Annotated in this window: 55 protein-coding genes; 36 read left to right on the top strand and 19 right to left on the bottom strand. The window is 58.5% G+C overall.

Annotation, left to right across the window (positions count from 1 at the left end; all coding sequences use genetic code 11):
* Positions 1-408 precede the first annotated feature (408 nt).
* Both ACM6IR_RS05280 and ACM6IR_RS05275 read left to right on the top strand, forming a co-directional pair.
* On the top strand, positions 409-645 hold the full coding sequence (locus tag ACM6IR_RS05280) for a hypothetical protein (RefSeq protein WP_414906712.1): 237 nt from the start codon (positions 409-411) through the stop codon (positions 643-645).
* Positions 646-838: 193 nt separating this feature from the next.
* Positions 839-1579 (top strand): hypothetical protein, encoded by a 741-nt coding sequence (locus tag ACM6IR_RS05275; RefSeq protein WP_414906711.1) that lies wholly within the window; start codon positions 839-841, stop codon positions 1577-1579.
* A gap of 34 nt (positions 1580-1613) precedes the next feature.
* Here ACM6IR_RS05275 and ACM6IR_RS05270 read toward each other — a convergent pair whose 3' ends face one another.
* A complete protein-coding gene (locus ACM6IR_RS05270; protein ID WP_414906710.1) occupies positions 1614-2417 on the bottom strand; it encodes a hypothetical protein in 804 nt (267 codons plus the stop codon).
* Positions 2418-3044: 627 nt separating this feature from the next.
* Here ACM6IR_RS05270 and ACM6IR_RS05265 point away from each other — a divergent pair.
* The 4 genes from ACM6IR_RS05265 (at position 3045) to ACM6IR_RS05250 (ending at position 5608) form a co-directional block, all read left to right on the top strand.
* Positions 3045-3335 (top strand): fructose-bisphosphate aldolase, encoded by a 291-nt coding sequence (locus ACM6IR_RS05265; RefSeq protein WP_414906709.1) that lies wholly within the window; start codon positions 3045-3047, stop codon positions 3333-3335.
* Between the two features lie 203 nt (positions 3336-3538).
* Positions 3539-3901: a hypothetical protein gene (locus tag ACM6IR_RS05260; RefSeq protein WP_414906708.1), complete on the top strand. Its 363-nt coding sequence runs from the start codon at positions 3539-3541 to the stop codon at positions 3899-3901.
* Positions 3888-4622, top strand: coding sequence for a zeta toxin family protein (locus ACM6IR_RS05255; RefSeq protein WP_414906707.1), 735 nt, complete (start codon positions 3888-3890; stop codon positions 4620-4622). Before ACM6IR_RS05260 ends, ACM6IR_RS05255 begins: the two co-directional genes overlap by 14 nt.
* A 515-nt stretch (positions 4623-5137) precedes the next feature.
* The gene (locus ACM6IR_RS05250) at positions 5138-5608 is read left to right on the top strand and encodes a hypothetical protein (RefSeq protein ID WP_414906706.1); all 471 of its coding nucleotides are present in this window, start codon (positions 5138-5140) and stop codon (positions 5606-5608) included.
* A gap of 98 nt (positions 5609-5706) precedes the next feature.
* On the opposite strand, the gene ACM6IR_RS05245 is transcribed toward ACM6IR_RS05250, so the two are convergent.
* The 4 genes from ACM6IR_RS05245 to ACM6IR_RS05230 all read right to left on the bottom strand — a co-directional run bounded on the left by ACM6IR_RS05245 (position 5707) and on the right by ACM6IR_RS05230 (position 10946).
* Positions 5707-6255 carry a cupin domain-containing protein gene (locus ACM6IR_RS05245; protein ID WP_414906705.1) on the bottom strand — a complete coding sequence of 183 codons (549 nt, stop codon included), beginning with the start codon at positions 6253-6255 and terminating at the stop codon, positions 5707-5709.
* Positions 6256-6514: 259 nt separating this feature from the next.
* On the bottom strand, positions 6515-7798 hold the full coding sequence (locus ACM6IR_RS05240; protein WP_414906704.1) for an NAD(P)/FAD-dependent oxidoreductase: 1284 nt from the start codon (positions 7796-7798) through the stop codon (positions 6515-6517).
* 52 nt (positions 7799-7850) lie between these two features.
* Positions 7851-9341 (bottom strand): aldehyde dehydrogenase, encoded by a 1491-nt coding sequence (locus ACM6IR_RS05235; protein ID WP_414906703.1) that lies wholly within the window; start codon positions 9339-9341, stop codon positions 7851-7853.
* Between the two features lie 228 nt (positions 9342-9569).
* Positions 9570-10946: a glutamine synthetase family protein gene (locus ACM6IR_RS05230; protein WP_414906702.1), complete on the bottom strand. Its 1377-nt coding sequence runs from the start codon at positions 10944-10946 to the stop codon at positions 9570-9572.
* Between the two features lie 280 nt (positions 10947-11226).
* Between ACM6IR_RS05230 and ACM6IR_RS05225 the strand changes: the two genes are divergently transcribed.
* The 5 genes from ACM6IR_RS05225 to ACM6IR_RS05205 all read left to right on the top strand — a co-directional run bounded on the left by ACM6IR_RS05225 (position 11227) and on the right by ACM6IR_RS05205 (position 16488).
* Positions 11227-11988: a gamma-glutamyl-gamma-aminobutyrate hydrolase family protein gene (locus ACM6IR_RS05225; RefSeq protein WP_414906701.1), complete on the top strand. Its 762-nt coding sequence runs from the start codon at positions 11227-11229 to the stop codon at positions 11986-11988.
* Positions 11989-12341: 353 nt separating this feature from the next.
* A complete protein-coding gene (potA, locus tag ACM6IR_RS05220; protein ID WP_414906700.1) occupies positions 12342-13484 on the top strand; it encodes a polyamine ABC transporter ATP-binding protein in 1143 nt (380 codons plus the stop codon).
* 29 nt (positions 13485-13513) lie between these two features.
* Positions 13514-14395: an ABC transporter permease subunit gene (locus ACM6IR_RS05215; RefSeq protein ID WP_201112653.1), complete on the top strand. Its 882-nt coding sequence runs from the start codon at positions 13514-13516 to the stop codon at positions 14393-14395.
* On the top strand, positions 14392-15276 hold the full coding sequence (locus ACM6IR_RS05210) for an ABC transporter permease subunit (protein ID WP_414906699.1): 885 nt from the start codon (positions 14392-14394) through the stop codon (positions 15274-15276). The genes ACM6IR_RS05215 and ACM6IR_RS05210 overlap by 4 nt, the downstream gene beginning before the upstream one ends.
* A 114-nt stretch (positions 15277-15390) precedes the next feature.
* Complete coding sequence (locus ACM6IR_RS05205) at positions 15391-16488, top strand: polyamine ABC transporter substrate-binding protein (RefSeq protein ID WP_414906698.1); 1098 nt, start codon at positions 15391-15393, stop codon at positions 16486-16488.
* Between the two features lie 249 nt (positions 16489-16737).
* Here ACM6IR_RS05205 and thpR read toward each other — a convergent pair whose 3' ends face one another.
* Positions 16738-17277 (bottom strand): RNA 2',3'-cyclic phosphodiesterase, encoded by a 540-nt coding sequence (thpR, locus tag ACM6IR_RS05200; protein ID WP_414906697.1) that lies wholly within the window; start codon positions 17275-17277, stop codon positions 16738-16740.
* 60 nt (positions 17278-17337) lie between these two features.
* Between thpR and ACM6IR_RS05195 the strand changes: the two genes are divergently transcribed.
* Complete coding sequence (locus ACM6IR_RS05195; protein ID WP_414906696.1) at positions 17338-17532, top strand: hypothetical protein; 195 nt, start codon at positions 17338-17340, stop codon at positions 17530-17532.
* A 15-nt stretch (positions 17533-17547) separates the two neighbouring features.
* Here ACM6IR_RS05195 and ACM6IR_RS05190 read toward each other — a convergent pair whose 3' ends face one another.
* A complete protein-coding gene (locus ACM6IR_RS05190) occupies positions 17548-17901 on the bottom strand; it encodes a DUF1428 domain-containing protein (RefSeq protein WP_414906695.1) in 354 nt (117 codons plus the stop codon).
* Positions 17902-17903: 2 nt separating this feature from the next.
* Positions 17904-18983 (bottom strand): hypothetical protein, encoded by a 1080-nt coding sequence (locus ACM6IR_RS05185; protein ID WP_414906694.1) that lies wholly within the window; start codon positions 18981-18983, stop codon positions 17904-17906.
* A 374-nt stretch (positions 18984-19357) separates the two neighbouring features.
* Between ACM6IR_RS05185 and ACM6IR_RS05180 the strand changes: the two genes are divergently transcribed.
* Complete coding sequence (locus ACM6IR_RS05180; RefSeq protein WP_414906693.1) at positions 19358-19639, top strand: hypothetical protein; 282 nt, start codon at positions 19358-19360, stop codon at positions 19637-19639.
* Between the two features lie 18 nt (positions 19640-19657).
* Here ACM6IR_RS05180 and ACM6IR_RS05175 read toward each other — a convergent pair whose 3' ends face one another.
* From ACM6IR_RS05175 to ACM6IR_RS05155, 5 genes are all read right to left on the bottom strand, one after another.
* Positions 19658-20773, bottom strand: a complete 1116-nt coding sequence (locus tag ACM6IR_RS05175; RefSeq protein ID WP_414906692.1) for an HlyD family secretion protein — start codon at positions 20771-20773, stop codon at positions 19658-19660.
* A gap of 6 nt (positions 20774-20779) precedes the next feature.
* On the bottom strand, positions 20780-21616 hold the full coding sequence (locus tag ACM6IR_RS05170) for a hypothetical protein (protein ID WP_414906691.1): 837 nt from the start codon (positions 21614-21616) through the stop codon (positions 20780-20782).
* Between the two features lies 1 nt (position 21617).
* The gene (locus tag ACM6IR_RS05165) at positions 21618-22946 is read right to left on the bottom strand and encodes a glycosyltransferase family 2 protein (protein WP_414906690.1); all 1329 of its coding nucleotides are present in this window, start codon (positions 22944-22946) and stop codon (positions 21618-21620) included.
* A gap of 6 nt (positions 22947-22952) precedes the next feature.
* Positions 22953-24341 (bottom strand): diguanylate cyclase domain-containing protein, encoded by a 1389-nt coding sequence (locus tag ACM6IR_RS05160; RefSeq protein WP_414906689.1) that lies wholly within the window; start codon positions 24339-24341, stop codon positions 22953-22955.
* 437 nt (positions 24342-24778) lie between these two features.
* Positions 24779-25684 (bottom strand): LysR family transcriptional regulator, encoded by a 906-nt coding sequence (locus tag ACM6IR_RS05155; protein ID WP_414906688.1) that lies wholly within the window; start codon positions 25682-25684, stop codon positions 24779-24781.
* Between the two features lie 133 nt (positions 25685-25817).
* Here ACM6IR_RS05155 and ACM6IR_RS05150 point away from each other — a divergent pair, with 133 nt between their 5' ends.
* From ACM6IR_RS05150 to ACM6IR_RS05120, 7 genes are all read left to right on the top strand, one after another.
* Entirely contained in the window at positions 25818-27239 is a 1422-nt protein-coding gene (locus tag ACM6IR_RS05150) for an MFS transporter (protein ID WP_414906687.1), read from the top strand.
* 260 nt (positions 27240-27499) lie between these two features.
* On the top strand, positions 27500-28276 hold the full coding sequence (locus tag ACM6IR_RS05145; protein ID WP_414906686.1) for an ABC transporter substrate-binding protein: 777 nt from the start codon (positions 27500-27502) through the stop codon (positions 28274-28276).
* Positions 28277-28336: 60 nt separating this feature from the next.
* Entirely contained in the window at positions 28337-29026 is a 690-nt protein-coding gene (locus tag ACM6IR_RS05140; RefSeq protein ID WP_414906685.1) for an ABC transporter permease, read from the top strand.
* A gap of 14 nt (positions 29027-29040) precedes the next feature.
* Positions 29041-29739 carry an ABC transporter permease gene (locus ACM6IR_RS05135; protein ID WP_414906684.1) on the top strand — a complete coding sequence of 233 codons (699 nt, stop codon included), beginning with the start codon at positions 29041-29043 and terminating at the stop codon, positions 29737-29739.
* Positions 29740-29747: 8 nt separating this feature from the next.
* Positions 29748-30860, top strand: a complete 1113-nt coding sequence (locus ACM6IR_RS05130) for a succinylglutamate desuccinylase/aspartoacylase family protein (protein WP_414906683.1) — start codon at positions 29748-29750, stop codon at positions 30858-30860.
* An 18-nt stretch (positions 30861-30878) separates the two neighbouring features.
* The gene (locus tag ACM6IR_RS05125; RefSeq protein ID WP_414906682.1) at positions 30879-31643 is read left to right on the top strand and encodes an ABC transporter ATP-binding protein; all 765 of its coding nucleotides are present in this window, start codon (positions 30879-30881) and stop codon (positions 31641-31643) included.
* 230 nt (positions 31644-31873) lie between these two features.
* Entirely contained in the window at positions 31874-32782 is a 909-nt protein-coding gene (locus tag ACM6IR_RS05120) for a MurR/RpiR family transcriptional regulator (protein ID WP_414906681.1), read from the top strand.
* A gap of 57 nt (positions 32783-32839) precedes the next feature.
* On the opposite strand, the gene ACM6IR_RS05115 is transcribed toward ACM6IR_RS05120, so the two are convergent.
* A complete protein-coding gene (locus tag ACM6IR_RS05115; protein ID WP_414906680.1) occupies positions 32840-33730 on the bottom strand; it encodes a LysR substrate-binding domain-containing protein in 891 nt (296 codons plus the stop codon).
* Between the two features lie 224 nt (positions 33731-33954).
* On the opposite strand from ACM6IR_RS05115, the gene ACM6IR_RS05110 reads away from it, so the two are divergent.
* From ACM6IR_RS05110 to ACM6IR_RS05085, 6 genes are all read left to right on the top strand, one after another.
* The gene (locus ACM6IR_RS05110) at positions 33955-35073 is read left to right on the top strand and encodes an ABC transporter ATP-binding protein (RefSeq protein WP_414906679.1); all 1119 of its coding nucleotides are present in this window, start codon (positions 33955-33957) and stop codon (positions 35071-35073) included.
* A 15-nt stretch (positions 35074-35088) separates the two neighbouring features.
* Complete coding sequence (locus tag ACM6IR_RS05105) at positions 35089-36009, top strand: ABC transporter permease (protein ID WP_414906678.1); 921 nt, start codon at positions 35089-35091, stop codon at positions 36007-36009.
* Complete coding sequence (locus ACM6IR_RS05100; RefSeq protein WP_414906715.1) at positions 36009-36815, top strand: ABC transporter permease; 807 nt, start codon at positions 36009-36011, stop codon at positions 36813-36815. The genes ACM6IR_RS05105 and ACM6IR_RS05100 overlap by 1 nt, the downstream gene beginning before the upstream one ends.
* A 27-nt stretch (positions 36816-36842) precedes the next feature.
* Positions 36843-37889 carry an extracellular solute-binding protein gene (locus ACM6IR_RS05095; RefSeq protein WP_414906677.1) on the top strand — a complete coding sequence of 349 codons (1047 nt, stop codon included), beginning with the start codon at positions 36843-36845 and terminating at the stop codon, positions 37887-37889.
* 61 nt (positions 37890-37950) lie between these two features.
* A complete protein-coding gene (locus ACM6IR_RS05090; protein ID WP_414906676.1) occupies positions 37951-39411 on the top strand; it encodes an amidase in 1461 nt (486 codons plus the stop codon).
* Positions 39412-39510: 99 nt separating this feature from the next.
* The gene (locus ACM6IR_RS05085) at positions 39511-40458 is read left to right on the top strand and encodes a Dyp-type peroxidase (RefSeq protein WP_414906675.1); all 948 of its coding nucleotides are present in this window, start codon (positions 39511-39513) and stop codon (positions 40456-40458) included.
* A gap of 9 nt (positions 40459-40467) precedes the next feature.
* On the opposite strand, the gene ACM6IR_RS05080 is transcribed toward ACM6IR_RS05085, so the two are convergent.
* Entirely contained in the window at positions 40468-41466 is a 999-nt protein-coding gene (locus tag ACM6IR_RS05080; RefSeq protein WP_414906674.1) for a bile acid:sodium symporter family protein, read from the bottom strand.
* A gap of 265 nt (positions 41467-41731) precedes the next feature.
* Positions 41732-41968 (bottom strand): hypothetical protein, encoded by a 237-nt coding sequence (locus tag ACM6IR_RS05075; protein WP_414906673.1) that lies wholly within the window; start codon positions 41966-41968, stop codon positions 41732-41734.
* Between the two features lie 177 nt (positions 41969-42145).
* Here ACM6IR_RS05075 and ACM6IR_RS05070 point away from each other — a divergent pair, with 177 nt between their 5' ends.
* The 6 genes from ACM6IR_RS05070 to yghX all read left to right on the top strand — a co-directional run bounded on the left by ACM6IR_RS05070 (position 42146) and on the right by yghX (position 49325).
* Positions 42146-43909, top strand: coding sequence for an L-lactate permease (locus tag ACM6IR_RS05070; RefSeq protein ID WP_414906672.1), 1764 nt, complete (start codon positions 42146-42148; stop codon positions 43907-43909).
* A 206-nt stretch (positions 43910-44115) separates the two neighbouring features.
* Positions 44116-45615, top strand: coding sequence for a glycolate oxidase subunit GlcD (gene glcD / locus ACM6IR_RS05065; RefSeq protein WP_414906671.1), 1500 nt, complete (start codon positions 44116-44118; stop codon positions 45613-45615).
* Positions 45615-46679 (top strand): glycolate oxidase subunit GlcE, encoded by a 1065-nt coding sequence (gene glcE, locus ACM6IR_RS05060; RefSeq protein WP_414906670.1) that lies wholly within the window; start codon positions 45615-45617, stop codon positions 46677-46679. The genes glcD and glcE overlap by 1 nt, the downstream gene beginning before the upstream one ends.
* Before the next feature lie 3 nt (positions 46680-46682).
* Entirely contained in the window at positions 46683-47924 is a 1242-nt protein-coding gene (gene glcF, locus ACM6IR_RS05055; protein WP_414906669.1) for a glycolate oxidase subunit GlcF, read from the top strand.
* Positions 47921-48325 (top strand): heme-binding protein, encoded by a 405-nt coding sequence (locus ACM6IR_RS05050; RefSeq protein WP_414906668.1) that lies wholly within the window; start codon positions 47921-47923, stop codon positions 48323-48325. Before glcF ends, ACM6IR_RS05050 begins: the two co-directional genes overlap by 4 nt.
* A gap of 112 nt (positions 48326-48437) precedes the next feature.
* Positions 48438-49325, top strand: coding sequence for a YghX family hydrolase (yghX, locus tag ACM6IR_RS05045; RefSeq protein ID WP_414906667.1), 888 nt, complete (start codon positions 48438-48440; stop codon positions 49323-49325).
* Positions 49326-49383: 58 nt separating this feature from the next.
* Here yghX and ACM6IR_RS05040 read toward each other — a convergent pair whose 3' ends face one another.
* The 3 genes from ACM6IR_RS05040 to ACM6IR_RS05030 all read right to left on the bottom strand — a co-directional run bounded on the left by ACM6IR_RS05040 (position 49384) and on the right by ACM6IR_RS05030 (position 51282).
* On the bottom strand, positions 49384-50037 hold the full coding sequence (locus ACM6IR_RS05040; protein ID WP_414906666.1) for a peroxiredoxin: 654 nt from the start codon (positions 50035-50037) through the stop codon (positions 49384-49386).
* Positions 50038-50099: 62 nt separating this feature from the next.
* Positions 50100-50648 carry a G/U mismatch-specific DNA glycosylase gene (mug, locus tag ACM6IR_RS05035; protein ID WP_414906665.1) on the bottom strand — a complete coding sequence of 183 codons (549 nt, stop codon included), beginning with the start codon at positions 50646-50648 and terminating at the stop codon, positions 50100-50102.
* 10 nt (positions 50649-50658) lie between these two features.
* Positions 50659-51282 carry a TetR/AcrR family transcriptional regulator gene (locus tag ACM6IR_RS05030; protein WP_414906664.1) on the bottom strand — a complete coding sequence of 208 codons (624 nt, stop codon included), beginning with the start codon at positions 51280-51282 and terminating at the stop codon, positions 50659-50661.
* A 253-nt stretch (positions 51283-51535) separates the two neighbouring features.
* Between ACM6IR_RS05030 and ACM6IR_RS05025 the strand changes: the two genes are divergently transcribed.
* The 4 genes from ACM6IR_RS05025 to ACM6IR_RS05010 are packed head-to-tail and all read left to right on the top strand — an operon-like array spanning position 51536 to position 56648.
* Positions 51536-52675 carry an HlyD family secretion protein gene (locus ACM6IR_RS05025; protein WP_414906663.1) on the top strand — a complete coding sequence of 380 codons (1140 nt, stop codon included), beginning with the start codon at positions 51536-51538 and terminating at the stop codon, positions 52673-52675.
* On the top strand, positions 52672-54156 hold the full coding sequence (locus ACM6IR_RS05020; protein WP_414906662.1) for a DHA2 family efflux MFS transporter permease subunit: 1485 nt from the start codon (positions 52672-52674) through the stop codon (positions 54154-54156). The genes ACM6IR_RS05025 and ACM6IR_RS05020 overlap by 4 nt, the downstream gene beginning before the upstream one ends.
* 19 nt (positions 54157-54175) lie before the next feature.
* Entirely contained in the window at positions 54176-55666 is a 1491-nt protein-coding gene (locus ACM6IR_RS05015; RefSeq protein WP_414906661.1) for an efflux transporter outer membrane subunit, read from the top strand.
* Positions 55667-55697: 31 nt separating this feature from the next.
* On the top strand, positions 55698-56648 hold the full coding sequence (locus ACM6IR_RS05010) for an aldo/keto reductase (RefSeq protein WP_414906660.1): 951 nt from the start codon (positions 55698-55700) through the stop codon (positions 56646-56648).
* Positions 56649-56918 lie beyond the last annotated feature (270 nt).

The following is a 56918-nucleotide window of genomic DNA, read 5'->3' as shown; positions in this document are numbered from 1 at the left end:
CTGTTTAGACTGCCACCGTGGCGCATTGACGCCTCGGCGTGGGCGAGTCCATTCAATTACACGTTGCGTGGTGTTTTAACTACCCGGCAAACACCCAAATCCCCTGTGGGAGCGAGCCTGCTCGCGATGAGGCCCTGACAGTCAATATTGCTTTGCCTGACAGACCACCATCGCGAGCAAATCCAGCCTGAACCGAATTGAACCGCGCGTTTGCGCGTTTGCGCGCTTGATACGTCCCTGATACTTCCCCCCGATTGTGCTGTTTCCCGCGTGTTACCTCACCGCCCCAGTTGTCACTTCTGCACCGAACGCCAGGCCAATAGAGTAGGGCCTTCGGTGTGTTGCAGGAACGTGAATGCTGGCGCCCCTGCCCTGCACCGATCCCCCCATCACGGAAGAGGTGAAACCATGAGTTTCGTTAAAGTGGAAAAAAACCAGAGCAGCGCCCCGTCGGAAGTCGAGATGAAAAAGGCGATGGTCGAATCCGGCGGTGAACCGGGCGAGTGCACGGGGACCAACGCCGCCCGAACCCTGACCTACACCGGCGCGGTCAATCACACAGTCTATGAGAACAAGCTGATCGAGATTGCCAAGGGCAAGCGAACCAGCTGGAACTTCGTCTGGGCCGACGCGAAGGCAGCCTGAGGCCATGGTGGGGCGACCCTTGGGGCGCCCCGCTGTTTCATCTGTTTGATACAACCGGTTACCCGCCTGTAACGCCACGACACTTAGCCCCCCCCCGCGCCATGAACCTAGAGTGAAGCCCTCAATGGACTGACCGGGTTGACTGCCCGCCGCCCATTGATTGCCAAACACACCAACAAGGAAGAGGGAAACCATGAGCAAATCAATCGCTGTCAGCCAAAATAGCCAGCAGCTTCACAATGACGTGCAAGAAGCGGTCAAGTTGATCCTGAATGCCCCAAAGGCGCTGAAAACATCCGACTACAGTAAGGTATTGAGGTCCGCCCTGGCGGCTTCGCAAAAAACAGTCACGATCGAAATCGCCGCCGGCGACCTGACCCTGCTCAAGAAGTCTGGTTACAAGCTGTGCTTTGCCAAGAAAGTCGGCACCGAAGACTACAACGTGGTGTGGCAGTCCTATGACGCGTACCTGAGCAATAACGAATTCAGCTGGACGCCGCAATATCAGCTGTTCGCCTCCAACGTATTCAAGGCAAACGTACAAGTCAAAGTCTCGACCAACATCGTCAATATCGGTCTTGGGCAAACCTCGACACTCGATGAACACGGACTGTTGAGCTCGGCGGTAACGGGCGGTCCGGACGTTTCCATGACTTTTGTGAACGACTACGCGCCCATCCATCCGGGGATCAACCAGCTATCCACCGGCATCGATGGCAATCAGGTCAGCACCCCCATTTACGTTGCGGTGAACCAGGTGGTCACCGGTAAAACCGTGCTGACCCCCGTCGAAACCATCCTCGTGTGGTTCGAACAGAACGTACAGACCAGCACCATGTTCAGTACCTCACGCTCCAAGGCGATCGAAATCGACCTGACCTTCGATAACACCGCAGGTCGCCTTTACGAAGGCGGTCAGTGGAAAACCGTGTAACGGGTACATTGGGGCAACCTCGCGGTTGCCCCTCTTATTCGTCGATTGCGTCCCTGGCAAAATACCCCGTCAGCGACAGACAGATGGACGCCGCCAAATCCTCTTGGGTAGCGATGCCATAAGGCTGATTTCGATCAAACTGCGCCGACCAGCGAATCCGCCCCTGCGCCACATCCACCAGTCGTAACGAGGCCCGCACCCGTGCTGGCTCGACCCGCACGCTGCCTTCCAGGCAATAGCTGTAACGCCCGCCGCGTCCGATCTCTGCTGTTTTTACGCTGCTGCGCGGCACCTTCATCAACACATGATTGGCGCCGGTCTGCGTTTGCTCGAACGACTCGAACAACCGACAACTCAACTCCTCGCACAAGCCCCTGGCAAAGTCCTCGCCATCACCGGTGATGCAGGTAAACGGCTGGACCTGCAAAACCGGATGATGCGTGCCAACCTCCTTGAGTCGCAGCCGCTGATACGCCAGGCGATAACAACCGGCCGGAATGCTCAGTCGCACCGGGTCCTGCTGACCGTTGGTGGCGTAATGTGTCGCAAGCTTACGACGCAATCGCCCCACCTGCACCCGCACTACCGGGTCATCACCCGTGCAATACACCGCAGGATCACGACGAAACACGGCGATACCTATGGCATGCTCGGTTAGCGATGTATTGGAAAATTGCAGGTCGTGCTCGACCAGAAAGCGCAACAAACTGCCCATCCGCCTGGACTTGGCAAACACGGGACTGGCTAGCAACGACGCCAGCACCCGCTCTATCTCTTCACGATCGAGTGGGTCTGGAACCTCGTCCGCACTCAATTCGACCATGCGCTTGATCTCCATCGCCTGCCTCCGTGCAGGTTAACGACAGGAATAGAAGGTGTTCTCCGTGCTGACGCTCGCAACGTAAGCCAAAAAAAGCTCGGCCGCTGCAACGACGAAGCTTAGCAGCCGTGATGGAATGGGCAGGCAAATGCGCTGATAGCAACCTGACATCCGACGAACGTTAGATTTTTGATCTGTAAAAGCTATAGGACATTTCCCAGTGTGGCGAAGGAGCTTGCTCCCGCCGGGCTGCGAAGCGCCCCCAATTCCTGCCGAACTTTTAAACAATACCCAAACCCTGTAGCAGCTGGCGAAGCCTGCGTTCGGCTGCGTAGCGGCCGTAAATCCGGCATATGGCGTACAACTGACACACCGCGACGTCCAATACCGAGACTGCTACGTCCAAACGCGACCCGAGCCGAACGCAGGCTTCGCCAGCTGCTACAAAAAACGTGCTGTCGTCCTACACCCTCATTTGCGGACACCAAAATCGCCGCTTATAGTTCCCCCGTCGCTGACATTGTCGGTGGCAGGGATTCGCAGCCCAAAGAGAAAACCACCCAGCAACGTCAGGCACGACACAGGCAATTTTCGTCTGTTGAGCGTCTCAATGACGTTGATGTTTATCTTTTAGGACTAGAAACCATGACAACCCAAAACCCGCCCCGCCGCTTCACCCCCATGTCCCAATTCGCCACCGACTACCCCGTCCTCCTCATCGACAGCGACGCCCCCATCCGCGAACTCCACAACGTCGTCAGCGAGCGCCTCAACGCCGTCCCCCCCTACCTTCAGCTCATGGGCTGCACCAGCCTCCCCGACTATGCCGAAAACGACATCAACACCGTCGCCAACATTGCACGGATCCTGCTCCAGGATGTAAGCGATGTGTTTCGGGTGATTGAGCAGCGAGGGTTTAAGGCACCCAAGGGATAGTCACCAGCTCTTGAACCGCAGCAACCCTCGTCGTTGCGGTTTTTTCACTTCAACACACGTTGTAACGGTCGTTTTCTTTTCAGTGAACAGGTTTCAGGAGATCGTTACATATAGCTATCGGGCAGAAGGAGCCTGCATCTCAAGGTGGAAAATCTGTCCCTTCACACAGTAGTCAAGGCGCGTACACTACCGAGGAAATTCATATGGACCTGATGACGTTCGAAAGCCCGCCTAATGCAGTACTATCCGGGCTAGAAGCACTAGAGCGCTCGCTCACGCGGAGAATCCCGATGACTTCAAAACCCAAAAAGCTTTCGGATAAGGAGATGGATGCTCTGGAGCTCCAGATACCCGAGCTCGCTCAAAGAGCCACCGAGGCTGCTTACGCTCGCGCATTGTTAGTGAGCGATAGCGTACTTTGCGTCGACTCTGACGATCTGGTAAGGATCTCACTTGATGGCAGCAAGACCGTTGTAGCCAAAGCCAAGCCGCGCCGCAAAGTCAAAGTAGGTGAGGTGATCACAGTGCGCCGTATCGACGATCAAACGGCTGGTGATCGTGCCTAGGTTTCGGGTATTTGCGGGGCCGAACGGGTCAGGAAAAAGCACCATTAAGGGAGAAATTGACCCCACCCTTATCAAAATGTACGTGAATGCCGATGACCTTGAGAAGGAAGCAAAAGCTAGCGGGTTCGTCGACTTGGCTACCTTTGAAGTGACCACTACGCTGTCCAAGTTACTCACGTTCCATGCCGAACACTATCTGATAAAAAACAAAGAGCTCAGCGATACAGTCAAACAAATTGGTTTGCTGGGTACTAAAGTTGATTACAGAAACGTCGAGGTCAATTCCTATCTGGCTTCCGTGATATCGGACTTCATTCGCCAGCGCCTGCTTGAAAAAGGTGTGAGTTTTACCTTCGAAACGGTGATGTCACATCGCAGCAAGGTCGACTTCATGGGAGAGGCGCAGGCTCGCGGTTATCGGACATACCTTTACTTCGTTTCGACTGAAAACCCGGCCATCAACATAGACCGCGTAGGAATCAGAGTACGCGAAGGTGGACATCCCGTGGCACCTGAAAAAGTGAGCGAACGGTATCACAAATCTCTGGGCCTTCTGCCAGACGCCATTGCAGTCAGCAACCGGGCGTACATCTTCGATAACTCCGGCGGCAGTACGGTTCTTCTGGCGGAGATTACAGATGGAATAAGCCTTGAATTTCGCACTGACGAAGTCCCGGATTGGTTCTTCGAGTCTTATGTCGATAAAGTCGAAACTACTTAACAACTTAGAAAAAGAAGCATGGAAAATTTAAAATACCAACTGAAAAACGGTGACAGATCTACTTGCTAAATAGATCTGCCACCTTTTTTACTGACACACAGTGACTTCCAATACTGTGACTGCTACACAGCCGAACGCAGGCTTCGCCAGCTGCTACAAAAACCGTGCTGTCGTCCTACACCCTCCAATTTCGCCACCGACTACCCCGTCCTCCTCGTCGACAGCGACGCCCAAATCCTGCTTCAGGATGTGAGCGATGTGTTTCGGGTGATTGAGCAGCGTGGGTTCGAGGCGCCCAAGGGGCAGTAACTAAATTTCAGTCGTAAAAAAACCGCATGACTGCGGTTTTTTTGCGTCCAGCTCCTACTCTAACCGTTCAAGAAAGGAGACTGATTGATTGTAATGTGCCTGTTGCCAAAGGTTGGCGAGCAGGCCTACTCCCAGCAAGTAGTTCAACGCTGCGTGCCCATTTCATAGGTCTTACGCGTCGAAGCAGTGTATTCAGGGCTACTTGCATGTTTGTCCAGGTAGTACCAAAGCTCGGACTGGGTGTCTTTGAACTTGCTAGATGTTGCCGCGGGACAAAACACTTTAATCTCTCCACCTCCCCCAGGCACTACCTCACTGTATCCAAGCTGCCCCTGAGTGTCGTGCAGGAGAAATCTAATGGTGCCGTTTTTGAAGCGTTCATCTGCGGGAATAAAGATTTCCAGGCCACGCTCCAAATGCTCATCGGTGACTTTGAGCCCCTGTGTACACCCCTAATTTCTGACAAAGGCAACTTAGGGTCTACATTTTCCTTGGCTTTTTTGATTTCATCTGCATTGATGGCGTTCCACATATCCAAACTCCTTTTCCGGAAAGCAGCCGTGAGAAGGCTGACCGGACAAAGGTTACAAACAGAGATAGAAAAACATAACCTGTCAAAGCTGACAGTTCCGACGGAAGGCGGCGAAAGATGGGACACCCACCATCAGCAACATTAGAGCGAACGCTGCGATTAGCCAGTAGACACGTGTATCGTTTACGACCATCGTCGGAACGCCGCCCGGAGCAGGCTCCCTCCTACAGTGGGCCGCTTACATTAGAAGTTGGCCGGGGTGTTAGCGCTGATGATTTCCGCCTCATCCGCCCCAATATTCCGAAACCGATGCGGCAGCGTCGTCGGAAAGTAATACCCATCCCCGGCATTCAGCACACTAATCTGCCCATCCACAGTCAGCTCAACCGTGCCACGCGTAACCAACCCACACTCCTCCCCTTCCGAGTGCACAATCGGCTCCTCCCCCGAACTCGCCCCCGGCGCGTATTGCTCGCGCAACAAGCGCATCTGCCGACTCGGAACCGAAGCGCCAATCAACAACAACCGCAACCCATGACGGCCGAGATCCGGCTGTTCATTGGCGCGGAACACGTATTGATGCTCGCGTGGCGGTTGGTCGAAGGTGAAGAAGTCCGCCAAGGACATGGGGATGCTTTCGAGCAGTTTTTTCAGGGAGCTGACGGAGGGACTGACGCGATTCTGTTCGATCAGGGAGATGGTGGCATTGGTGACGCCGCTACGCCGTGCCAGCTCGCGCTGGGAGAGTTTGTAGCTTTCGCGTACTAATTTGAGTCGTGAGCCCGTGTCCATGACAGCCTTATGCGAGAAAAAACTTAAGGGTTATGGGGGTGGATGGCGGGCGACTTTTGGCCGCGAAAATACCGCTTCCCTGTCCCGGAAATTTGAAAGGCGGGTATTAAATCACGTTTGGTCGTGTTGCTGTAGGAGCGAGCTTGCTCGCCATGGTGTGTCAGCTACAGAAACGTTCACTGGCGCACCATCGCGGGCAAGCTCGCCACTACAGGGGTTGTGTGGCAGCCAGGTTTTGGTTGGTTGCCGACTGGATTGCCTAGATCCCGAAACGATCGCGCAGCGCGTAGTACGCGGCGCCCATGGCGGTGAGCGGGGCCTGGAAGGTGCGGCCGCCGATCATCGGCATGTGCGGGAGCGAGGCGAAGGCGTCGAAGCGTTCGGCGTCGCCGCGGATCATTTCCGAGATCAGTTTGCCGGCCAGGTGCGAGCAAGTGACGCCGTGGCCGCTGTAGCCTTGCATGTAGTAGGCGTTTTTCTCGATACGGCCGAATTGCGGCATGCGGGACATGGTCAGCAGGAAGTTGCCGGTCCAGCGGTAGTCGATCTTCACGTCCTTCAGTTGCGGGAAGGTCTTGAGGATTTTCGGCTTGATCAGTTGTTCGATGTCGTCCGGCTCGCGCGCACCATAGACCACGCCGCCACCGTACAGCAGGCGGTTGTCGGCAGTGAGGCGGTAGTAGTCGAGCAGGTAGTTGCAGTCTTCGACGCAGTAGTTGTTTTTGATCAGGCTGCGCGCAACCTTTTCAGACAATGGCTCGGTGACGACGATTTGCGAGCCGCACGGCATGCTTTTGCGCGTGACGCGGTTGTCGAGGTCTTGCGGCAAGTAGGCGTTGCCGGCGATCAGCAGGTACTTGGCGCGGACGACGCCTTTGGCGGTGCGCACGGTGATCGGTTCGCCGTAGGTGATTTCCACCGCGGCCGATTGCTCGTAGATTTTGCCGCCCAGGCCGATGATGGCCGAGGCTTCGCCCAGGGCCAGGTTCAGCGGGTGGATGTGGCCGCCCTGCATGTCGAGCAGGCCGCCAACGTAGTTGTTGCAACCGACTTCGCGCTTGATGTCAGCCGCGTCGAGCATTTTCAGGTTTTTGTTGCCGTAACGTTCCCAGCTGCTTTTCTGCTCGGCCAGGCCTTTGAGTTGCTTTTTGTTCAGCGCGGCGAAGATGCCACCCGGGCGGTAATCGCACTGGATGTCGTAGTGTTGTATGCGCTGACGGATGATGTCGGCGCCTTCGAAGATCATGCTGCCGAGAACTTCGGCGGTCTTGTCGCCATAGCGCTCTTCAATGACATCGACGTCGCGGCTGTAGGAGTTGACCAGTTGGCCGCCGTTGCGACCGCTGGCGCCGAAGCCGACTTTGGCGGCTTCGAGCACAGTGACGCTGTAGCCCGCTTCGGCGAGGAACAGGGCCGAGGACAAACCGGTGTAACCGGCGCCGATCACGCAGACGTCGCATTCCACCAGTTCTTCAAGCACCGGAAAGTCGCCGGTGAAGTGACGGGTGGCGGCGTAGTAGCTGTTTACATGCGTTTGTTTCATAGATTTCTCCGATGGCCGCCGATACGATTCGGCGACCGCCGTTGTAGAAGTATTAGAGCTTGATCCAGGTCGCTTTGAGTTCGGTGTATTTGTCGAACGCGTGCAGCGATTTGTCCCGACCGTTACCCGACTGCTTGTACCCGCCGAACGGCGCGGTCATGTCGCCGCCGTCGTACTGGTTGACCCAGACGCTGCCGGCACGCAAACCGCGAGCGAAGGTGTGGGCCTTGCTCAGGTTGCTGGTCCAGACACCGGCGGCCAGGCCGAAGATGCTGTCGTTGGCGATGGCCAGCGCTTCTTCAGCAGTGTCGAAGGTGATCAGCGACAGCACCGGGCCGAAGATTTCTTCACGGGCGATGGTCATGGCGTTGGTCACGCCATCGAAAATCGCCGGTTCCACGTACAGGCCACCCGTGTCTTGGAGGGTGCGACTGCCGCCCGCGATCAACTGCGCACCCTGGTCTTTACCGATCTGGATGTAGCGCAGCACGTTGTCCAGTTGCCGCTGATCGACGACGGCGCCAACGGTGGTGGCCGGATCAAGGGCATGCCCCGGCTTCCAGGCTTGCAACGCTTCCACCAGCAGCGGAATGAACTGCTCGCGAATCGAACGCTCGACCAACAAGCGTGAACCCGCGGTGCAGACTTCGCCCTGGTTGAAGGCGATAGCACCCGCCGCCGCTTGTGCTGCCGCGCGCAAATCCGGCGCATCGGCGAACACTACGTTCGGGCTCTTGCCGCCCGCTTCGAGCCAGACGCGTTTCATGTTGCTTTGCCCGGCGTAGATCAGCAGTTGCTTGGCAATCGCGGTCGAGCCGGTGAAGGCCAGTACGTCGACGTCCATGTGCAACGCCAGCGCCTTGCCGACGGTGTGGCCGAAGCCCGGCAGGACGTTGAACACGCCTTTCGGTATGCCCGCATCCAGCGCCAGTTGCGCGATGCGGATCGCGGTCAGTGGCGATTTTTCCGAGGGCTTGAGGATGAACGAGTTGCCGGCGGCCAGGGCCGGGGCGAATTTCCAGCTGGCCATGATCAGCGGGAAGTTCCACGGCACGATGGCAGCAACGACACCCGCCGGTTCGCGGGTGATGAGGCCGAGCTGGTCGTGTGGTGTGGCGGCGACTTCATCATAGATCTTGTCGATGGCTTCGGCGCTCCAGCGGATCGCGTTGGCGGTCGCCGGGATGTCGATGTTCATCGAGTCGTTGATCGGCTTGCCCATGTCGAGGGTTTCGAGCAGGGCGAGTTCTTCCTGGTTGGCCAGGATCAGGTCGGCAAAGCGAATCAGGATGCGCTTGCGCTCGGCCGGGGCCAAATTGGCCCAGATGCCGGAGTCGAAGGTGCGACGCGCGACGGCGACGGCCGCATTGGCGTCAGCTTCGTCGGTGCTGGCGACGTTGGCCAGGAAGCGACCGTCGACCGGGCTGATGCACTCAAAAGTGTCGCCACTGAGTGCGCAACAGTATTGGCCGTCGATGAATGCACGGCCTTCAAGTGTTAGGGACTGGAAGCGTTGTTCCCAGTCGCTGCGAGTGTTTGTCATTGTTGTGACTCGACGCAGAGGAATAGTTGATCGATGGAAGTTGGCGTGTCAGGCGATTGCATCGTTGATCGTTGATTGTGCTGCCGTCTTCGCGGGCAAGCCTCGCTCCTACAGGTATGAGGTGTGCACACTCTTTGTGCCCGCCACATCATCCCCGTAGGAGCGAAGCTTGCTCGCGAAGGGGCCATCAGATTCAAATCGAAAATAATTGCCCCACCGCTCAGCTCATCAAACCGTGTGCAAGTACCAGTTGTACTCAAGGTCCGAGATGGAGTTCTCGAACTCGGCCAGCTCGCTTTCCTTGCACGCCACGAACACGTCGATGTACAGCGGGTCGATGTAACGGGCCATGACTTCGCTGTCGTCCAGCTCGCGCAGTGCATCGCGCAGGTTGTTCGGCAGGCTCTGCTCGTTCTGCTCGTAGCTGTTACCTTCAACCGGTGCACCCGGCTCGATTTCGTTGGTCAGGCCGTGGTGAATACCGGCCAGGACCGATGCCATCAACAAGTACGGGTTAGCGTCGGCGCCGGCAACGCGGTGCTCGATGCGCACCGAGTCGGCAGAACCGGTCGGCACACGTACTGCAACGGTACGGTTGTCGATGCCCCAGCTCGGCGAGTTCGGCACGTAGAACTGTGCGCCGAAACGACGGTACGAGTTGACGTTCGGGCAGAGGAAAGCCATCTGCGCCGGCAGGGTCTCGAGCACACCGCCGATCGCGTGTCGCAGCGCGGCGTTCTGCTCGGGATCCTCGCTGGCAAAGATGTTGTTGCCTTCTTTGTCGAGAATCGAAATGTGCACGTGCAAACCGTTGCCCGCCTGGCCCGGATACGGCTTGGCCATAAACGTGGTGTCCATCTCGTGGTCGTAGGCGATGTTCTTCACCAGACGCTTGAGCAACACCGCGTAGTCGCAGGCCTTGATCGGGTCATTGACGTGATGCAGGTTCACTTCGAACTGCGCCGGGGCGCTTTCCTTGACGATGGCGTCGGCAGGAATGCCCTGCTCTTTCGCGCCTTCGAGGATGTCTTGCAGGCAATCGACGTATTCGTCGAGGTCGTCGATCAAATACACCTGAGTCGATATCGGACGTTTGCCGGAGACCGGCGAGCGTGGCGATTGCGGACGACCGTTCACGTTGTCCTGGTCGATCAGATAGAACTCGAGTTCGAACGCAGCGCAGATGGTCAGGCCCATGTCATCGAACTTGCTCACAACCTGACGCAGCACTTCGCGAGGGTCGGCGAAGAACGGCTGGCCTTCGAGTTCGTGCATGGTCATTAACAGTTGCGCGGTTGGGCGCTTCTGCCATGGCTCGATGCTGAGGGTATTAGGGATGGGGAAGCAGATTCGATCCGAGTCGCCGATGTCCAGACCCAGGCCGGTGCTTTCCACCGTAGAGCCGTTGATGTCCAGAGCAAACAGTGACGCCGGGAGGTTAATGCCTGATTCGTAAACCTTATGAAGACTGGTGCGCTCGATGCGCTTGCCGCGCACCACACCGTTCATATCCGCAATCAGAAGGTCGACGTACAAAACCTCAGGATATTTCTTAAGGAATGCGTTTGCTTCGTTGAGTTGAACGGCACGCAGAGGGACCGACATGATGCACCTATTAGCTGTTAATTATTATGTTCACTACCCTTTCACGAGCCCAGTCAATCCGAAAGGCAAAGTGAAGTCAATAGCGAACACCTGACCTTTCAACCTTTATTTTCGGGCCTCTTTTGGGCACGAGAGTGCCAGATCAGTCTTGAGAACCGCGTAAATACTGAGCTTCGGACGTATGGCGTTTAGAATTTTTTACATGAGAGTTGTTAATTAAAATCAACAAGGCTAAGCTCCGGAAAAGCTCGTTCAAGTGTGAAACTTCGAGGTGATAAAAATGGCACTCAAGCCATTGATCGGCGTTACAGCGTGCGTCAAACAGATTGGCCTGCACCCCTACCACATCAGCGGCGACAAGTACTTGCGTGCTGTCAGCGTCGCGGCTTTGGGGCTGCCCGTCGTCATTCCTTCCTTAGGCGAACTGACCGAAATCGATGATCTGCTCGCGCAGCTCGACGGTCTGATGCTGACCGGCTCGCCATCGAATGTGGAACCTTTCCACTATCAAGGCCCGGCCAGCGCTCCCGGTACGGATCACGATCCGGCGCGGGACGCCACGACCCTTCCTTTATTGCGTGCAGCCATTGCGGCGGGCGTTCCGGTGCTCGGTATCTGCCGCGGCTTTCAGGAAATGAACGTGGCGTTCGGTGGCAGCTTGCATCAGAAGGTGCATGAACTGCCGGGCATGCTGGATCACCGCGAAGCGGACAGCCCGGAGCTGGCGGTGCAATACGCACCGGCGCATGCGGTGATTGTGCAGCCGGGCGGTGTGTTCCAGGCGCTGGAGTTGCCTGCCGAGTTCATGGTCAATTCGATTCACAGCCAAGGCATCGACCGCCTCGCGCCAGGCCTGCGTGCCGAAGCGGTTGCACCAGACGGTTTGATCGAGGCGATTTCGGTGGACCACAGCCCGACGTTCGCCGTCGGCGTGCAATGGCACCCGGAATGGCAGGTGCTTTCGAATCCTCCTTATTTGAGTATTTTCCAGGCGTTCGGTGATGCATGCCGGCGACGGGCCGCGCTGCGTAAAACGCGCTGACGTAAAACACTGACACTCAATTTACTGCCCCGTGAGCCAGACGGGCGCGCCCTTGCGCGCCCATCCCTCACGACAACGACACACCGCGATAACAACAAGTACCACCCAGGCAGCCAGGATGGCGGCGCCGAATAAGCCCGAGCGATATGGTCAAGCGAGCGCGACCCCTTGTAGGAGCGAGGCTTGCCCGCGAAGGCGGTGTATCAGACAACAATGATGTCGACTGACACTCCGTCTTCGCGGGCAAGCCTCGCTCCTACAGGGATCGCGATCGAATGACCGCCCCGGGCTTGCAATCAACTATTAAGTCAGGCCGCGTTGGCCCGACGACTGAAACCTGTTGGGAGTTTCACATGGCAAACGCCTCCAGCATTTACAGGAAGGCTTTAGAAGGTCACCAGACATCGAAAAAGGTGTTGGTGAAAGTCGACCGTGTCACCAAGAAATTCGACGAAACCACCGCTGTGGATGATGTCTCGCTTGAGATCCATCAAGGCGAAATCTTCGCCTTGCTCGGCGGTTCCGGCTCGGGTAAATCGACCCTGCTGCGCATGCTCGCAGGCTTCGAACGCCCGACCGAAGGCCGGATTCTGCTCGACGGCGTGGACATCACCGACATGCCGCCCTACGAGCGGCCAATCAACATGATGTTCCAGTCGTACGCCTTGTTCCCGCACATGACCGTGGCACAGAACATCGCCTTTGGCCTGAAGCAGGATCGTTTGTCCAACAGTGAAATCGACGCCCGCGTTGAAGAAATGCTGCGCCTGGTGCACATGACCCAGTACGCCAAGCGCAAGCCGCATCAGTTGTCCGGTGGTCAGCGTCAGCGTGTGGCACTGGCTCGCTCCCTGGCCAAACGTCCGAAGCTGCTGCTGCTCGACGAACCGATGGGTGCCCTGGATAAAAAGCTGCGTTCGCAGATGCAACTGGAGCTGGTGCAGATCATCGAGCGCGTCGGCGTGACGTGTGTGATGGTGACCCACGACCAGGAAGAGGCCATGACCATGGCCGAGCGTATTGCGATCATGCACCTGGGCTGGATCGCCCAGATCGGCAGCCCGGTCGACATTTATGAAGCACCGGTCAGCCGCATGGTGTGCGAATTCATCGGCAACGTGAACTCCTTCGACGGCACGGTTGTGGAAGACCTTGAAGGTCACGCGATCATTCACAGCCCGGACCTGGAACAGAAGATTTACGTCGGTCACGGTGTCAGCACCTCGGTGCAGGACAAGTCGATCACCTACGCGATCCGCCCGGAAAAAATGCTGGTCAGCACTACCAAACCGGACACCCGCTACAACTGGTCCCAAGGCAAAGTGCATGACATCGCCTACCTTGGCGGTCATTCGGTGTTCTACGTGGAATTGCCTGGCGGCAAAATCGTCCAGTCGTTCATGGCCAACGCCGAACGCCGTGGCGCACGCCCGACCTGGGACGACAAAGTCTACGTGTGGTGGGAAGACGACAGCGGCGTGGTACTGCGCTCATGAAAACACTCAATCAGCAGTTTATGCGGCTGATGCCGAGTGGTCGAAAGCTCGTCATCGGGATTCCTTTCCTGTGGCTGTGCCTGTTTTTCCTGTTGCCGTTCTTTCTGGTGATGAAGATCAGCTTCTCGGAAGCCGCGCTGGCCATTCCTCCCTACTCAGAGATTTACACCTACGCCGAGCAAAAATTTCAGCTGTTTCTGAACGTCGGCAACTACCTGTTGCTGACCGACGATGAGCTGTACATCTCGGCCTACCTCGGCTCGCTGAAGGTCGCACTGTTCAGCACGCTGATGTGCCTGGTGATTGGCTTCCCGATGGCCTACGCCATTACCAAGGCCAACAAAGAAACGCAAAACGTCCTGATGCTGCTGATCATGATGCCAACCTGGACCGCCATCCTGATCCGCGTTTACGCGTGGATGGGCATCCTCAGCAACAACGGTTTGCTCAACGCGTTTTTGATGTGGACCGGGCTGACCGATCATCCGATCGAGATCCTCAACACCAACACCGCCGTGTACATCGGCGTGGTTTATGCCTACTTGCCGTTCATGGTGTTGCCACTGTACGCCAACCTGGTCAAGCACGATGGCAGCCTGCTGGAAGCCGCGTCTGACCTGGGCTCGAGCAACTTCAACAACTTCTGGAAAATCACCGTGCCTCTGGCCAAGAACGGGATCATCGCCGGCTGCATGCTGGTGTTCATTCCGGTGGTCGGTGAGTTCGTGATTCCGGAACTGTTGGGCGGCCCGGAAACCCTGATGATCGGTCGTGTGCTGTGGCAAGAGTTCTTCAACAACCGCGACTGGCCGGTGGCGTCTGCCTTGGCGGTGGTGATGTTGTTGATCCTGATTGTGCCGATTCTGCTGTTCAACCGCAGCCAGGCCAAAGAGATGGAGGCACGGGGATGAAACGTTTCGGTTTTTCAAAGTTGATGCTGGTGCTCGGCCTGTCGTTTATCTACATGCCGATGCTGATTCTGGTGATCTACTCGTTCAACGCCTCCAAGCTGGTGACGGTGTGGGGCGGCTGGTCGGTGAAGTGGTACGTCGGCTTGCTCGACAACACCCAACTGATGGGCTCGGTGGTGCGCTCGCTGGAAATCGCCTGCTACACCGCGGTGGCGGCGGTAGCGTTGGGGACGTTGGCGGCGTTTGTGCTGACCCGCGTGACGCGCTTCAAGGGCCGTACGTTGTTCGGTGGCCTGGTGACCGCGCCGTTGGTGATGCCTGAAGTGATCACCGGTCTGTCGCTGTTGCTGCTGTTCGTGGCGATGGCGCAGTTGATCGGTTGGCCACAGGAGCGGGGCATCGTCACCATCTGGATCGCCCACACCACGTTCTGTGCGGCGTATGTGGCGGTGGTGGTGTCGGCGCGCTTGCGTGAGCTGGACCTGTCCATCGAAGAAGCGGCCATGGACCTCGGGGCGAAGCCGCTCAAGGTGTTTTTCCTGATCACCATCCCGATGATCGCGCCGTCACTGGCGGCTGGCGGCATGATGTCGTTTGCCCTGTCGCTGGATGACCTGGTGTTGGCGAGCTTCGTCTCCGGCCCGGGTTCGACGACCTTGCCGATGGAAGTGTTCTCGGCGGTGCGTCTGGGCGTGAAACCGGAAATCAACGCCGTGGCCAGCCTGATTCTGTTGGCCGTATCGATTGTGACCTTCATGGTCTGGTTCTTCAGCCGCCGCGCCGAGGCCACCCGCAAACGTGCCATCCAGGAAGCGATGGACCAGACCGCCAGCGAATCCTGGCAACAACCGAAAAAGCAAATGGTGGAAGCGACGGCCTAATGCCGTCGTGCCTAATACCTGTGGCGAGGGGGCTTGCCCTCCTCTCCACAGGATTTGTGTTCACTGCATGGCTGCGGTGTGATTTTGAATAAAAAGAGAAATGGAGTTGTACCGATGAAAATGTTTGGCAGGACTCTGCTGACACTGTCCTTATTGGGCGCCATGGCTACCGGCGCCCAGGCCAATGACAAGGTACTGCGCGTCTACAACTGGTCGGACTACATCGCCCCGGACACCGTCAAGAAGTTCGAGGACGAGACGGGCATCAGTGTGACCTACGATGTGTTCGACAGTAACGAAACCCTTGAAGCACGGCTGCTCGCGGGTAAATCCGGCTATGACATAGTCGTGCCGTCCAACAGTTTTCTGGCCAAGCAGATCAAGGCTGGCGTCTATCAGGAACTGGACAAGTCGAAGCTGCCCAACTGGAAGAACCTCAACCCGGTCCTGCTGAAAAACGCTGCCGCCAGCGACCCGGGTAACGGTCACGCCTTCCCGTACATGTGGGGCTCGATCGGCATTGGTTTCAACCCGGACAAGGTCAAGGCAGTGCTCGGCAGCAATGCACCGACCGACTCCTGGGACCTGCTGTTCAAACCGGAAAACGCTGAAAAACTCAAAGCGTGCGGCATCAGTTTCCTTGATTCCCCGACTGAGATGCTCCCGGCCGCCCTGCACTATCTGGGCTACCCGGTGAATTCCCGGGACAAGGATCAAATCGCCGAAGCTGAAGCGCTGTTCATGAAGATTCGGCCGTCGGTGGCGTACTTCCATTCGTCGAAGTACATCTCTGACCTGGCCAACGGCAACATCTGCGTGGCGGTCGGTTATTCCGGCGACGTGCTGCAGGCCAAGGCTCGCGCCAAAGAAGCCGGCGACACCGTGAAGATCGACTACAGCATTCCAAAGGAAGGCGCGGGCAGTTTTTATGACATGGTCGCGATCCCGCGGGACGCGGCGAACGTCGAGAACGCGTACCTGTTCATGAACTTCCTGATGCGCCCGGACATCATTGCCGAGATCACCAACAACATCGGCTACAGCAACGCCAACGCAGCGGCGACACCGTTGGTGGATGAGTCGATCCGGGATGACCCGGGGTCGTATCCATCGCAGGAAGTGATGGCGACGTTGTATGCCATTCCTGATATGCCGATTGGTGTTCAGCGAGTGATGACGCGCGGCTGGACCCGGGTGAAACTCGGTAAGTAATTACACCTGCCCCTGTAGGAGCGAGGCTTGCCCGCGAAGGGTCCGTCACATTAAACATAGAGGGTGACTGACACACCGCTTTCGCGGGCAAGCCTTGCTCCTACAGGAATACGGGCCTTACACAAACCATGTGGTTTTACCTGTTTTCCGTTCTCGCAGCGCCTTACCACCGCTGCACCTCTCTCAAGAACGGCCTCACCTGGCTTCCTCGGTCAAGGTGAATTTGGGCGCCCTCCTCGGGCGCTTTTTTTATGATGGAACCAATGGCCACTCGGCCAGCGCCCGATAACGGCCCTTATGGGATTCGTACAAGGTAAAGTGATCGACGCGCAGGACAAACTCGGGGGGCGTAGCCGATTCCGGGACTGGCACCCGGTAGTCACGCATCAACGTCAGGTGCGGCCGAAACTCTTTGGATGACTCCTCGAACCCAAACGGCAACATCGCCTGTTCCAGCGCATACACCAGCCGCAGCAACTCCGCCGGCGCCTGCTCCGAGGCAAGCACCAACACCCCGGCCCTGCGCCAGGCATCCAGCCGATCAAGCGTCACCTGCAACGGCACTCCCGGCACTCGAACCTTCGCGGCAGCCGTGCAGACTTCCGCGATCTGCGCCACGCCAACCGAGCCCAGAAACATCAGGGTCAGGTGGAAATTTTCTGCGGGAACCGTGCGCCCGCTCCGAAGCTGAAGGGCGCTGCGCCATTGGGCAACGGCCTTGCGCTGCTCGAGCGGGCAGTTCAACGCAAAAAACAGCCGTTTGGACGGCTCATGGGTTTCGTCGCTCACGCCTGGCACCTCCTGACATGCACGTTATAGTTGAACCAACCGAACACACGGGACGGGGCCATGCGAGAGATCATCAGCAAAGAGCCGTGGTGGGCAGTGCCACCCAAACCCGGTCAGGATGAGTCCGAACTGGACTGGGGCTGGCTGGTTCACTATAGCGAAGGTGAGCCGCGCTTCGAGTTCGTCAAAGAGCGGCCGACGGACAATGAGATCCGCAATCGCAAGAGTTGCAGGATCACGCCGACGCCGGAATGATCCTGACGTTTGGTTTCAGGCTTGCACGATCATTTTAAAACCACCGAACACCATGCGCTGGCCATCAAACGGCATCGGATTGACGTCCGGTTGCATCCGTGGATCGGCCATCATTTTCTGCATGCCTGCCTCGCGGGTGGCCTTGTCTGGCCATATGATCCAGCCAAACACCACCGTTTCGTCTTCCTTGCGTTTCACTGACATGGGAAACGAGGTCACTTTGCCTTCGGGCACATCGTCGCCCCAGCACTCGGTGACGCTAAGGGCGCCGTTTTCCTTGAAAATGGCAGCGGCGATTTCAGCGTGTTTCTTGAAGGGTTCGCGGTTGGCGGTCGGTACGGCAGCGATAAAGCCATCAACGTAAGACATGGTCATTCTCCTGTTGGGGGTAGAGGATCAATCTGAGGGTTAGTCGATTCGGTCGGGCTCAAATCGACAGCTCCCGCGTTCGCACCGACCGACGGTTCGACGCTCCCCGCCAGATGCCCCTCGATCTGCGACGCCATGTATAACGTGCCAGCCATTACGCCAGTCGTCGGGTTTTGCACCATCTTCAGCCAGGCCTTGTCGAACGTATTGCCCAGACTGCTGCGAATCAGCTTCTCACTGTCAGGCCGGTCATTGGACTCAATGATGGCGCGAACCCCTGCAACACCCACGGTGATCAATCCCCCGACGAGTTTGCCCGCCGCCGCCGCCACGGCGCTGGCCGCCCCCCGCGGGGCCATTTCGGCCTCCATCCGCTGGCTGGCACGCTTGGCCACCGGTGCCATGGCGGTGTCTGTCGACGCGACCCCTTTGTCGCCGCCCGCCGTGTGGATCTTGTCGATCAGCGCCGCATAGGCCGGCAATGTATTCAGCGGTGCGGTGTGCACGACTTGATACAACGACGCGTCGCGAGCAGGGGGCGGCCCGAGCGCAATCGCAGGAACTTTCTGGATACGCGCGTTAAGCTGATCCATCGGCACACCGTGGCGCTGGGAGATTTTCTGTAGTTCTTCCTGAAGAATGTCCACGTAGAACGCCGTCGCCATGCCGAGAATCGCGTCGGGATCGATCTCCAGCGCAACCGGCGCCAATACACGCTCTCGGTATTGTTCCAGCAGATAGGCTGCCAGGCGTTTGGCCGCGGCGTCCTGCTCGCCCTTGGCGCTGATGGTGTACCAGCTGACTTTCATCGACATCCACTCCTGGGTCCAATAACTGCTGAACCAAGGAATGAACTTCTCTTCGGTCATTTCATAGACCCGCGTTCGCCAGTAATCCATGGCACCGTGCGCGTAGATTTTTGTCTGCTCGGTGGCCGATTGCGACGCGGCGACAATCTCCCGATCCACCTGCTGCCAAGTGCTCTGGGAGACGATCACCGGCGGCGGCGCCGGGGCACGCACAGGCGTGGCGCATCCCGCCAACACCACCAGCACGGCGACGATCAGCGAACGCAGCTTCAAGATCGCGGTTCTCTCGGGTTGAAATCAGATCGAGGGTTTCATGCTTGAGTATAGTGCTGGACCGTAAGAGCATCGCGAGCAAGCTCGCTCCCACAGGGAGTCAGCATTCAAACACGGACCATTGTGGGAGCGAGCTTGCTCGCGATGAGGCCCTGAAGAACACCGAAAAAACTAACCATCATTGGCGTCGATATTCACCATCGCCGCGAATGCCTTTCGCTCAATACCCGTCAGCGTAGGATCGATCTCAACCCGACACGAAACCCCGTATTGGAGGGACGAATCATGCTGATCCATCTCCTGACCTGCCTGGCCCTGACGGCCGTCACGTTGAGTGTGTTTTCCTGGTTCGTCCTGACTGAGGAACACGCATCATGATCCACACTGTCAGCCTGGCCGTGAGCTTTGCGGTATTCGGCACCAATTACTACTCACAGCCATTCGAGTCTCGCAAAGTGTTGACGCTGGTGTTCGACGACACGTTCGAAGCGATGCTGATACCGGCAGCCGACCACCACTTCACCAATGAAGTCGTCGGGCTCAATGATCAGTTTCGTTTTTTGAACGATGTACTGGCTGAGCATTTGCTGGACACTGAACAGGCTCAGCGCAACGACCGTTCGTCCGCCATTTCGTCAAGACTTTTTAATCACTGATTCAAAAGCCCTCGTGACTTATCGACTCTCCGCTGCGGTGGCGACGTTTCGATCCGTTGCTACGAAGTCCGCCAATCGCTGGATGAGATCATGACCGTCACTGAACATTTGCTGCCAGTCAGTGGGAAAGCGAACACTCAATGGCAGTTGATCGATTCTCCAGCGCTGCGTCAGGGGTTGGTCAAACTGGGCGGCGACCTGCAGGCCCATCTCGCTGGCAGCGAACGGCCCTCGCAACACCGTCGGCGTGCGACCGGCGCTGTCCACTGCCTGGACGACATGCGCAGTCAGCCACTCGCCATTGGGCATGCGAACGCGCAACGGTTGGCCAACAGAGGCATAGCTGATGTTCAGCGGTTCCAGATAAATCCACAGCAGGGGCTCTTCCACCCGTTCGAGGCGCATTAACAATGTGCCGGCGCCGACGTTTTCGCCCGGCGTCACCAACACTTCCGCAATCCGCCCGCTCTGCGCCGCCTTGACCGACAACGCGTCGAGGCGCGTTTTCAACCACTGCTGCTCGGCGTGCTGTTGAACAAGATCTCGTTCAACGCTCAAGGGTGACTGATGAGCCTGTTGCTCACGCTGCTCGAACGCCATCAAGTCCGCTTGAAAGGCATCGCGTTCGGATTCGGCTGCCAGCACTTCACCCGGAGAGACGGCGCCTCGTGAGACAAGGTCTTGAAGCGTCCTCACGCGCTCCCCCGCCCTGCCCACTCGGGTCTTGAGCAATTGACGCTCCTTGCCACTCAAAACGGCATTGGTGGCGGGCATCTTGCTCACCGGCTGCACTGCGAGTTGCGCGAGTCGGGCACGCCATTCCGGATTGTCGAGATTGACCAACGGTTGATCGGTCCGCACCTGATCACCGGCCTTCACAAAAAGCTGCTCGACCCGACCGGCATCCCGCGCCCGCACTTCAAGAATCGGCAGGCGCAGCTGCGCCGGTGCGTCGATCATCAGCATGCCGTAGACCAGCTTGCCACCCAGCCATATCAACGGGCTCGCGACCAGCAGCAGGATCAAGTACCAACGCACGCGAAACGCCATGCGCTTGCCCGGAGCGTAGAGCACACTCAAGCCCTGCTCCTGAGTCGGGTTGAGTTCTTTGCGACTATCGAAACGAATCTTCATCACGGCTCACCGTTTTGGAAAATCTCGCCAGGCTTGCCAGTCGATGCCGGCAATCCCTTGTGGTTGCAGCTGTTCGCGCCAGGCACTGTTCTGGCGTTGCAACTGCTCAGTCGACGCGCCGGCCCAAGATTCGGTGGCATCCAATTGCGGCTCGGCGCTTTGCGCCAGGCGAAATTGCAGATCAGGCCAACGTTTGGCGATCTGCTCTGCCATTCGTGCGCTGTTTTTCGGGTTGCGGGTGTAAATCATCAGGCTGACCTGGTGCACACCTGCGCCGGGAAGCGCACAGGGCACACAGGTTTGTCCGGGTTTGGCCTCGGCGAACCAGCGATGATGGCTGGAAATCTCCACTGGCCACGGGCTCTCTCGGGAGGCCATACGCAAAGTGTCGAGCCAGTTCTGCAAGTTCTGATCCGGAACGGGTACGCCCAACTGCTCGACCTCCAGGTCCAGGTGCAGACTGACGAAGGGAAGGCCTTTGAGTTTCGCCAATAGACGGGTGAGCTGATCGCGCTCTTGCGGCTCGATCCAGGCCGAATCGCCGAGCAACAGGCTCACTTGCAGTCCCTGACCGGCTGCTTCCTGCAGCAATTGCCCAAGCTGTTGACGCGTCGTGACCAGGTCACTTAACTGGGTGGCCTTGAGGCCAAGGTAAATCTTGTCCATCCCGGCTTTACGCAGTGCCGCCAGTTCCGCGGCCCGCTGGCCGGGATCGAGCAACGCTTCGCTGTCCCAGACATAACTGGCCTGGGACCATTTGCCCGATTGCGCCGCCGCCAAAGGTTGCGCGATCAGCATCGCAGCGGGTATCGCCAGCGACAGGGCCAGCAGTATTGAACGCATATCAAAACCTCGTGGCGCGTTTGAGCACCCACCAGGGCGCCATCGAGCTTTCTTCATGGCCCCGACGAAATATTTCATTGAGCATGGCCACTGCGCTCCAGCACCGCAGCACCAGCATGAACAGCGGGAAAAATGGCACCAATAATCCCAGGATCATGTCCTCCCGAGGTCGGTCCGACACCATCATCAACATGGCGCCGAACAACACCATAGTGATGATCAGGTACAGCATGTAAATCAGGACAAACAGGAACAACAACGTGGTGCCCGGCAGAATAAATAGCGCCAACAACGTGTAACTGAAGATGATGAAGGGCAGTACCAACTGAAAAAAGAAGCCCGTGACCAGGATCATCAGAAAGGTTGGCCAGCCCAGTAAATCGGGGTTGATGTTGCGGTTGTGCTTTCTGACGTACAGAAAAAACAAATCGCCATCCCACCGCAGGCGTTGCATCAGAAACTGACTGAGCGTCGCCGGTGCATCGGTATGCCCGATAGCTTCCGGCTCGAAAGGAATCTTCAGGTTGTGGCGTTTGAAGTAACTTTTGATCCGCAGCGTCAGGTCCAGGTCTTCCGCGGTGTGAGTGTTCCAGCCACCGATTTTCACCAGGAAACTACGGCGAAATGCCCCAAATGCTCCCGAGACGTTATTGACCAGGTTCCACTCGGCCAGCCCGATTTTCGACATATGGATCGACAACAGGTATTCCAAAGCCTGCATCGCAGTCACCCAGGAGGACCAGACATTGCGCACCCGCAGACTACCGGCGACCGCCGGCACCGAGGGGTCCTCGAAATGCCGCACGATGGCGCTGACCATATTGTTGTCGAAGGACGTATCACCATCGAGTGCCATCACGATTTCACCCGTGGCAAGCGACAGGCCGGCATTCAACGACGATACCCGCCCGCCCCGCTGCCATTTGGCGATCGGGCGCAAATGACGCCTGGGGTACAACTGCGGGTCCACGTTAAAACTGCGAACGGCGCTGAGCGTCGGCTGATTTATCGTGGCCCCGTCCACTACCGGGATCATCTCGATGTGCCCCGGGTATGTCTGTTCGCACAGGCTTAACAGCGTGGTCTGTACATCCATCCCTTCGCTGTAACAGGTGATGATGCAAGAGACTCTGGGCCGATACAGACTGATTGTTGGCACAGCGGTGCGACGGCGTGCAAACCAGCGCAACACACCCAGCATCACGATGATCAGCATGGGTAATTCAAAGATTATGAACGACGGAAAAAGTATATAAAACAACCGGCTCAGACCATCCGGCCCGGCAAATCCGCCGATGGCGGTGTAGAGTTGTTCCATTAAAGGGTTCATGGCGTTTCACACCAACTCACTGGCGAGACGGGCCAGTAGTAATTCACCATTTTCCTGATCGCGAAGATCGTCGGGCGCAGTGATACTGACGACCTGCAGGGTAATATCACTCACCTCCGGTGAGGAAAATAACTCGGCGACCCGGCTCAAACGTTGTTTGACGCATTCCAGTCCCTTGCGATCGGTATGCGGAAGCATGATCCAGAAGAACTCTTCTGTGCTTCGAGAACAGCGGTCCGTGTCCCTGACGGTTTCCTTCATGCGATCGGTCAGGCTATCGATGAAGGCATGGCCGCGGTGTTCACCGAGACGAGCCAAGGTACTGGTCAGGTTGAAGAAGCGTAGGCCGATCAGTGAGAAGGCTGGCTCCGGGTAGCGTCGTACCAGCTGGATCTGCCAGCTCAGAAGATCATAAAAATCCTTGCCGCCTAATAGATTGAGTCGACCGAAGTGCTGAATCGATCGCTCACCGAACTCCTGGCGACAACGAAAACGTCCTGCCTCGGCCAAACGGAAATCCCTGACTTCGCGTACTCGCAACTTGTCGGGCGCGTGGGACAAGCCGCAGTCCAGGCAGCGTGCCTGTACGTCGGCATCGACAAAAAACGCCTGGCATGACCGGCAGCGATAGTTCTCCATAGGACGATCGTAATCAGTCCCGATATGGCGCAACCGGTTCAAACAGTTGGGACACAGCAACACGCCGTCTTTGAGAAACGATTCCTGCGGCCCCACATGACCACAGGTAAAGCAGTGCAGCGAAGGCTGCCGGGAAATGTCCAGGGCCTGACATTCGGCACACACATCGACGTAATTGAGCCGGCCCGAACCGCAGTTTGAACAGAGGCGAACGCGATCAACCAGCACCCCCTCATCCAGCCAGTCCTGCTGCACCATCAAACCAAGCCAGACAAACGGGTTGATTTGCTCGTTATCCGCCAGGGCGTCCAGCAACGGATAACGATAATGCTGAGGCACTTCCGGGTCTCGCAGGGCATAGACATAGGCGTTGTCGCGCAACCACAACCAGGTGAGCACCCGGCTTTCAAAACGCTCGGGGGCGGCCGCCTGCTTGAACAGCTTGAAGCGTTCTTGCCAGATACCCCAGAGGGTTTTTATTTCATTGGAATCAAGAGGGCACGCACCGTCACCCAAAGCCTCACACCAGCCATTCTGATCGCGGCAGCAATAGATGAGGGCGTACCGATACGCGGGAATCGAGCGCAGTTTTTGAAGGACTCGCCCTGCATAAGCTGCTGGCATGTCAAGCAGCACTACATCCGACGCGGCGGCGGCTAACAAGCTGCCGAGATCGGCAAAGTATTCAAGCTCCGGAAGATTCAAGGATGGAACTTTACTACCAAGTATCGCAATCCGGGGACTTGAAGTTGTCATGAGTCTCACCCCTATAGACAGACTGTGTATTTATTCGAATAAGAACCCTAGCACTACGACGGGAAATTGCACCCCTTATTTTGATGTAATTTTTTTATACGACGAACGCAACATATCGACTGAATGAATGCTGAGTCAGAACACATTATCACAACACCAATAAATCAGTTATTTTCCTTATACTTCATAGTCATATGAAACTAAATTCAGCAACTACAGCAGCTAAAATACTGGCCTTTTAATTGCTTTACGCCATACACGATTACTTGCAGAAAAAAAACATAGAACTTGCCAATACCTTGCGACCCCCAAGAAGTTCAAATTTTTTTTATAACCAAATCACTTATTGCTAACTCAGATCACATACAAACATACATTCCAGTGTTACTCATACTTTACACTTACTGAATAAATATACAGAGAGGCTTTATACCACTTTAAAACCGAGTGCTCTTCTCAGAACAAACATCACGTAGACAACCGCGCAACCATTGATGGGCGGGATCTGCATCCAGCCTCGGGTGCCACAGCATCGCCACCGTGAACATCGGCAAGGAAAACGGCAGCGCAAAGCTGTGCATTCCTGCCCGCAGGCTCTCAGTATGGCGCTCGGGCACGCTGGCGATCAGGTCGGTAGCCCGGGCGAGCGCAAGCGCTGTTGAAAAGCCGGCAACAATGGTCACGATGTCCCGCGTCAACTCAATCGCTTCAAGCGCTTCATCGACAGGCCCCTTGTCGAGCCCCCGCCGAGAGACGCTGATGTGACTGCCTGCCGCATAACGGGCAGGCGTGATCTCGCCCTGGCTCAGCGGGTGGCCGCTTCGCACCACGCCGACGAAGCGGTCGCGGAACAAGCCCTGCGTGCGCAATTCCGGGCCAGCAGCCTTGCCCACGACCCCCGTTTCCAGGTCGACCGTCCCGTCACGCAGTGCGGTGCTGTCCTTGTCAGGCTTGTGCATGAAGCGCAGCCGCACACCCGGCGCTTGCTCGTTGATTCGAGCAATGAGCGCCGCACCGAAATTCTCGACGAAGCCTTCACTGGTACGCAGGGTAAAGGTGCGCACCAACTGTGTGAGGTCAGGCTGTTCAGCGGGGCGCAGAACCGCTTCTGCGTCCTGCACCAACTGGCTGACCCGCTCGCGAAGTCCGAGCGCTCGGGGGGTCGGCACAAGGCCTCGCCCGGCTCTGACCAGCAGCGGATCTCCCGTCGTCTCACGCAACCGCGCGAGTGCCCGGCTCATCGCCGACGGACTCAGCCGCAAGCGCCTGGCGGCACGGGCCACGCTGCCTTCGGCGAGCAGCACATCAAGGGTGACCAGCAAGTTGAGATCAGGAATGGACATCGCGCACTCGCAGTATTTTGATAGGGCGTTTGACGCACGAATAGAGTGTGAGTGGTGCGTCTTCCGCCATGTTAGGCCTGGGGGTAGATTTCTGATAGCTCCGCTTCGGGGGTTGCCAGAAAAGAGGGACACGATGAAACCAACGATTGCTCTAATGGACAGCGCGCCAGCGATTCCTTCGGTACGGTGGGCGCTGGCCAGCCTTGCGTTATCGATGTTGCTGTCCGCACTCGGCACCAGCATCGCCAATGTGGGTTTGCCGACCTTGGCCCAGGTCTTTCACGCCTCCTTCCAGAACGTGCAGTGGATTGTGCTGGCGTATCTGCTCGCCATTACCACCCTGATTGTCAGCGTCGGTCGGCTCGGCGACCTGACGGGCCGTCGTCGACTGCTATTAACCGGGATCGGCGTATTTACGCTGGCTTCAGCGCTTTGCGGTTTCGCGCCCACCCTCGAACTATTGATTGCGGCCCGGGCGCTGCAAGGGCTCGGCGCGGCAATCATGATGGCGCTCACCCTGGCGTTTGTCGGCGAGACGGTGACAAAGGAGAAAACCGGCAGCGCCATGGGTTTGCTGGGGACAATGTCGGCGATTGGCACCGCGATGGGGCCATCGCTCGGCGGCATGCTGATCAGCGGATTCGGCTGGCGGATGATCTTTTTGATCACCGTACCTCTGGGTCTGTTGACGTGGGTGCTCGCGCGTCGCTATTTGCCCGCAGATAACCAAAAGCCCAAGACCGATCGTGCCGGCTTCGACGGGCTGGGCACGCTGCTGCTGGCGTTGACGCTCGCGGCGTATGCGCTGGCCATGACTGTCGGGCGCGGCAGTTTCGGGGCGTTGAATGTTGCGCTGCTGGGCGCGGCGTTTCTGGGCGTCGGCCTTTTCATTTTCACCGAAGGGCGCGTCGCGTCGCCGTTGATTCGCATGGCGATGTTTCGCGACCCGGTGCTGAGCGCGAGCCTGGCCATGAGCACACTTGTTGCGACGGTGATGATGGCGACACTGGTGGTCGGCCCCTTCTATCTTTCCCATGGGCTCGGGCTCGATGCCGTTCTGGTGGGCATTGTCTTGTCAGTCGGGCCGTTTGTCGCGGCGCTGACCGGTGTGCCCGCAGGTCGTATTGCCGACCGAGTGGGCGCCCGGCGCATGACACTCGTCGGGCTCCTCGCCATGACCGCCGGCTGCCTGACATTAGCGGTACTGCCGGAAACGTTCGGCATCGGCGGCTACATAGCACCCATGGTCGTCGTCACCCTCGGCTATGCCCTGTTCCAGACCGCCAACAACACAGTGGTGATGGCGAATGTTCAGCCTGAGCAACGAGGCGTCGTCTCGGGCCTGCTCAACCTGTCGCGCAACCTGGGGCTCATCACCGGCGCCTCCGCGATGGGCGCGGTGTTCGCCTTCGCCTCGGCGACGGCCGATATCACCAAGGCGCGGCCGGAAGCCGTGGCCAGTGGAATGCGCATGACCTTTGCGGTGGCATTGACGCTGGTGTTGATTTGCATTGCCTGCGCCACCTGTAGGCGTACCGCACCTGGAAGTGATTGAAGCGAACCTGCGGACGATGACGTTTACAGCAGGCGCCCGCAGCCCTCAATAGCCTGTTGTACTTGTCCTCTGCGTCAATGCGGTTTTCCAGCTCATCCACGAATCCCTACGCCTCGTTTTGATATGTTTTTTTTCATAATATTGATTTATGAAATAATACGTGTCATTTATAGCCACACAAAATCATCCGGACAGATCCACCTCGCCAGATCGGACGGCCAGTACCTGTACCCCTGAACGCCCCCCAAGGAGTCAACAATATGAACAAGACCGAACTTCTAGGTGCCCTGGCACTGTGCGCCGCCAGCTTCCTGGCCCAAGCCGACGAAGGCAGCCTGCGTATCGGTATCGAAGCCGCCTACCCGCCCTTCTCTTTCAAGACACCGGAGGGCAACGTCAGTGGTTTCGATTACGACATCGGCAACGCCTTGTGCGAAGAGATGAAGATCAAATGTGAGTGGGTCATTCAAGAGTTCGACGGCATGATCCCGTCGCTGAAAGTGCGCAAGATTGACGCGGTGCTGTCGTCGATGTCGATCACTGAAGACCGCATGAAGTCGGTCGACTTCAGCAAAAAGTACTACCACACGCCGGGCAAGTTCGCGATGAAGGCCGGTAACGTGCTGAACGATCCGCTGGTTGATCTCAAAGGCAAGAAAGTCGGCGTGCAACGCTCCTCGACCTACGACCGTTTCGCCACCGAGCAGCTGGAGAAAGCCGGGGTCGAAGTGGTGCGCTACGGTTCACAAAATGAAGCCTTCCTTGATCTGGCATCGGGTCGCCTGGACGCCACGCTCGCCGACATCGTCAACACCGATGAGAGCTTTATCAAAACGCCGGCGGGCCAGGGTTTCGCACTGGTCGGACCGGACATCAATGACCCGAAATACTTCGGCCGAGGCGCCGGGATCGCGGTGCGCAAAGGCGACAGCGCGAACACCGCTCGCCTGAACACAGCGATTGACGCCATCCGCGCCAATGGCAAGTACCAACAAGTGATGGCCAAGTATTTCGCCTTCGATATCTACGGCGAATAAACGCCTGCCCGCAACCCTGTGGCGCCGCCTCCTTGCGGCGCTCGCTTGAGGAACTTCACCATGCTTCACGGCTACGGATCGAGCATTCTCGATGGCGCCTGGCTGACCGTAAACCTGGCCCTGACCTCCATGTCCCTGGCGATTGCGCTGGGGCTGATCGGTGCCGCCTTTCGTTTGTCGCCGCTCAAATGGCTGGCGATGCTGGGCGAAGGCTATACGACCCTGATTCGCGGTATTCCCGACCTGGTACTGATTCTGCTGATTTTCTACGGCGGTCAGGACCTGGTGAACCGCATTGCCCTTGCGCTCGGTTACACCCGTTACATCGACATCAATCCCTTCATCGCCGGCGTCTGCACCATGGGCTTCATTTTTGGTGCCTACCTGTCGGAGACGTTTCGTGGCGCGTTCATGGCGATTCCCAAGGGCCAGGCCGAGGCTGGCGCGGCGTATGGCATGAGCGGCACGCAGGTGTTCTGGCGGATTTCGGTGCCGCAGATGATTCGTTTTGCCCTTCCCGGGTTCACCAACAACTGGCTGGTGCTGACCAAATCCACCGCGCTGATCTCGGTGATCGGTTTGCAGGACATGATGTTCAAGGCCAAGAACGCAGCGGACGCTACCCATGAACCCTTTACGTTTTTCCTCGCCGTGGCGGCGCTTTATCTGATGCTGACCAGCCTGTCATTGCTGGTGCTGCGCTATCTGGAAAAACACTACTCGGTCGGCATCAAAGCCGCCGAATTGTGATGGGGAGCTGACCCATGATTCTCGACTACAACCTGATATGGGAAAACCTGCCGCTGTATTTCAATGGCGTGCTGATCACCCTCAAAGTCCTGCTGATCTCACTGGCGTTTGGTCTGGTGCTGGCGATTCCGTTGGCGCTGATGCGGGTGTCCCGATCCCCGCTGATCAACTTCCCGGCCTGGCTTTACACCTACGTGATTCGCGGCACCCCGATGCTGGTGCAATTGTTCCTGATCTATTACGGGTTGGCGCAGTTCGCAGTGGTACGCGAAAGCGTGCTCTGGCCATACCTGTCCAGTGCAACGTTTTGTACCTGCCTGGCGTTTGCGATCAATACCAGTGCCTATAGCGCGGAACTCCTCGCCGGCAGCCTGAAGTCCACGGCCCACGGCGAGATCGAAGCCGCCAAGGCCATGGGCATGTCGCGCTTGACCCTGTACCGCCGCATTCTCCTGCCGTCGGCCTTGCGCCGGGCACTGCCGCAGTACAGCAACGAAGTGCTGATGATGCTGCAAACCACCAGCCTGGCGTCGATCGTCACGCTGGTGGATATCACCGGCGCCGCGCGTACGGTCAGTTCGCGGTTCTATCTGCCGTTCGAGGCGTTCATCACGGCCGGCCTCATCTACCTGGTCCTGACTTTCATCCTGGTTCGTCTGTTCAAGCTGGCCGAGCGCCGTTGGTTGGCGTACCTGGCACCGCGCAAGCACTAAGGAGTTTTATGAAGCACATTCAATACCTTTTGCCGTGGAGTGCCTTGGGCACTGAACGACAGCTGTCGCTGTTTCGTTTTGGCAGTGGACCACGCAAGGCGTATATCCAGGCCTCGCTGCATGCCGACGAACTGCCGGGAATGCGCGTTGCCATTGAGCTCAAGCGCCGATTGCGTGAACTGGAAGAACAAGGCCGCCTGAGCGGGGTGATCGAACTGGTGCCGATGGCCAATCCGATCGGTATCGCACAGATGTTCCAGGCCACCCATCAAGGTCGCTTTGAGTTTTCCAGCGGCAAGAATTTCAATCGCGACTTCCCGGAGCTGGTCGAAGCGGTGGCGGCACGTCTGGAAGGTCAACTGGCAGACGATGCCGACGCCAACGTTGCCCTGATCCGCCTCGCCATGGGCGAAGTCCTCAGCGACTTGCCGGCACCGGCATCGGAACTCGAGGGTCTGCGCCGTTTGTTGATGCAGCATGCCTGTGACGCGGATGTGGTCCTGGATCTGCATTGCGACTTCGAGTCGGTCATGCTGCTTTACAGCATGCCGCAAAACTGGCCACGGTTAGGCTCATTGGCCGCGCGCCTGGGCGCCGATGTTGCGCTGTTGGCCGAAGCTGCGGGAGGCAATGCCTTCGATGAAGCCTGCGCGATCCCCTGGTTGCGACTGGCCGAGCGTTTTGCGCACGCCAATATTCCGCTGGCCTGCGTAGCCACCACCATCGAGTTACGCGGGATGGCCGACACCGAAAGCGAGCCATGCCTTGACAGCGCTGAGGCCATTCTCGGCTATCTCGCCGAACAAGGCCTGATCAGCGGTGACTGGCCGGTTGCGCCACCCTCCCGCTGTGAAGCGACGCCGTTCGCCGGTGCGCAGTACGCCTATGCGCCGCACCCGGGCGTGGTGAGTTTTCTGCAACCGCTGGGGGCACGGGTAAAGGTCGGTGATCCCCTGTTCGAAGTGATTGATCCGCTGAACGATCGGCACAGCGTGGTGCGCGCCAGTACCGACGGCATTCTCTACGCCCGCGAACGCCTGCGCTTTGCCCAGCCCGGTTTGTGGCTGGCCAAAGTGGCCGGCAGCACCCCTATTCGCCAAGGCCGCTTGCTCAGCGACTGACTCCAGAGAGTTGAAACCATGTACAAACTTGAAATTCAGAATCTGCATAAAAGCTACGGCACCCACGAAGTGCTCAGGGGCGTGTCGCTGGAGGCAAAAGCCGGCGACGTGATCAGCATCATCGGCTCCAGCGGCTCGGGCAAAAGCACCTTTTTACGCTGTATCAACCTGCTGGAGCAGCCCAACGCGGGCAACATTGTGCTCAACGGCGAGCCACTCAAGTTGGTGACCAACAAACTCGGCGGCCTCAAGGCTGCCGACCCCAAGCAGTTGCAACGCATGCGTTCGCGGTTGTCGATGGTGTTTCAGCACTTCAATCTGTGGTCGCACATGAGCGCCCTTGAAAACGTCATGGAAGCGCCGGTGCATGTGCTGGGCATAGGCAAGAAAGAAGCCCGGGAAAAGGCCGAGCATTACCTGAACAAAGTCGGCGTGGCGCACCGTATGGAGGCCTATCCGGCACATATGTCCGGCGGCGAGCAGCAGCGTGTGGCGATTGCCCGTGCACTGGCTATGGAACCCGAAGTGATGCTGTTCGATGAACCGACTTCGGCACTCGATCCCGAGCTGGTCGGCGAAGTGCTCAAAGTCATGCAGGACCTCGCACTCGAAGGCCGCACGATGGTGGTCGTGACCCACGAAATGGGGTTTGCCCGCGAGGTATCGAACCAACTGGTGTTCCTCCATAAGGGCCAGGTCGAAGAACGTGGTGACCCACGTGAAGTGTTAGTCAAGCCACAGTCCGAGCGTCTCCAGCAGTTCCTGGCCGGCAGCTTGAAATAATCCGGTTGGTCTGCGTTCGGCTACTGTAGGAGCGAAGCTTGCTCGCGAAGAACGATAACGCGGTGTGTCAGAACTGACGCCTTCGCGGGCAAGCCTCGCTCCTACAGTAGCCGAACGCAGGCTTCGCCAGCTGCTACAAGGTATGTGTTGTGGCTGAAATTGCTTAACCGAGGGTTGGCTTCGGATACACTCCAGCCAACCTTATGCCCTCAGGAAATGTTGAGCCGGATATGCCGACACCTTCGAAAAACACCACGGTCTATGCCGCGCCGGTGATGCGCAAACTGGCGGAGATCGTTTCCGACTTGCAGCCGTCGTTGCGCAAGGTGGCGGACTTTATTCTGCGTCATCCCTTGAAGGCTGCGACGCTGACCATCGAGGAGATGGCGCACGAAACCTCCACTTCGCCCGCTGCGGTCAACCGTTTGGCCAAGGCGCTGAACCTGGGTGGCTACACCGGCATGAAGGCCGAACTGGTCGCGACGTTGCAGCAGATGGTGTCGCCGGTCGACAAACTGCGCAACGAACTGGCACATCGGCCCGGCGGCGCGTTTGGCCTGCATGAGCAAATCCAGAGCGCCAGCAGCAACCTCGCCACGGCAGCGACCAACAATCACGAAGACGCCTTTGAAGCGTTTGTCACCTGCCTGACCCAAGCGCGCAAAATTTACATCCTGGGCTTTGGCAACAGTGTCTACTTCGCTGGCCTTGCCGCCTCGACCCTGATGCCCTTCTGTGCGGACGCCACCGCCATCAGCATGGAGGGCGGTAACGAAAACGCCGCTTACCGACTGGCCGCGATCACCGACCAGGATGTGCTGCTGGCGATCTCCCTGCCACGGTATTCCCTCGACACCCTGCAACTCGCCCGCTTCGCCCATGAGCGAGGCGCTTCGGTGCTGGCGATCACCGATTCACCCGCCTCGCCGCTCACCAGCATTGCCGAACACGTGCTATTCGCCCCCGCCGACCATCCGGTATTGACCAGTTCCAACATCGCGGTGCTCGCCTTGATCGAAGGCTTGGTGGCAGGCGTGATGGCACGCAACAAGGAAGCGGTGAAGCTGGCGACGGAATTGACCGAAAGCGTGATGGCTTACCTGCACGTGCCCACCAGCGGTAAATCACCAAAGAAGTGATCGTGCTCGACTGGCGCTCATGCTCGGTTTCCCGAGCCCCTGAGCCCGATCACACGGCTAGACCCCGAACTCTTTCTCCAATTCCGTCTTCATCCACTGGATGAACCACGCGACATCCGCTGACAACTCGGCAGTCGGCGTCAGGACCCGATAGCTATCCAGCTTCACCTGGGTGTCCAGTACCTTCACCAGTTTGCCGGCGGCGAGTTCTTCGCGCACCAGCACTTCATTGGCCAGCGCTATGCCCTGCCCGCTCTCGGCCACGGACAGCGCGTGGTCGTTGTTGACGTAAAGCATGTCTGAGCTCAGGTGGACATCCAGTCCATAGGCGGCGAACCACATATTCCACCACTCGCCGTCGTCGACGTGGATCAGTTTGTGTTTGACCAGGTCAGCCGGGCTCTCGATGGGGTCGATGCTGGCCAGGTAACCCGGGGTGCAGATCGGAAAGACTCGTGGACAGATCAGGCTTGCGCGTGAATGCGGGTATTGCCCATCCAGGCCATAGACAATGCCCAGGTCGGCATTTTTCCCGTCGACATCGCTGAAGGTGGAGTTGGGTTCGATGGCGAACTTCAACCCCGGTCGAAGGTGACGCATGGCTTCAAGGCGTGGTGTCAGCCAGCGTTTGGCGAATCCCGGTACCACCATGATTCGCAGCCACCGTTCGGCATCCTTGGGCCGTATCTCCTTTCCCGCCTCGATGATCAACTGCAAGGCTGCACAAATCTTGCGGTAGTACTTCTCCCCCGCCAGCGTCAGGGTCACGCCCCGGGAAGTACGCTCAAACAGTTGAACGCCCAGCCACTCTTCCAGCAACTTCACATGCCGCCCGATGGCGGGCTGAGTCACGTGCAGGGCTTTCGAGGCTTCGACGTAGCTGCCCAGGCGGGCCGCGGCGTCAAAGGCACGCACCGCATTGAGCGGTGGCAAACGGTGGTCAGGCATGGTTCTGAACGCCTTTAGCTATTAATTTTTTTAACAGGACCTATGTTAAATCTGAAGTTTCGCTCCTGCAATCGCTCACTGATAATCGCCCCACAGCACAACAAAAAAACTGCTGGTCCACACCCAAACGCAATTCGATCCTGCTCAAAAAAAACAATATCCATCGCCGTCGGCAACGCTATTAACAGCGCCTGCGCAGGTGATGGGGGAATCGGAGGTAACGCATGAATGCCCTGCATTCGCTGCAAACGCTGGCGGTCTCTATCCGCTCAGTGCGTAAAGTCTACGGTGATCCACACGCTGGCCCGGTGGCGCTGAAAAGCATCGACCTGGACATTCGCGATAACGAATTCTTCACCCTCCTCGGCCCGTCAGGCTGCGGTAAAACCACCCTCTTGCGGATGATCGCCGGGTTCGAATTCCCAACCGAGGGTGAGATTTTGCTCTACGGCGAAAACATCGCCGAACGCCCACCCTTCGAACGACCGGTCAACACGGTGTTCCAGCATTACGCATTGTTCCCGCACATGACCATCGCCGAAAACCTGGCCTTCGGTCTCGAATCGCACCCCATGGGCAACGTCCTGAACAAAGCGCAAATCGCCGAAAGAGTGCGCGAGATGCTCGCCCTGGTGCAGATGGAACGGTTCGCCGCACGCAAGCCGGCACAACTCTCCGGCGGCCAACAACAGCGTGTCGCCCTGGCCCGCGCACTGGCTCCGCATCCCAAGGTTCTATTGCTGGATGAGCCGCTATCGGCATTGGACCTCAAGTTGCGCCAAGCCATGCGCGAAGAACTGAAAACCATCCAGGCCAAGACCGGCATCACCTTCATCTTCGTCACTCACGACCAGGAAGAAGCCCTGACCATGTCCGACCGCATCGCCGTGTTGTCCGAAGGCGAAGTCCAGCAAGTCGGGGCCCCGGAAGACATCTACGAACGTCCACGCAATCGCTTTGTAGCGGACTTCATCGGCGAAACGAACTTTATCGAAGGTACCGTCACTCGTGTTGACGCAGGCCAGGCCTGGTTCACCGGGCCTGCAGGTCACCCGCTGCCCGCGCAGTTTTGCAGCGACGTTCGGGTCGGCGATACGGTCGCGTTGTCTGTGCGTCCAGAACGTCTGCATCTGGTGCCGGAAAGCACCGACGGTGCGCTGCCTTGCCGAATCGATACGCAGATCTATCTCGGCACCGACCTGCAATATCAAGTCCGCCTGAGCGACGGTTCGCGCCTCACCGTGCGCACGCCCAACAGCGTCGACCCTGGCCAGCGCTTCGCCGTGGGCAGCCAGGCCGGTCTGCGGTTCGACCGCGGTAGCGCCAGCGTCCTGCACGATTGAGCACGAGGATTTGCCATGCCCGCATTACCGATTGCCAATACGCTGGAACGCCGTCGGGCCTTCCAGAGCTTCCTCGGCGTCAGCCCGGCGCTGATCGCCATCATCCTGTTTCTGATCGTGCCGATCCTGATCGTCATCGGTTATTCGCTGATGGAAGCCAACCCCTACGGTGGGGTAAACAAGGTCTTCAGCAGCGACGCCTACACCTCGCTGCTCTTCGAACGGCAACTGGACGACAGCCTGACCTTCGCCGACTCCTACCTGATCATCGCCTTGCGCTCGATCGGCATCGCCGGCTTAACCACCCTGATCACCTTGCTGATCGGCTTTCCCGTGGCGGTGTGGCTGGCCATGCAGCCAGCGCATCGGCGCGGACTGCTGATTTTTCTGATCACGGTGCCCTTCTGGGCCAACCTGCTGATCCGCACGTACGCCTGGATTCTGCTGCTGCGTAATACCGGGGTGATCAATAACAGTCTGATGGGCCTGGGCCTAATCGACCAGCCCTTGCAAATGCTCTACACCGATGGCGCGGTGCTGCTTGGGCTGGTCTATACCTACGCCCCCTTCGTTGTGCTGCCTATCTACGCCACGCTTGAAAAAATGGACACTCGCCTGCTGGAAGCCGCTCAGGACCTTTATGCCGGACGCCTGCGCACCTTGCGCAAAGTGGTGTTGCCCATCGCCAAACCGGGGATTCTTGCCGGCGCCATCCTGACCTTCGTGCCTTGTCTGGGGGCGATGATTGCCCCGGAGCTCTTGGGCGGCGGCACCCGGATGATGCTCGGAAATCTCATCTTCAGGCAGTTCAGCGATGCGCGTAACTGGCCATTCGGTGCGGCGCTCTCGTTGGTGCTGATGGCGGCGGTGATGTTGGTGTTGACCGTTTATGCCCTGCGCGCCGAGCGCCAACGCGTCGCCAAGGGAGGTGCATGATGCTGCGTCTACTCAACCGAAACAGGCTGGGCGTGCAGGACTTCCCTGGCTTCGGCGGCTTCAGTTTCCTGTTCTACCTGTACCTCTACGCACCGATCGTGGTGCTGGTGGTGTTCTCCTTCAATGCCAACCAGTCCGCAACGGTGTGGACCGGTTTCAGCCTCGACTGGTATCGCGCCGCGTTTGCCAACCAGGCGCTTCGACAAGCGGCGGGCAACAGCTTGTTGATTGCGGTCTGCGCGAGCATGGTCGCCACGGCCATCGCGACGCTAGCCGCCCTCGGTACTTCGCGGGGCGCAAAATTCAAGGGCCTGCAGTTGTCCATGGGCGCGATCATGTTGCCCCTGGTGCTGCCGGAAATTGTCGTCGGTGTGGCCACGCTCGCGCTGTTCTCCACCATTGGCCTGTCCCTGGGCTACGGCAACCTGATCATCGCTCACACGGTGTTCTGTATCCCCTTTACGTATCTGCCGATTCGCGCACGGCTCAACGACATGGACCTGTCCCTGGAGCAAGCCTCGGCGGACCTCTATGCCGGCCCATGGCGGACCTTTCGAAAGGTCACTCTGCCGCTGTTGATGCCGGGGATCGTCTCTGGGCTGATGCTCGCCTTCATCGTTTCGCTGGATAACTTCGTGATCTCGATGATGGTCTCCCAGGCGGGCACCACCACCTTGCCGATCTTCATCTTCGGCCTGCTACGCATGGGTGTGACACCTGACGTCAACGCCGTCTCGACCCTGATCCTGGGCGTCTCGGTGCTGTTCGTCAGTCTCTCTTACCTGCTGGGCAAAAAGAACGCCTGACCTTTTTACGAACCGTGGGGAATTAGCATGAGCAAGTGGATTAAAAGTATCGGCACTTCGTTGTTCCTGACCTTACCGCTGACCCTGGTCGCCAGCGTTCAGGCCGCGGAAAAACTCAACGTGGTGAGCTGGAGCGGTTACTTTTCGCCGGAGATTCTCGCCAAGTTCCAGAAACAGACCGGGATCGAAGTCACGGTCGACTCCTACGACTCCAACGAAACACTGCTGGCCAAACTGAAACAGGGAGGCGCTGGCTATGACGTGGCGATTCCGTCGCACCAGTTCATACCGATCCTGATCAAGGAACAGTTGCTGGAACGCTTCGACCCGGTCAATGAGCCCTACTATGCCAGCGTCGTCGACAACCTGAAAAAGCCCACCTGGGACCCGGAAGGTGCCTATTCCATACCTTTCATCTGGGGTACCACCAGCGTGGTACTGAACACCGATCGCTACAAAGGTCCGGCCGACAGCTACAAAGTACTTTACGAGCCGCCGGCTGAATTGCAGGGACGAATCAACATGTTTGATTCGGTCAGCGAAGTCATCGACATGGCCAGCCTGTACCTGAATATCCCGCTGTGCAGTGAAGACCCCAAGCAGATGCAACAAGTGCTGACCCTGCTCAAGGCGCAAAAGCCCTTCGTCAAAACCTACAGTTCGAAGGCTGGCTCCATTCGCGAAAACCTTGCCTCGGGTGAAATCGACATGTCGACGTTCTGGGGCGGTTCGTCAATGCGGGCCCGGGAAATGAAACCCGCTCTGAAATACCTTTATCCGAAAGAAGGTGTGCTGGCGTGGGTCGATAACATGGTTATCCCGGCGGGCAGCAAGAACCCGGCGAACGCCAAGGCGTTCATCGCATTCCTCAGCCAGCCGGAAAATGCCGCGATGACGCAGAACTTCCTCAAGCACCAGAGCCCGATCAAGGGTGTGGAACCGTTCCTTGACGCCAGCCTGAAGGAAGCCCCGGAGCTGCACATTCCCGAAGGTACCCAGGTGGTGTTCAGCAAGACCTGTGGCGAAGGCGCGATCCGCCTGGCCGATCGTCTCTGGACCAGCCTGATGCGTTGATTCCTACCGCCCCGTCACGGTGACGGGGTGTTCCTCCAGCCGTCCGAAAGGCAGCGTTGCAATGACTTCTAATAACATCAGCGAACTGGTCCTGCTGCAGGCCCATCAACTCGCCGAACGCATCCGCTTGCGCCAGGTTTCCTGCCGGGAAGTGATGCAGACTTATCTTGCCCATATCGATCGTTTCAATCCGCGAGTCAATGCCCTGATCAGCCTGCAAGCGCCGGAAGACCTGCTGGCGCAGGCCGATTTACGCGACGCCGAACTGGCACGGGGCGAGTACCGTGGCTGGATGCATGGCTTGCCCCATGCGGTCAAAGACCTGTCGCTGACCCGCGGCATCCGCACGACGCTGGGGTCGCCGTTGTTCAAGAATTTCATCCCTGAGCGCGACGGCATCATGGTGGAGCGGATCAAGGCCGCTGGCGCGATCATTATCGGCAAGAGCAACACACCGGAATTCGGCCTCGGCTCGCAAAGCTACAACCCGTTGTTCGGCGCTACCGGTTGTGCCTTTGACCCGAGCAAGACCGCTGGCGGCAGCAGCGGCGGCGCCGCCGCAGCGCTGGCCATGCACTTGGTGCCAGTGGCCGATGGCAGCGACATGATGGGTTCGCTGCGCAACCCGGCCGCCTTCAACAATGTCTTCGGGTTCCGCCCATCGCAGGGGCGCGTGCCATTTGACGACAGTGCCGATCTGTTTTTCGATCAGCTCGGCTATGAAGGTCCCATGGGCCGTAGCGTGCGTGACGCAGCGTTGCTTTTGTCGGTGCAGGCCGGCGCCGATGCCCGCGCGCCACTGTCCATCGCCGAACCCGGCAGCGCCTTCGCCGCGCCGCTGGAGCGGGATTTCAAAGGCACCCGCCTGGGCTGGCTGGGTGACTTCAACGGCTACCTGCCGATGGAGAACGGCATTACCGCGCTGTGCGAAAAGGCCTTTGCTGATTTCGAAAGCCTGGGTTGCCACATCGAACCCGTGCAGCCCGAGTTCGCCCCGCAACAGCTGTGGAGCAGCTGGCGAACGCTGCGTCACTGGTCGGTCGCCGGCTCACTGGGGGCAGCCTATGGCGACCCACAAAAGCGTGCGCAGCTAAAACCGGAAGCCTGCTGGGAAATCGAAAACGGCCTGAAACTGGCGGCCAGCGAGGTCTTTGCCGCTTCAGTCGTGCGCAGTAACTGGTACCGCGCCCTCTCCAGGCTTTTCGAACGCTTCGACTACTTGCTGCTGCCGAGCGCCCAAGTGTTCCCGTTCGACAAAAATGTCCCGTGGCCGACGTCCATTGAAGGCACGGCCATGGATACCTATCACCGCTGGATGGAAGTCGTAATCCCGGGCACCCTTTCTGGCTGTCCAGTGGCCAATGTGCAAGTTGGTTTCAACGAAAACGGGCTACCCATGGGGATGCAGATCATCGGTCGACACCAGGCCGATTTCGCGGTGTTGCAGTTGGCCCACGCGTACGAGCTGGCAAGCCGCTGGTTCGCCCGGCACCCGTCCCCCCTACTCAAGGGGGACAGTTGACAAGGCAGTCAATCCGCCTGGAAGGCTGCGGCAAAGTGGTTGTCTGCTACAGTGTTTTCAACCTTTCTACCGCCTATGGACCTCTCTGTGACGACGCCAATGGATGACCCGACGCCTGAGCCTCAATCCATCTGCAACCCCATTACCAGCAGCGCGATTTTTATCGTGGCGACCTTAGCGTCTGCCAGTGACTCTGCCAGTCAAGTGCGAGCCTGGTGCGCGGACATCGCGGCCCTCACACGCTCGGTTGGCAAACGGGTCCCCTCGGGCAATTTGTCCTGTGTCTGTGGCTTTGGGTCCACCGCATGGGACACCTTGTTTGGCAGCCCGCGCCCCGCTTCACTGCACGCCTTCCGCGAGTTTGGTGCGCAGGGACGGCGAGCCGTTGCAACGCCTGGCGATGTTTTGCTGCACATTCGTGCAGACCAGATGGATCTGTGTTTTGAACTGGCGACGCAGTTACTCTCGTCACTTGGCGAAGCCATCTCGGTCGTCGATGAAGTCCAGGGTTTTCGCTATTTCGATATGCGCAGCATCATCGGCTTTGTCGATGGCACCGAAAATCCCGCCGGCCGCAAGGCGGTCGACTTCACGATAGTGGGCAATGAAGATCCGGCGTTTACCGGCGGCAGCTATGTGCTGGTGCAGAAGTACTTGCACAACATGACCGCCTGGAACGCGTTATCCGTTGAGGCCCAGGAGCGGATTATCGGACGAACCAAATTGTCCGATATCGAGCTTGATGACGCGGTCAAACCGACCTCTTCGCACAGTGCCCTGACCACAATCACCCAGGACGGGCAAGAAGTGAAAATCTTGCGCGACAACATGCCTTTTGGCCGGCCAGGTGCCAGCGAGTTTGGCACCTACTTCATAGGATATGCGCGCTCGCCTGCCCCGCTTGAACAGATGCTGGAAAACATGTTTGTCGGCAGACCACCGGGTAACTATGACCGGCTGCTCGATTTCAGCACGGCGGTCACCGGAGGGTTATTCTTCGTTCCTTCATCAGACCTGCTGGAAACACTGGCTGATCGAATGCCTTAGGATCGGCGATCAAGGATCAACTTGCCCCATCAGTTCAGCCACCGACTCCTGGCGCTTGGCATAACGTTGCGCGAGCACCGCACAGATCATCAGCTGAATCTGATGGAACAGCATCAGCGGCAGGATCAACACGCCAATGGTACTGCCGGCGAAAAGCACCTGGGCCATCGGTACACCGGTCGCCAGGCTTTTCTTTGAACCGCAGAAGAGGATGGTGATGCGGTCTTCCTGATTGAAGCCAAAGGCTTTGCCCAGCACGGTAGCGGCCATTAACACCAGCCCCAGCACCACGCAGCAAACGACCACCAAACCGGCCAGGTCCCGCAGCGGAATCTGCTGCCAGATGCCTTCGTTCACCGCTTCGCTGAACGCACCGTAGACCACCAACAGAATCGAGCCCTGATCAACGAACTTCAACCAACTCTTGTTACGCCCCACCCAGGCACCGATCCAGCACCGCGCGACCTGCCCGGCAATAAACGGCAGCAACAGCTGCACGCTGATCTTCACAATCGCATCGACGGTCGAGCCGCCGTCGCCATGCACATTCAACAGCAGCGTCACCAGCAACGGCGTAAGAAAAATCCCGAACAGGCTGGACGCCGCCGCGCTGCAAATCGCCGCCGGAATGTTTCCGCGAGCCAGCGACGTAAAGGCAATCGCCGACTGCACCGTGGCGGGCAGCGCGCAGAGGTAGAGCATGCCCATGTACAGATCATTGCCAATCAACGGCGACAGCAACGGCTTGAGCGCCAGCCCCAGCAGCGGGAACAGCACGAAGGTCAGGCCGAATACCAGCAAATGCAGGCGCCAGTGACCGGCACCGGCAATGATCGACTCGCGCGACAGCTTGGCGCCATGCAGAAAAAACAGCAGAGCAATGGCGATGTTGGTCAGCCAGCCAAAACCCACCGCGACCTGCCCCGTAGCGGGCAGCAAGCTGGCAAGAACCACTACGCCTATCAGGGTCAGGGTGAAGTTGTCGGGTAAGAAACGGGGGCGGGTCATCAGGATCATCCGGGGTTGCCTGGAACGTGACTAAGACTCTAACCCGCCTGCAAATTACCGACTAACGCTAATAAGCCAGTAGATGTCGCCTAAAGGACATGACGCCGTTGCTTGTCCACGGGAGTGGCGCTCGGTTCAAACGGAGTGCCTGCATCTGTTGAAAATCCCCCTCGGAGCGCTGGGCCATTGACGCCTTCGCGAGCAGGCTCGCACAGGGGAATGCGATCAACTGTGTGCGAGCCTGCTCGCGAAGGCGTCACAACAGTCACAACGTCCTCTGCCCGTTCCCGATCCCTTTCGCAATATCAATCCCCCAATCCAGCGCCGCTTCCATATCCAGCAGATGCGGCCTTGGATCATGATCCTCGGAAATGACCGTGCCATCCGGTCGGTAAACTCCAATAAACATTTTCAGCGAACCGTCCCTCAATATTTCCGCCTTTATCTCGATCGTGCATCCGTTCGAAAGCGTTTCCCTGTGGTCCAAATGGCGCTCAGTCATTGCGGCAATCCTCCGGTCGTTGAAGTCCGCGTCAGGTATTCACCCGATCTTCATGTTAGCTCAGTGACACCCCACCAAAATGGCGCCCAGCGCTGACAGCGGCGTAATGCCACCTATACTCAAATCCACCGCCCCCACGGGGTCTGCACGCTCAACAATAAAAAGCAGAGGTGGAACATGGTCTGGCAGCAAGTCTACGACCCATTCGGTAACCCGGTGATTTCAACCATCATGGCGGCAGTCCCGGTCGTGGTGATGCTGGCCTCCCTGGCGTTTTTCCACATCAAGGCCCATATGGCGGCCTTGCTCGCCCTCACCTCAGCCCTGTTGATCGCAATCTTCGCCTTCGGCATGCCCGCGGGCATGGCTGGCTCGGCGGCGTTGTTCGGCGCCGCCAACGGGCTGCTGCCGATTGGCTGGATTGTGCTGAATATTATTTTCCTGCACCGGCTGACCACCGAAAACGGCTCGTTCAAGGTCCTGCAAGACTCTCTGGCGCGCATCACTGACGACCGACGCCTGCAATTGCTGCTGATTGCCTTCTGCTTCGGCGCGTTTTTCGAAGGGGCCGCCGGTTTCGGGACACCGGTGGCGGTGACCGGGGCCATTCTGATCGGGCTGGGTTTCTCGCCGCTGGCCGCGTCGGGACTGGCACTGATCGCCAACACCGCGCCAGTGGCGTTCGGCGCCTTGGGCACGCCAATCATTACGCTGGCCAAGGTGACCGGGCTGGATGAAATGGAGCTGTCGATGATGGTCGGCCGGCAATTGCCGTTTTTCTCGGTGCTCGTGCCGTTCTGGTTGATCTGGGCTTTCGCCGGCTGGCGCAAGATGCTGGAAATCTGGCCGCCGATTCTGGTGGCCGGGGTCAGCTTCGCGGTGCCGCAGTTCCTCGTGTCCAACTACCACGGCCCGATGCTGGTGGACGTGATCGCCGCGCTGATTTCCATGGCCTGCCTGACCGGTTTTCTCAAGGTCTGGAAGCCAGCCACTGTGCATACCTCTGCCGCCCTGTCCGGGCGCGTCGACAACTCGAAAGTCGATGCGGAGCATGACGAAAAACCCACCGCCACGGCGACGTTTTCAGCCGATGCCAAGCCTGCCGTGATGCGGGCGTGGATGCCGTGGATCATTCTTACGGTCTTCGTCTTCGCCTGGGGCACCCAAGGCTTCAAAAACATGTTCGATACCCGCCCGGCGATCGATCCGCAAACCAACTCGGCCAAGCTCGACCCTCAGGGCAAGCCGATGCGCGAAGCGAACCCGGTTTTCTCGCCAGCGCTGACCTTCACCACCTTGCACCTGCAGGTTGAGAAGGTGCCACCCGTGGTGCCTGCGCCTAAAACCGAGGAAGCGATTTACAAGTTCACCTGGTTCACCGCTACCGGTAGCGGAATCTTGCTCTCAGCCATCCTCGGCGGTCTGCTGATGGGCTACTCCATTCCCCAGCTGGTGCGCCAATACCTGCGAACGCTGTGGGTGGTGCGCTATTCGCTCACTACCATTGCGGCCATGCTTGCTCTGGGCTACCTCACCCGCTACTCGGGCCTCGATGCGACGATGGGACTGGCCTTTGCGGCAACCGGCATCTTCTACCCCATGTTCGGCACCCTGCTCGGCTGGCTCGGCGTGGCCCTGACCGGCTCGGACACCGCCTCCAACGTGCTGTTCGGTGGATTGCAACGGGTCACGTCCGAACAATTGGGCATCAGCCCGGTGTTGATGGCCGCTGCCAACAGTTCTGGCGGGGTGATGGGCAAGATGGTCGATGCTCAGTCAATCGTGGTGGCCTCCACCGCCACCCGCTGGTACGGCCATGAAGGGGAAATCCTCCGTTACGTGTTCTTCCACTCGATCATCCTGGCGATTCTGGTCGGCGGACTGGTGACGTTGCAGGCGTATGTGGCGCCATTCAGTCATATGGTGGTGGGCGGGCATTGATCGGCATCGCTCGGGCGAAGACCCGAAATGCTGTGTGTGTGTGTGTGTATATGTAGGAGCGAGCTTGCTCGCGAAGGTCGTTAAGAATAACGCGTGTTTACTGGCTAAACGTAGCGCTCTTGAGTCCTTCGCGAGCAAGCTCGCTCCTACACACAGCATTACGGTCTTCGCACGGACTTTCGTGAACGGAGTATCGTAAAGCGACTATGAACATTCTCTACGACGAACGTGTCGACGGTGTCCTGCCCGACGTGGACAAAACTGCGCTGTTGCAGGCCTTGCACGCGCAGTGGCCGGATCTGGAAGTCCTGCATCAGCAGGAAGAGCTCAGGCCGTACGAGTGCGATGGACTCTCCGCTTACCGCACCACACCGATGCTGGTGGTGCTGCCCCGCCGCATCGACCAGGTGCAAGGCGTGCTGCGACTGTGTCACGAACGGCAGGTACCGGTCGTCGCCCGGGGTGCCGGAACCGGTTTGTCCGGTGGTGCATTGCCACTGGAAAAAGGCGTGCTGCTGGTGATGGTGCGCTTCAACAACATCCTGCACATCGACCCGTCCGCCCGCACGGCGCGGGTCCAGCCGGGGGTGCGCAACTTGGCGATTTCCCAGGCGGCGGCACCGTTTGGCTTGTATTACGCGCCGGATCCCTCCTCGCAGATCGCCTGTTCGATTGGTGGCAATGTCGCGGAAAACGCTGGCGGTGTGCACTGCCTGAAATACGGCCTGACGGTGCACAACCTGCTCAAGGTCGAGATCCTGACCGTCGACGGTGAACTCCTGACCCTGGGTTCCGACGCGCTCGACGCTCCCGGCTTCGACCTGCTGGCGTTGTTCACCGGCTCCGAAGGCATGCTCGGGGTGATTACCGAAGTCACGGTCAAACTGCTGCCCAAACCGCAGACCGCCAAGGTGTTGCTGGCGGCGTTCGACTCCGTCGAAAAGGCCGGCCGCGCCGTCGGTGACATCATTGCCGCCGGCATCATTCCCGGTGGCCTGGAAATGATGGACAACCTGGCTATTCGTGCCGCTGAAGACTTTGTCCACGCCGGCTATCCAGTCGACGCCGAAGCCATTCTGCTGTGCGAGCTCGATGGCGTTGAAGCCGACGTCCATGATGACTGCGACCGCGTGCGGCAGGTGCTGGAACAGGCCGGCGCCACCGAAGTGCGCCAGGCCCGCGATGAGGCTGAACGGGTGCGCTTTTGGGCTGGGCGCAAGAATGCCTTTCCCGCGGTCGGTCGCCTCTCGCCGGATTATTACTGCATGGACGGCACGATCCCGCGCCGCGAGTTGCCCGGTGTGCTGCATGCCATCGCCACCTTGTCGGCCGAGTACGACCTGCGGGTGGCCAACGTTTTTCACGCGGGCGACGGCAACATGCACCCGTTGATTCTGTTCGATGCCAACCAACCGGGTGAGCTCGATCGCGCCGAAGCCCTGGGCGGTAAAATTCTCGAATTGTGCGTGAAGGTCGGGGGCAGCATTACCGGTGAGCACGGCGTGGGACGCGAGAAAATCAATCAGATGTGCGCGCAGTTCAACAGCGACGAATTGACCGTATTCCATGCCGTCAAAGCCGCTTTCGACCCGGGTGGCTTGCTCAATCCCGGCAAGAACATTCCGACGCTGCACCGCTGTGCCGAATTTGGCGCCATGCACATTCACCTCGGTCAGATGCCCCATCCTGATCTGGAGCGTTTCTGATGCAAAGTGAATGGGATATCGATGACAGCGGTACGCTGCTGGAGCAGGTCAATCAGGCGCTGGAAAACGCCACGCCGCTGCGCATCCAGGGTTCCAACAGCAAGGCGTTTCTGGGGCGCATCGTCGCCGGTGAAATCCTCGACACGCGCGCTCACCGGGGCATCGTCAGCTACGACCCGACCGAACTGGTGATCACCGCACGCTGCGGCACGCCATTGGCAGAGCTTGCTGAAGTGTTGGACGCGGCGCAGCAGATGTTGCCGTGTGAACCGCCCGCCTTTGGTGACGGTGCCACCGTCGGCGGGATGATTGCCTGCGGGCTGTCGGGACCTCGGCGGCCCTGGGCAGGCTCGGTGCGCGACTTCGTCCTCGGAACACGCGTCATCACCGGCCACGGCAAGCATTTGCGCTTCGGTGGCGAGGTCATGAAAAACGTCGCCGGCTACGACCTGTCGCGCCTGATGACCGGCAGCTACGGTTCCCTTGGTGTCATTACCGAGGTCTCGCTCAAGGTCCTGCCCAAACCACGTCAAACCTTAAGCATCAGCCTGGACATGGACAGTGACCGCGCCTTGCTGCACCTCGCGGAATGGGGCCAGCAACCGCTGCCGATCAGCGCTGCGTGCCACGACGGGCAGCGCCTGCACCTGCGACTTGAGGGTGGCGAAGGCTCGGTGGCCGCAGCGCATGACCGGTTGGGCGGCGAGCTGCTGGACACTTCGTACTGGGATGATCTCAACGAGCATCAGTTGAGCTTCTTCGATGAGGATCAACCCCTGTGGCGCCTGTCGTTGCCGCACAACACCGCGTGGCTTGCCCTGCCCGGGCGGCAACTGATTGATTGGGGCGGTGCGCAACGCTGGCTCAAATCAAACGCAGACGCCGCGTTCATCCGCCAGGTCGTAGAGGACGTCGGCGGGCATGCGACCTGCTACAGCCACGGGCTGATCGACAGTCCCTTCCAACCGCTGTCGGCCGCGCTGTTGCGCTATCACCAGAACTTGAAGCGTCAACTCGACCCACGGGGCATTTTCAACCCCGGGCGCCTGTACGCGGAGCTTTGAACCATGCAGACGACCCTGAGTGAACGCGCCCGTCAGCTGCCTCGAGCCGCAGAAGCCGAAAGCATTTTGCGCACTTGCGTGCATTGCGGCTTCTGCAATGCGACCTGCCCGACCTATCAACTGCTGGGCGATGAACTGGACGGGCCACGGGGCCGCATCTACCTGATCAAGCAAGTGCTGGAAGGTAACGAGGCCACTCAGAAAACCCAACTGCATCTTGATCGCTGTCTGACCTGTCGCAATTGTGAAACCACCTGCCCCTCTGGCGTCGACTATCACAACTTGCTCGACATCGGCCGTGCGGTGGTGGATGCCGCGGTGCCACGCCCACTCGGACAGCGACTATTGCGCGAGGGATTGCGCGCGGTCGTACCCAACCCGGAGTTGTTCAAGAGGCTGGTCGGCAGCGGGCAGGTTTTCCGTGCATTTTTACCCGACACCCTGCAAATCAAATTGCCGCGCACTGTCTATCCGGCAAAGCCGCGTCCTCCCCTCCGGCATGCCCGGCGCGTGTTGATGCTCGAGGGCTGCGTGCAACCGAGTCTGTCACCCAATACCAGCGCGGCCACCGCGCGCGTCCTGGATCGACTGGGTATCAGCGTGATCCCGACCCGCGAGGCCGGTTGCTGTGGCGCCGTGGATTATCATCTGGACGCTCAGGCCGCCGGCCTTGACCGTGCCCGTCGCAATATCGACGCCTGGTGGCCGAGCATCGAACAAGGTGCCGAGGCGATTGTGCAAACCGCCAGCGGCTGTGGTGCGTTTATCAAAGACTATGGTCACTTGCTCAGTACCGACCCGGTGTATGCCGATAAGGCGAAAAGGGTCAGTGCGCTGGCCAGGGACCTGGTTGAAGTGCTGCGCGAGGAGCCACTGGAAAAGCTCGGCGTCCACAGTAATCAACGCCTGGCCTTCCATTGCCCTTGCACGTTGCAGCACGCGCAAAAGCTCGGCGGCGCGGTCGAGGCGATTCTGACGAGTCTGGGGTTCAACCTCACGTCCGTTCCCGACAGCCACCTGTGTTGCGGCTCGGCGGGTACCTATTCGCTGACCCAGCCCGAACTGTCCCGGCAACTGCGCGACAACAAACTCAATGCACTGGAAAGCGGACATCCCGACATCATTGTCACGGCCAACATCGGCTGTCAGTCCCACCTCGACGGCGCAGGCCGAACGCCGGTCCGGCACTGGATCGAACTGGTCGAAGCCGCGTTGCCCTCACCGAGCCCTGGAGAAACTCCATGAACAGTAAAGCCGTACTGAGCCAGATTGAAGTCAGCCAGATTCTCGCGGCGGCCCGCTGCGAAGCACAAAACAATCAATGGGCCGTGACCATCGTGATTGTCGATGACGGCGGCCATCCCCTGGCCCTCGAGCGCCTCGACGGTTGCGCCGCTTCCAGCGCCTACATCGCCACCGAAAAAGCGCGCACCTCCGCGCTGGGCCGGCGGGAGTCCAAAGGCTATGAAGAGATGGTCAACGGCGGGCGATTCGCCTTTCTGTCAGCGCCGTTGCTGACCTCTCTGGAAGGTGGCGTGCCGATCATCGTCGACGGCCAGGTGATCGGCGCGGTCGGCGTGTCCGGCGTCAAGTCCGAGCAGGATGCACAAGTGGCCAAGGCTGGGGCGCAATGCCTGAACTGTTGAATCGCGTGAGGCGCAGAACCTGATCCAACTCAAAAAATACCCGTATATGAGCCACAAGATGCCTTTGTTACTCGTATACAGGTAACGGATGGCCCAAAGAGGACATGCATAAGTGCCCCGTCTGACTGCGAAAGACTTTGCCCCTGAACTGCTGGAACTCTACGACTACTACGCCCACGGCAAGATCAATCGGCGGGAATTTCTCGATCGGGCGGCATTGTTCACGTTGGGCGGTTTGACGGCCAACGCGTTGCTCGCCGCGCTCAGTCCGAACTATGCAATGGCCGAGCAAGTTGAATTTACCGACCCGGACATCCTTCCCGAGTACATCACCTATCCCTCACCCAAGGGCAACGGGCAGGTTCGCGGTTACCTGGTGCGGCCGGCGAAAGCTACCGGCAAAGTGGCGGCCGTGGTGGTCGTGCATGAAAACCGCGGGCTCAACCCTTACATCGAGGACGTCGCCCGGCGTTTGGCCAAGGCCGGTTTAATCGCCCTCGCCCCCGATGGCCTGACCTCGGTTGGCGGCTATCCAGGCAATGACGACAAAGGCCGGGCGCTACAAGAGACCGTGAATCCTGAAAAACTCATGAATGATTTTTTTGCCGCCATCGAGTGGTTGATGGAACACGACGCGACCACCGGGAAAGTCGGCATCACCGGGTTCTGCTATGGCGGCGGAGTCACCAATGCTGCGGCCGTGGCCTATCCGGAACTGGGTGCCGCGGTGTCCTTTTATGGCCGACAGCCTGAGGCCAAGGATGTCGCCCGAATCAAGGCGCCGCTCATGCTTCACTACGGTGAGCTGGACACACGCATCAACGAAGGGTGGCCCGCCTTTGAGCAGGCCTTGAAAGCCGCGGGCAAGACCTACGAAGCCTACATCTACCCCGGCGCCAATCATGGTTTCCATAACGATTCCACACCTCGATACGACCAGGCGGCAGCCAAACTGGCCTGGGACCGTACGTTGGGGTGGTTTCGGCGCTACCTCGTCTAGACGGTCACCCTGTCGAACACGCTGCAGGGTGACCGCTGTCATAGATTGTCCAGGGGGGTTACTTCGGCTGCGCCACGGTGCGCAAATAGGGTTTCAGCGTTTTGAAGCCTTGCGGGTATTTCTTCCTGGCGTCCTCGTCGGACACCGAGGTGGGAATGATGACGTCATCGCCCGGACGCCAGTTTACCGGGGTGGCGACTGTGTGCTTGGCGTTCAACTGCAAAGAGTCGAGCAGACGCAACACTTCATCGAAGTTGCGCCCGGCACTCATTGGATAGATCAGCATCGCCTTGACCTTCTTGTCCGGGCCGATGATGAATACCGAACGCACCGTGGCATTGTCCACAGCGGTGCGCGAGCCGCCGCTGGCATTCGGGTGAATCATGTCGTAGAGCTTGGCCACCACCAGATTATCGTCGCCGATCATGGGGTAGTTGACCGCATGGCCCTGGGTTTCTTCGATGTCATCAGCCCAGGCTTTGTGATTACTGACAGGGTCAACACTGAGCCCGACGATCTTGGTGTTGCGTTTGTCGAACTCCGGCTTGAGTCCGGCCATGTAACCCAGCTCAGTGGTACATACCGGTGTGAAGTCCTTCGGATGCGAGAATAGAATGGCCCATTTGTCGCCAATCCATTCATGAAAGTGAATGGTGCCTTCAGTACTTTCGGCGGTGAAATCCGGGGCTTCATCGCCAATACGAATGGTCATGATCGATCTCCTTTCAGTGGCTGATAAGGACGTAGCGTCTGCGTTGAGTCTGTCAACGCGGATCAGTATAGGAGAGGCGCTGGAAAAGGCTGAGAAACGGACGCGAGGTGCAGGTGCGAATGGAGTTGCCGGTACGCGCCAACCAGTTGATCCAACGTAAACGCACGATTGCGCCCGCTCGGGTTGGGCAGCACCCATACCGAAGCATTGCCAAACGTCTTTGGTTGAAGCCCCCACGGAACCTCTCGCTGGCCGGACAACGCGCAATACGCCGCTTTACCGAGAAATGCCACGAGGCGTGGTGCATAGCGTGCGATTTTTTGTTCAAAATCCGCAGCGGCAGCCATGAATTCATGTAATGACAGCTGATCGGCTCGCGCCGTAGGCCGTTCCACCACCGCTGTTAATCCACACTGATACTGCAAGATTGTCCGATCGTTTTCCGGGCGGATTTCCTCCGGCGTAAAACCGGCGAGATGGAGGGTGCGCCAGAAGCGATTGCTTCTGCCGGCAAAATGATGGCCTTGGGCGGCTGCCATTACTCCCGGGTTGATGCCACAAAAAATCACGGCCAGTTGCTCAGCCAGAATATCTTCGAGTCTTTCTTCCACCCTAAACCTCTCAACCGCAGATTACGCTGACCGCATTGCGTGCAAGCTCGGTCAATTCAGCGCGGGATTTTCCCGCCCGGGCACGTATCGAAATGCTGTGCAGCAGGGAGGACGCGAGTACAGCCAGGGCCGCCGGGTCTACGTCGCTTTTCAACTCGCCGGAATCGACGGCCGCTCGCAGGCGCGTTTCGAGATCGGTATCGAGCCGGCTCAGCCGATCGCAAAGCACCTCTCGGATTTCAGAATCCTCGACGGCTTCGGTGGTCGCCGTGCCGATCGCAAAGCAGCCCCGCGGTTGGCCTTCTCCCGAAAAATAAATCGATAGCTGCCCTTCGTAGAAACGCATCAACGCGTCGCTCAAGGTCAGCTCGTGGTCCGTCAACGCCTCATGCATGGCCGCCGCGGCAAACTCCCAATACTGCTCAAGCGCTTTGATGTAGAGCGCGTGTTTGTCACCGAATGCCGCATAGAGACTGGGGCGATTCATCCCGGCCGCCGTAGCGATGCTGTCCAGAGAAGCGCCGGAATAGCCGGTACTCCAAAACACACCAAGCGCTTGCTGCAGCGCTGTCTGCGGGTCATACGCGCGAGGACGGCCGCGGCCTTTGCCCTCTGCAATCTTTTTTTGTGCCATGTCGTACAAAATCCTTGAATGGAAGTCGGTGAGTGGATATTCTTACACTATCGCACAAAATTAAGGAACCAAAAATTCCTTGATTTACGGTTTGTTGAAGCGGAGCTCGAACTGAGTGTTGCGGCGACGAAACAGGTGCGGCGGAGCAATCCTCTTGGCCGCACTCGGGCTTGATTCCTCACAGCAACTATTGACGTCAACGCCGCAGGCGAATTCTGCGGGCACGACTCCCGGTTAAAAGGTGTATTCGATCATGACTAAACAGTTCGACATCCCAGCTTCGCAGACCTTCGAACACCCCGTGCCGAACCCGCCTGGCGCGCTGCTCAAAAAACCGTTCAAAGAGAAACTGCGACCCTTCCTTATTGTCGGTTTGCCGGTGCTCTTCGCAGCGGTTGGCTACACGCACTATCAGGCGGGCGCGACGATTGTTTCGACCGATAACGCCTACGCCCGAGTGGCGAAAGCGTCGATCAACGCCCGTATTTCCGGACAAGTCGTCGAAATCGCGGTTGAGGACAACCAGCCGGTTCGCAAAGGCCAGGTGCTGTTCCGGATCGATCCGAAACCCTTCCAGATCGCGGTTAACCGCGCAGAAGCTCAACTGAGCGTTGCACGGCTGCACATCGATGGACTCAAGGCCAGTTACCGCCAACAGCAGGCCGAACTGCAATCGGCCAAAGAGTCGGCCGATTTCGACCAACGGGAATTTGGCCGCAAGAAAGCGCTGGTCGCGACCGAGTTCGTCTCGCGCGCCGTTTACGAACGCGCCGACACCGACCTTAAAGTGTCGCGGCAACGAATCGCTTCGATCGAACAGCAGATCGCGAGCACGGTCGTTGCATTGAACGGCAATCCAAACATCGAAGCCGATACTCACCCGACGGTTCGCGAGGCCAAGGCCCAACTCGACGAGGCGCAGCTCTACCTCTCGTATACAACGGTCTATGCGCCGGACGCTGGCATCGTGGCCAAGGTCGACGATTTGCAGGTTGGCAACTACGTCAACAACGGTGCGCCCGCCTTTGCGCTGCTGTCCGGTCGCGAGATTTGGGTGGAGGCCAACTTCCGTGAAACGGAGGTGACGCACATGCGTCCAGGCCAGGAAGCGACCATCAGCATCGATACGTACCCTGATCACTTATTCAAAGCCCACGTGACCAGCATGAGCCCGGGTGCAGGATCGGACTTCGCCCTGCTGCCACCGGAAAATGCGACCGGCAACTGGGTCAAGGTGGTTCAGCGGGTTCCGGTCCGACTCGAACTCGATGAAACCGACCCTACCCTGCCCCTTTTCTCGGGCACCAGCGCCACGGTCAAGGTGGATACCGGGTATCACACGCCTTGGTGGCACCCGCTCAAAGCCTTGTTGACTGCAGGTAACGACCGATGAATGCCCAACTTGCCGGCCCCCAAGGCCCGGGGACGTTAAGGTTCGCCGCGCTGCTCGCAACCTACATGCAGTCGGCAAACCTGCCTCTGCCAAACGCAGTGCTCAGGTTTATTCAGGCCAGTACGTCGATGAGCGACGACCAGGCTGGCTGGGTTTTCACCTCGTACCTCGCGGCGAGTGCGATCACCATGCCGATTGCGCAATGGCTTGCCGGGCGCTATGGCCTGAAGCTGGTTTATCAGGCCGCGCTGGCCTTTTTCGTCCTGGGTTTGCTGCTCGCTACGCAGGCAACGACGCCGCTGGAATTCGTCGGTGCGCGCATTATTCAAGGCTTGGCGAGTGGCGTGCTGGCACCCCTTTCAATGGCGATTTCAATGGAGACATTGCCACTGGAGAAGCGCGCGAAATTTGGCGCGACATGGACGGCAATCGTGCTCTTCGGCATCGTCAGCGGCCCGAGCATTGGAGGTTGGATCAGCGAACATTTCGGATGGCGCCCGATTTTCTACATCAGCGTTCCGCTGTCGGCGTTTATCTTTCTCGTGATGGCGTTGTTGCTGGCTGAAAAAAAGGCCGAGAAACGTCCCTCGTTCGACTTCTTCGGCTTCGGCAGCTTCACACTGGCGTTGATCAGCCTGCAAATGTTGCTCGACCGGGGTGAACGCCTGGACTGGTTTTCCTCGACCGAGATCTGGCTGGAAGCGATGGGTTGTGCACTCGGGCTCTACCTGTTTGCCGTGCATGTACTGACCACCAAGGTGCATTTCCTCAACAAGCGTTTGTTCAACGACCGCAACTTCGTGCTGTCGACGGTCATCTTTTTCGCCGTGGGGTTCGTGCTGTTGTCGACCATGGCGCTGACGTCACCCATGCTCGACGAAATTCTCGGCTACCCGCCTGACATCACGGGTTCCCTGACGATACCGCGCGGTGTGGGACTGGTCGGTGCGTTCCTGCTGATAGGCCGTGTACCCGAGCGTTTCGACCGTCGGCTGTTCGTGTCGGCAGGCGTTGTCGTGGTGATTTATGCCAACTGGCTGATGCTCGGCTATTCGCCGCTGATGGACTGGACGCCCGTGGCGGTGGCCGGTGCGATCCAGGGCATTGGCATCGGCATCTTGATGCCCTCGCTCACCAAGGTCGCGTTCAGCACGCTCGACCCCACGTTACGCCCGGAAGGTACTGGTTTTTTCAATCTGTCACGGGTGTACGGGAGCACCCTGGGCGTTGCGATTGTGCAACTGTTCTTCTTCAACAATACGCAAGCGATGCACATGGCGCTGGCCAGCAATCTGACGCCCTATCGCGCTGCCGCACTTTCCGCGCCGACATCGCTGCAAGCGTTGGCGGGACTCAACGAAATGATCACCGGCCAGGCCGCTTTTATCGCCGTGATCGACCAATTCAAGATTTTGATGTTCGCGATGCTGGTGGTGAGCCCACTGGTTGTCTTTCTTCGCAAGCCCGTTCCGACCAACTAGTTATCGTGGAGTTTGCCCAATGAAATCCAATGCGCTCTTCATCAACAGACAGCTGTTCAAAACTACCTTCGGTGCGGTGTCGGCGCTCGTGTTCCTGACCGCCTGTACCGTCGGCCCCGACTATCAAATGCCCCCACCGAGCCTGTCGCAACACTACGATCAACAGGCCGAGCAGCGTCTCGACCAACGCGGCAACAAACCGGGTGAACAACACATTGACCTTGGCAAGAAGGTCAGCGGTGACTGGTGGACGGCCTTCCATTCGCAAAAGCTCGACAAGGTTGTACGTCGCGCTATTGAAGGCAATCTTGAACTCGTGGCCGCGGACGCAACGATCCGGCAAGCGGCCTCCTCCGTCGCCGCGGCAGAAGGGGCACTGTATCCGCAGGTCGACTTTGCCGCGACGGCCGGCCGCCAGCGTGTACACAATGCAAAAGAACCGTCCATCTCCAATTTCTATGCGATTGGACCACGGGTCGGCTTTGACCTTGATGCTTTCGGCGGTAACAAGCGGCTGGTCGAACAGCAGGAAGCGTTTACCGATCTGCAGAAGCATCGCTACGACGCGGCGTACCTGACCCTGACGGGGAATGTGGCCAGCCAGGCGTTGTTGGTTGCCTCTGCGAACGCGCAGATGAAAGCCGTGGAAAAGCTGCTCGCCAATGACGCCAAGAACCTCGACCTCGTGCGCATGGCCCACATCAATGGCACCACTACGCAGATTGATGTTTCGCTGGCCGAGACCCGGCTTGCGCAGGACCGCACGCTGCTGCCGCCTCTCGCCCAGCAGCGTGATGCGGCACGCCATGCGTTGTCGATTCTCACGGGTAAAGGCCCGGGTGACTGGATCGCGCCTGACTTCGATTTTGCCGAGTTTGTATTGCCGGCAAACGTGCCCGTCAGCTTGCCATCGGAAATGGCTCACGGCCGGCCGGACGTCCTGCAAGCAGAAGCGGAACTGCACATGGCCAGCGCCGCCGTTGGAGTCGCGACCGCGAACCTCTATCCCCACGTCACGCTGTCCGCGTCGCTTTTACAGGCCGCTTCCGGCAATGGCGGCGCCGCGCTCTGGGGCTTCGCTGCGGGGTTGGCCGGGCCGATCTTCGATGGCGGAACACTCAAGGCTGAACGTCAGGCTGCCGTCGACGGCTACAAGGCGACGCTCGCTGGCTACCAGCAGACCGTTATTAGCTCGTTCGGCCAGGTCGCCGACTCGTTGCAGGCAATAAACCATGACGCTGAGGAAAACCTGGCGCAGGAGGACGCGTTACACGCTGCCGAAACCAGTTTGCGCTTGAACCAGCAGGCCTATGCGCAAGGCGAAAACAGCATTCTCCAGGTGCTGGAGACGGAGCGCGCCTACGAGCAGGCGCTACTGGGCCAGATCAAAGTGAAGACCGCGCAGTACCTCGACACCGTTCAGTTGTATGTGGCGCTCGGCGGTAATTCGGTCGGCGCATTCGAGCAAAGAGTGGCCGCTCGCGACGAACAGAAACCTTTATATCAATAGCGGCTGCGGCCCCGAACCCTGGAGTAAAGACATGTCATACGAATCATTTTACGACGCGCTTCGCGACACGAAATTTCCGCTGAACCATGGCGCTGGTGAAATTCCGGCCGTTGGATTTGGCACGCTGTTCCGCGATCCAAGCGTCACCACACAAGCGGTCAAGCAGGCGCTGGAAGTCGGCTTTCGTCATTTCGATTGTGCCGAGCGTTATCGAAATGAAGAACAGGTCGGCGTTGCACTTCACGAGGTTCTGGCAGCGGGAAAAATCCGCCGGGAGGACGTGTTCATCACCACGAAACTGTGGAACACCAACCATCGTCCCGAGCGCGTCCAACCTGCGTTTGAGGCCAGTTGCCGACGGCTTCAGGTTGACTACATCGACTGCTACCTGATCCATACGCCTTTTGCCTTTCAATCCGGCGACAATCAGGACCCGAGAGACGAAGAGGGTCACGTCATCTACGACTCAGGTGTAACCCTCATAGAAACCTGGCGGGCGCTGGAACGTCTCGTGGATGAAGGTCGGTGCAAGGCCATCGGTTTGTCTGATATCACGTTGGAGCGTTTACGAGAGATCGTGGCAGTGGCGCGGATAAAACCCGCCGTCGTGCAGGTCGAGTCCCACCCTTATCTACCTGAATGGGAACTGCTGGAGTTTTGCAAACTGCATGGGATCATCGTCCTTGCGTTTGCACCACTCGGCCACGCAATGGAGCCGAATGTACTGCAAGATCCGGTGATGACACAGATCGCTCAACGCCTGCAGAAGACTCCGGCTCAAGTAGCGTTGGCCTGGTCTGTACAGCGAGGAGTCGCCTTTCTGACCACTTCTGCCACTCTGAGCCACATCCGGGAAAACTTTGATATTTCAACCCTGCCACATAGGGCCATGCATGAAATCAAGGAAGAGATTACGACCAGAATACGATTCAACTCGGTAGTGGAAACGGGTGTGCCTGGATTTATTCCGCGCAAGAAGTAACACACCACAAGTGCCTAATTGCACCTCCTGATTGGCCTCAGTTTAAGGTAGGGAGGTGTCTACGAAACCTGGGGTGATTCAGTTGCTACTGAAGCTTCCCTGCCCATTACCCGTCTATCTGTCCCTTCTTTTACCCGTTTCTGGTTGACGTACCATCGCCCCTTTTTGATCACAGTCAATCCAGCAAGCTGTAACGAACCTAACCGGTGACAAATAACCCTCTGCCTATTACAATTTGATTATCATCGACCGTTTTAGGGTACAGGTAAT

It is taken from the genome of Pseudomonas sp. IT-P253 (assembly GCF_949768125.1).
GTDB lineage: Bacteria > Pseudomonadota > Gammaproteobacteria > Pseudomonadales > Pseudomonadaceae > Aquipseudomonas.
Note: the sequence above shows the minus strand (reverse complement) of the source record. Positions and strands in the feature narration are given on the sequence as shown.

Bases quoted from the DNA above. Each gene is read 5' to 3' on its own strand.
- ACM6IR_RS05280 (WP_414906712.1), top strand. From the start codon at position 409: ATGAGTTTCGTTAAAGTGGAAAAAAACCAGAGCAGCGCCCCGTCGGAA.
- ACM6IR_RS05275 (WP_414906711.1), top strand. From the start codon at position 839: ATGAGCAAATCAATCGCTGTCAGCCAAAATAGCCAGCAGCTTCACAAT.
- ACM6IR_RS05270 (WP_414906710.1), bottom strand. From the start codon at position 2,417: ATGGAGATCAAGCGCATGGTCGAATTGAGTGCGGACGAGGTTCCAGAC.
- ACM6IR_RS05265 (WP_414906709.1), top strand. From the start codon at position 3,045: ATGACAACCCAAAACCCGCCCCGCCGCTTCACCCCCATGTCCCAATTC.
- ACM6IR_RS05260 (WP_414906708.1), top strand. From the start codon at position 3,539: ATGGACCTGATGACGTTCGAAAGCCCGCCTAATGCAGTACTATCCGGG.
- ACM6IR_RS05250 (WP_414906706.1), top strand. From the start codon at position 5,138: ATGTTTGTCCAGGTAGTACCAAAGCTCGGACTGGGTGTCTTTGAACTT.
- ACM6IR_RS05245 (WP_414906705.1), bottom strand. From the start codon at position 6,255: ATGGACACGGGCTCACGACTCAAATTAGTACGCGAAAGCTACAAACTC.
- ACM6IR_RS05240 (WP_414906704.1), bottom strand. From the start codon at position 7,798: ATGAAACAAACGCATGTAAACAGCTACTACGCCGCCACCCGTCACTTC.
- ACM6IR_RS05235 (WP_414906703.1), bottom strand. From the start codon at position 9,341: ATGACAAACACTCGCAGCGACTGGGAACAACGCTTCCAGTCCCTAACA.
- ACM6IR_RS05230 (WP_414906702.1), bottom strand. From the start codon at position 10,946: ATGTCGGTCCCTCTGCGTGCCGTTCAACTCAACGAAGCAAACGCATTC.
- ACM6IR_RS05225 (WP_414906701.1), top strand. From the start codon at position 11,227: ATGGCACTCAAGCCATTGATCGGCGTTACAGCGTGCGTCAAACAGATT.
- potA (WP_414906700.1), top strand. From the start codon at position 12,342: ATGGCAAACGCCTCCAGCATTTACAGGAAGGCTTTAGAAGGTCACCAG.
- ACM6IR_RS05215 (WP_201112653.1), top strand. From the start codon at position 13,514: ATGCCGAGTGGTCGAAAGCTCGTCATCGGGATTCCTTTCCTGTGGCTG.
- ACM6IR_RS05210 (WP_414906699.1), top strand. From the start codon at position 14,392: ATGAAACGTTTCGGTTTTTCAAAGTTGATGCTGGTGCTCGGCCTGTCG.
- ACM6IR_RS05205 (WP_414906698.1), top strand. From the start codon at position 15,391: ATGAAAATGTTTGGCAGGACTCTGCTGACACTGTCCTTATTGGGCGCC.
- ACM6IR_RS05195 (WP_414906696.1), top strand. From the start codon at position 17,338: ATGCGAGAGATCATCAGCAAAGAGCCGTGGTGGGCAGTGCCACCCAAA.
- ACM6IR_RS05190 (WP_414906695.1), bottom strand. From the start codon at position 17,901: ATGTCTTACGTTGATGGCTTTATCGCTGCCGTACCGACCGCCAACCGC.
- ACM6IR_RS05180 (WP_414906693.1), top strand. From the start codon at position 19,358: ATGATCCACACTGTCAGCCTGGCCGTGAGCTTTGCGGTATTCGGCACC.
- ACM6IR_RS05175 (WP_414906692.1), bottom strand. From the start codon at position 20,773: ATGAAGATTCGTTTCGATAGTCGCAAAGAACTCAACCCGACTCAGGAG.
- ACM6IR_RS05170 (WP_414906691.1), bottom strand. From the start codon at position 21,616: ATGCGTTCAATACTGCTGGCCCTGTCGCTGGCGATACCCGCTGCGATG.
- ACM6IR_RS05165 (WP_414906690.1), bottom strand. From the start codon at position 22,946: ATGAACCCTTTAATGGAACAACTCTACACCGCCATCGGCGGATTTGCC.
- ACM6IR_RS05160 (WP_414906689.1), bottom strand. From the start codon at position 24,341: ATGACAACTTCAAGTCCCCGGATTGCGATACTTGGTAGTAAAGTTCCA.
- ACM6IR_RS05155 (WP_414906688.1), bottom strand. From the start codon at position 25,684: ATGTCCATTCCTGATCTCAACTTGCTGGTCACCCTTGATGTGCTGCTC.
- ACM6IR_RS05150 (WP_414906687.1), top strand. From the start codon at position 25,818: ATGAAACCAACGATTGCTCTAATGGACAGCGCGCCAGCGATTCCTTCG.
- ACM6IR_RS05145 (WP_414906686.1), top strand. From the start codon at position 27,500: ATGAACAAGACCGAACTTCTAGGTGCCCTGGCACTGTGCGCCGCCAGC.
- ACM6IR_RS05140 (WP_414906685.1), top strand. From the start codon at position 28,337: ATGCTTCACGGCTACGGATCGAGCATTCTCGATGGCGCCTGGCTGACC.
- ACM6IR_RS05135 (WP_414906684.1), top strand. From the start codon at position 29,041: ATGATTCTCGACTACAACCTGATATGGGAAAACCTGCCGCTGTATTTC.
- ACM6IR_RS05130 (WP_414906683.1), top strand. From the start codon at position 29,748: ATGAAGCACATTCAATACCTTTTGCCGTGGAGTGCCTTGGGCACTGAA.
- ACM6IR_RS05125 (WP_414906682.1), top strand. From the start codon at position 30,879: ATGTACAAACTTGAAATTCAGAATCTGCATAAAAGCTACGGCACCCAC.
- ACM6IR_RS05120 (WP_414906681.1), top strand. From the start codon at position 31,874: ATGCCGACACCTTCGAAAAACACCACGGTCTATGCCGCGCCGGTGATG.
- ACM6IR_RS05115 (WP_414906680.1), bottom strand. From the start codon at position 33,730: ATGCCTGACCACCGTTTGCCACCGCTCAATGCGGTGCGTGCCTTTGAC.
- ACM6IR_RS05110 (WP_414906679.1), top strand. From the start codon at position 33,955: ATGAATGCCCTGCATTCGCTGCAAACGCTGGCGGTCTCTATCCGCTCA.
- ACM6IR_RS05105 (WP_414906678.1), top strand. From the start codon at position 35,089: ATGCCCGCATTACCGATTGCCAATACGCTGGAACGCCGTCGGGCCTTC.
- ACM6IR_RS05100 (WP_414906715.1), top strand. From the start codon at position 36,009: ATGCTGCGTCTACTCAACCGAAACAGGCTGGGCGTGCAGGACTTCCCT.
- ACM6IR_RS05095 (WP_414906677.1), top strand. From the start codon at position 36,843: ATGAGCAAGTGGATTAAAAGTATCGGCACTTCGTTGTTCCTGACCTTA.
- ACM6IR_RS05090 (WP_414906676.1), top strand. From the start codon at position 37,951: ATGACTTCTAATAACATCAGCGAACTGGTCCTGCTGCAGGCCCATCAA.
- ACM6IR_RS05085 (WP_414906675.1), top strand. From the start codon at position 39,511: ATGGATGACCCGACGCCTGAGCCTCAATCCATCTGCAACCCCATTACC.
- ACM6IR_RS05080 (WP_414906674.1), bottom strand. From the start codon at position 41,466: ATGACCCGCCCCCGTTTCTTACCCGACAACTTCACCCTGACCCTGATA.
- ACM6IR_RS05075 (WP_414906673.1), bottom strand. From the start codon at position 41,968: ATGACTGAGCGCCATTTGGACCACAGGGAAACGCTTTCGAACGGATGC.
- ACM6IR_RS05070 (WP_414906672.1), top strand. From the start codon at position 42,146: ATGGTCTGGCAGCAAGTCTACGACCCATTCGGTAACCCGGTGATTTCA.
- glcD (WP_414906671.1), top strand. From the start codon at position 44,116: ATGAACATTCTCTACGACGAACGTGTCGACGGTGTCCTGCCCGACGTG.
- glcE (WP_414906670.1), top strand. From the start codon at position 45,615: ATGCAAAGTGAATGGGATATCGATGACAGCGGTACGCTGCTGGAGCAG.
- glcF (WP_414906669.1), top strand. From the start codon at position 46,683: ATGCAGACGACCCTGAGTGAACGCGCCCGTCAGCTGCCTCGAGCCGCA.
- ACM6IR_RS05050 (WP_414906668.1), top strand. From the start codon at position 47,921: ATGAACAGTAAAGCCGTACTGAGCCAGATTGAAGTCAGCCAGATTCTC.
- ACM6IR_RS05040 (WP_414906666.1), bottom strand. From the start codon at position 50,037: ATGACCATTCGTATTGGCGATGAAGCCCCGGATTTCACCGCCGAAAGT.
- ACM6IR_RS05030 (WP_414906664.1), bottom strand. From the start codon at position 51,282: ATGGCACAAAAAAAGATTGCAGAGGGCAAAGGCCGCGGCCGTCCTCGC.
- ACM6IR_RS05025 (WP_414906663.1), top strand. From the start codon at position 51,536: ATGACTAAACAGTTCGACATCCCAGCTTCGCAGACCTTCGAACACCCC.
- ACM6IR_RS05020 (WP_414906662.1), top strand. From the start codon at position 52,672: ATGAATGCCCAACTTGCCGGCCCCCAAGGCCCGGGGACGTTAAGGTTC.
- ACM6IR_RS05015 (WP_414906661.1), top strand. From the start codon at position 54,176: ATGAAATCCAATGCGCTCTTCATCAACAGACAGCTGTTCAAAACTACC.
- ACM6IR_RS05010 (WP_414906660.1), top strand. From the start codon at position 55,698: ATGTCATACGAATCATTTTACGACGCGCTTCGCGACACGAAATTTCCG.